This is a genomic window from Methylocystis sp. (assembly GCF_051061285.1).
GTDB lineage: Bacteria > Pseudomonadota > Alphaproteobacteria > Rhizobiales > Beijerinckiaceae > Methylocystis.
Genome location: NZ_JBPFEA010000045.1, coordinates 57,233 through 114,903, shown reverse-complemented (window position 1 = coordinate 114,903; position 57,671 = coordinate 57,233). Strand labels below are relative to the sequence as shown.

The 57,671-nt window shown below is 63.8% G+C and carries 50 protein-coding genes and 1 pseudogene (2 of these 51 running past the window's edge); 13 read left to right on the top strand and 38 right to left on the bottom strand.

Annotated features, from left to right (window positions below):
• Positions 1-1,482, top strand: the 3' portion of a protein-coding gene (locus tag ACR65T_RS15945; RefSeq protein ID WP_434497412.1) for a glucan biosynthesis protein. The gene continues 87 nt to the left of window position 1, outside the view; 1,482 of the gene's 1,569 nt are visible here — the last part of the coding sequence; its start codon lies off the left edge, out of view; it ends in the stop codon at positions 1,480-1,482.
• A gap of 3 nt (positions 1,483-1,485) precedes the next feature.
• Here the strand turns inward: ACR65T_RS15945 and ACR65T_RS15940 are convergent, their stop codons facing one another.
• A complete protein-coding gene (locus ACR65T_RS15940; protein WP_434497411.1) occupies positions 1,486-2,301 on the bottom strand; it encodes a creatininase family protein in 816 nt (271 codons plus the stop codon).
• A 45-nt stretch (positions 2,302-2,346) separates the two neighbouring features.
• Entirely contained in the window at positions 2,347-3,531 is a 1,185-nt protein-coding gene (locus ACR65T_RS15935; protein ID WP_434497410.1) for a hypothetical protein, read from the bottom strand.
• Positions 3,532-3,831: 300 nt separating this feature from the next.
• Here ACR65T_RS15935 and ACR65T_RS15930 point away from each other — a divergent pair, with 300 nt between their 5' ends.
• Complete coding sequence (locus tag ACR65T_RS15930) at positions 3,832-4,152, top strand: DUF411 domain-containing protein (RefSeq protein WP_434497409.1); 321 nt, start codon at positions 3,832-3,834, stop codon at positions 4,150-4,152.
• Here ACR65T_RS15930 and ACR65T_RS15925 read toward each other — a convergent pair.
• Positions 4,080-5,456: an NAD(P)/FAD-dependent oxidoreductase gene (locus tag ACR65T_RS15925; RefSeq protein WP_434497408.1), complete on the bottom strand. Its 1,377-nt coding sequence runs from the start codon at positions 5,454-5,456 to the stop codon at positions 4,080-4,082. The two genes, ACR65T_RS15930 and ACR65T_RS15925, sit on opposite strands and share 73 nt — an antisense overlap.
• Before the next feature lie 76 nt (positions 5,457-5,532).
• Between ACR65T_RS15925 and ACR65T_RS15920 the strand changes: the two genes are divergently transcribed.
• A complete protein-coding gene (locus tag ACR65T_RS15920) occupies positions 5,533-6,582 on the top strand; it encodes an RluA family pseudouridine synthase (RefSeq protein ID WP_434497407.1) in 1,050 nt (349 codons plus the stop codon).
• Here the strand turns inward: ACR65T_RS15920 and ACR65T_RS15915 are convergent.
• Positions 6,579-6,869 carry a type II toxin-antitoxin system RelE/ParE family toxin gene (locus tag ACR65T_RS15915; RefSeq protein WP_434497406.1) on the bottom strand — a complete coding sequence of 97 codons (291 nt, stop codon included), beginning with the start codon at positions 6,867-6,869 and terminating at the stop codon, positions 6,579-6,581. The two genes, ACR65T_RS15920 and ACR65T_RS15915, sit on opposite strands and share 4 nt — an antisense overlap.
• On the bottom strand, positions 6,866-7,111 hold the full coding sequence (locus tag ACR65T_RS15910) for a type II toxin-antitoxin system ParD family antitoxin (RefSeq protein WP_434497405.1): 246 nt from the start codon (positions 7,109-7,111) through the stop codon (positions 6,866-6,868). The genes ACR65T_RS15915 and ACR65T_RS15910 overlap by 4 nt, the downstream gene beginning before the upstream one ends.
• Positions 7,112-7,262: 151 nt before the next feature.
• Here ACR65T_RS15910 and ACR65T_RS15905 point away from each other — a divergent pair, with 151 nt between their 5' ends.
• From ACR65T_RS15905 to ACR65T_RS15895, 3 genes are all read left to right on the top strand, one after another.
• Positions 7,263-8,279 (top strand): ribonuclease T2 family protein, encoded by a 1,017-nt coding sequence (locus ACR65T_RS15905; RefSeq protein WP_434497404.1) that lies wholly within the window; start codon positions 7,263-7,265, stop codon positions 8,277-8,279.
• Positions 8,280-8,377: 98 nt separating this feature from the next.
• Complete coding sequence (locus ACR65T_RS15900; RefSeq protein ID WP_434497403.1) at positions 8,378-10,417, top strand: DNA methyltransferase; 2,040 nt, start codon at positions 8,378-8,380, stop codon at positions 10,415-10,417.
• 170 nt (positions 10,418-10,587) lie between these two features.
• Entirely contained in the window at positions 10,588-11,436 is an 849-nt protein-coding gene (locus ACR65T_RS15895) for a hypothetical protein (protein ID WP_434497402.1), read from the top strand.
• A gap of 7 nt (positions 11,437-11,443) precedes the next feature.
• Here the strand turns inward: ACR65T_RS15895 and typA are convergent, their stop codons facing one another.
• Positions 11,444-13,264, bottom strand: a complete 1,821-nt coding sequence (typA, locus tag ACR65T_RS15890; RefSeq protein WP_434497401.1) for a translational GTPase TypA — start codon at positions 13,262-13,264, stop codon at positions 11,444-11,446.
• Positions 13,265-13,416: 152 nt separating this feature from the next.
• On the bottom strand, positions 13,417-14,460 hold the full coding sequence (epmA, locus tag ACR65T_RS15885; protein WP_434497399.1) for an EF-P lysine aminoacylase EpmA: 1,044 nt from the start codon (positions 14,458-14,460) through the stop codon (positions 13,417-13,419).
• A 95-nt stretch (positions 14,461-14,555) separates the two neighbouring features.
• Here epmA and efp point away from each other — a divergent pair, with 95 nt between their 5' ends.
• Positions 14,556-15,125, top strand: a complete 570-nt coding sequence (gene efp, locus ACR65T_RS15880) for an elongation factor P (RefSeq protein ID WP_029651659.1) — start codon at positions 14,556-14,558, stop codon at positions 15,123-15,125.
• A 141-nt stretch (positions 15,126-15,266) separates the two neighbouring features.
• Here efp and ACR65T_RS15875 read toward each other — a convergent pair whose 3' ends face one another.
• The 25 genes and pseudogenes from ACR65T_RS15875 to ACR65T_RS15755 all read right to left on the bottom strand — a co-directional run bounded on the left by ACR65T_RS15875 (position 15,267) and on the right by ACR65T_RS15755 (position 39,775).
• Positions 15,267-15,674, bottom strand: coding sequence for a very short patch repair endonuclease (locus ACR65T_RS15875; RefSeq protein ID WP_434497398.1), 408 nt, complete (start codon positions 15,672-15,674; stop codon positions 15,267-15,269).
• A gap of 151 nt (positions 15,675-15,825) precedes the next feature.
• Entirely contained in the window at positions 15,826-17,034 is a 1,209-nt protein-coding gene (locus ACR65T_RS15870) for a DNA cytosine methyltransferase (RefSeq protein ID WP_434497397.1), read from the bottom strand.
• 219 nt (positions 17,035-17,253) lie between these two features.
• Positions 17,254-18,924: a ribonuclease J gene (locus ACR65T_RS15865; protein ID WP_434497396.1), complete on the bottom strand. Its 1,671-nt coding sequence runs from the start codon at positions 18,922-18,924 to the stop codon at positions 17,254-17,256.
• The gene (locus tag ACR65T_RS15860; protein WP_434497395.1) at positions 18,921-19,709 is read right to left on the bottom strand and encodes a biotin--[acetyl-CoA-carboxylase] ligase; all 789 of its coding nucleotides are present in this window, start codon (positions 19,707-19,709) and stop codon (positions 18,921-18,923) included. The genes ACR65T_RS15865 and ACR65T_RS15860 overlap by 4 nt, the downstream gene beginning before the upstream one ends.
• 30 nt (positions 19,710-19,739) lie before the next feature.
• The gene (nuoN, locus tag ACR65T_RS15855) at positions 19,740-21,173 is read right to left on the bottom strand and encodes an NADH-quinone oxidoreductase subunit NuoN (protein ID WP_434497394.1); all 1,434 of its coding nucleotides are present in this window, start codon (positions 21,171-21,173) and stop codon (positions 19,740-19,742) included.
• 13 nt (positions 21,174-21,186) lie between these two features.
• A complete protein-coding gene (locus tag ACR65T_RS15850) occupies positions 21,187-22,695 on the bottom strand; it encodes an NADH-quinone oxidoreductase subunit M (RefSeq protein ID WP_434497393.1) in 1,509 nt (502 codons plus the stop codon).
• Positions 22,695-24,701, bottom strand: a complete 2,007-nt coding sequence (nuoL, locus tag ACR65T_RS15845) for an NADH-quinone oxidoreductase subunit L (RefSeq protein ID WP_434497392.1) — start codon at positions 24,699-24,701, stop codon at positions 22,695-22,697. Before nuoL ends, ACR65T_RS15850 begins: the two co-directional genes overlap by 1 nt.
• Before the next feature lie 7 nt (positions 24,702-24,708).
• Positions 24,709-25,020: an NADH-quinone oxidoreductase subunit NuoK gene (gene nuoK / locus ACR65T_RS15840; protein WP_434497391.1), complete on the bottom strand. Its 312-nt coding sequence runs from the start codon at positions 25,018-25,020 to the stop codon at positions 24,709-24,711.
• Between the two features lie 11 nt (positions 25,021-25,031).
• The gene (locus ACR65T_RS15835; protein ID WP_434497390.1) at positions 25,032-25,634 is read right to left on the bottom strand and encodes an NADH-quinone oxidoreductase subunit J; all 603 of its coding nucleotides are present in this window, start codon (positions 25,632-25,634) and stop codon (positions 25,032-25,034) included.
• Positions 25,635-25,686: 52 nt separating this feature from the next.
• Entirely contained in the window at positions 25,687-26,175 is a 489-nt protein-coding gene (gene nuoI, locus ACR65T_RS15830; protein ID WP_123177173.1) for an NADH-quinone oxidoreductase subunit NuoI, read from the bottom strand.
• Between the two features lie 7 nt (positions 26,176-26,182).
• Positions 26,183-27,232 (bottom strand): NADH-quinone oxidoreductase subunit NuoH, encoded by a 1,050-nt coding sequence (nuoH, locus tag ACR65T_RS15825; RefSeq protein WP_425373868.1) that lies wholly within the window; start codon positions 27,230-27,232, stop codon positions 26,183-26,185.
• A gap of 11 nt (positions 27,233-27,243) precedes the next feature.
• A complete protein-coding gene (gene nuoG, locus ACR65T_RS15820) occupies positions 27,244-29,304 on the bottom strand; it encodes an NADH-quinone oxidoreductase subunit NuoG (RefSeq protein WP_434497389.1) in 2,061 nt (686 codons plus the stop codon).
• Positions 29,301-29,594 carry a hypothetical protein gene (locus ACR65T_RS15815; RefSeq protein ID WP_434497388.1) on the bottom strand — a complete coding sequence of 98 codons (294 nt, stop codon included), beginning with the start codon at positions 29,592-29,594 and terminating at the stop codon, positions 29,301-29,303. Before ACR65T_RS15815 ends, nuoG begins: the two co-directional genes overlap by 4 nt.
• Positions 29,595-29,599: 5 nt before the next feature.
• Positions 29,600-30,904, bottom strand: coding sequence for an NADH-quinone oxidoreductase subunit NuoF (nuoF, locus tag ACR65T_RS15810; RefSeq protein WP_434497387.1), 1,305 nt, complete (start codon positions 30,902-30,904; stop codon positions 29,600-29,602).
• Positions 30,905-30,924: 20 nt separating this feature from the next.
• On the bottom strand, positions 30,925-31,539 hold the full coding sequence (gene nuoE, locus ACR65T_RS15805; RefSeq protein WP_434497386.1) for an NADH-quinone oxidoreductase subunit NuoE: 615 nt from the start codon (positions 31,537-31,539) through the stop codon (positions 30,925-30,927).
• Entirely contained in the window at positions 31,539-32,759 is a 1,221-nt protein-coding gene (locus tag ACR65T_RS15800) for an NADH-quinone oxidoreductase subunit D (RefSeq protein ID WP_434497385.1), read from the bottom strand. Before ACR65T_RS15800 ends, nuoE begins: the two co-directional genes overlap by 1 nt.
• 10 nt (positions 32,760-32,769) lie before the next feature.
• Positions 32,770-33,372 (bottom strand): NADH-quinone oxidoreductase subunit C, encoded by a 603-nt coding sequence (locus ACR65T_RS15795; protein WP_434497384.1) that lies wholly within the window; start codon positions 33,370-33,372, stop codon positions 32,770-32,772.
• 160 nt (positions 33,373-33,532) lie between these two features.
• Positions 33,533-34,123 carry a NuoB/complex I 20 kDa subunit family protein gene (locus ACR65T_RS15790; RefSeq protein ID WP_018407003.1) on the bottom strand — a complete coding sequence of 197 codons (591 nt, stop codon included), beginning with the start codon at positions 34,121-34,123 and terminating at the stop codon, positions 33,533-33,535.
• Positions 34,114-34,476, bottom strand: coding sequence for an NADH-quinone oxidoreductase subunit A (locus ACR65T_RS15785; protein ID WP_014891230.1), 363 nt, complete (start codon positions 34,474-34,476; stop codon positions 34,114-34,116). The genes ACR65T_RS15790 and ACR65T_RS15785 overlap by 10 nt, the downstream gene beginning before the upstream one ends.
• Before the next feature lie 184 nt (positions 34,477-34,660).
• Positions 34,661-35,473, bottom strand: a complete 813-nt coding sequence (locus tag ACR65T_RS15780; protein WP_434497383.1) for an ATP12 family chaperone protein — start codon at positions 35,471-35,473, stop codon at positions 34,661-34,663.
• A gap of 70 nt (positions 35,474-35,543) precedes the next feature.
• Complete coding sequence (locus ACR65T_RS15775; protein WP_434497382.1) at positions 35,544-36,617, bottom strand: RluA family pseudouridine synthase; 1,074 nt, start codon at positions 36,615-36,617, stop codon at positions 35,544-35,546.
• A 327-nt stretch (positions 36,618-36,944) separates the two neighbouring features.
• A pseudogene (locus ACR65T_RS15770) lies at positions 36,945-37,192 on the bottom strand (IS5/IS1182 family transposase); the annotation flags it as partial.
• Between the two features lie 242 nt (positions 37,193-37,434).
• Positions 37,435-37,656, bottom strand: coding sequence for an SGNH hydrolase domain-containing protein (locus tag ACR65T_RS15765; RefSeq protein WP_434497490.1), 222 nt, complete (start codon positions 37,654-37,656; stop codon positions 37,435-37,437).
• 14 nt (positions 37,657-37,670) lie between these two features.
• Positions 37,671-39,278 (bottom strand): acyltransferase family protein, encoded by a 1,608-nt coding sequence (locus ACR65T_RS15760; RefSeq protein ID WP_434497381.1) that lies wholly within the window; start codon positions 39,276-39,278, stop codon positions 37,671-37,673.
• A 224-nt stretch (positions 39,279-39,502) separates the two neighbouring features.
• The gene (locus tag ACR65T_RS15755) at positions 39,503-39,775 is read right to left on the bottom strand and encodes a hypothetical protein (protein WP_434497380.1); all 273 of its coding nucleotides are present in this window, start codon (positions 39,773-39,775) and stop codon (positions 39,503-39,505) included.
• Between the two features lie 75 nt (positions 39,776-39,850).
• Between ACR65T_RS15755 and ACR65T_RS15750 the strand changes: the two genes are divergently transcribed.
• From ACR65T_RS15750 to ACR65T_RS15740, 3 genes are all read left to right on the top strand, one after another.
• Positions 39,851-40,684 carry a hypothetical protein gene (locus ACR65T_RS15750; protein ID WP_434497379.1) on the top strand — a complete coding sequence of 278 codons (834 nt, stop codon included), beginning with the start codon at positions 39,851-39,853 and terminating at the stop codon, positions 40,682-40,684.
• Positions 40,685-40,719: 35 nt separating this feature from the next.
• Positions 40,720-41,322 (top strand): MotA/TolQ/ExbB proton channel family protein, encoded by a 603-nt coding sequence (locus tag ACR65T_RS15745; RefSeq protein ID WP_434497378.1) that lies wholly within the window; start codon positions 40,720-40,722, stop codon positions 41,320-41,322.
• A 194-nt stretch (positions 41,323-41,516) separates the two neighbouring features.
• A complete protein-coding gene (locus tag ACR65T_RS15740) occupies positions 41,517-43,295 on the top strand; it encodes a sodium:solute symporter (RefSeq protein ID WP_434497377.1) in 1,779 nt (592 codons plus the stop codon).
• Positions 43,296-43,370: 75 nt separating this feature from the next.
• Here ACR65T_RS15740 and ACR65T_RS15735 read toward each other — a convergent pair whose 3' ends face one another.
• A complete protein-coding gene (locus ACR65T_RS15735; protein ID WP_434497375.1) occupies positions 43,371-43,964 on the bottom strand; it encodes a hypothetical protein in 594 nt (197 codons plus the stop codon).
• A 493-nt stretch (positions 43,965-44,457) separates the two neighbouring features.
• Between ACR65T_RS15735 and rpsO the strand changes: the two genes are divergently transcribed.
• The 3 genes from rpsO to ACR65T_RS15720 all read left to right on the top strand — a co-directional run bounded on the left by rpsO (position 44,458) and on the right by ACR65T_RS15720 (position 48,356).
• Positions 44,458-44,727, top strand: coding sequence for a 30S ribosomal protein S15 (gene rpsO / locus ACR65T_RS15730; protein WP_018406993.1), 270 nt, complete (start codon positions 44,458-44,460; stop codon positions 44,725-44,727).
• A 196-nt stretch (positions 44,728-44,923) separates the two neighbouring features.
• A complete protein-coding gene (gene pnp / locus ACR65T_RS15725; protein WP_434497374.1) occupies positions 44,924-47,074 on the top strand; it encodes a polyribonucleotide nucleotidyltransferase in 2,151 nt (716 codons plus the stop codon).
• Positions 47,075-47,282: 208 nt separating this feature from the next.
• A complete protein-coding gene (locus ACR65T_RS15720) occupies positions 47,283-48,356 on the top strand; it encodes an AI-2E family transporter (RefSeq protein WP_434497373.1) in 1,074 nt (357 codons plus the stop codon).
• Between the two features lie 130 nt (positions 48,357-48,486).
• On the opposite strand, the gene addA is transcribed toward ACR65T_RS15720, so the two are convergent.
• The 5 genes in view from addA to ACR65T_RS15695 are tightly spaced (at most 34 nt apart) and all read right to left on the bottom strand, a layout consistent with a single transcriptional unit that may run on beyond the window.
• Positions 48,487-51,936 (bottom strand): double-strand break repair helicase AddA, encoded by a 3,450-nt coding sequence (addA, locus tag ACR65T_RS15715; protein ID WP_434497372.1) that lies wholly within the window; start codon positions 51,934-51,936, stop codon positions 48,487-48,489.
• Positions 51,933-55,040: a double-strand break repair protein AddB gene (gene addB, locus ACR65T_RS15710; protein WP_434497371.1), complete on the bottom strand. Its 3,108-nt coding sequence runs from the start codon at positions 55,038-55,040 to the stop codon at positions 51,933-51,935. Before addB ends, addA begins: the two co-directional genes overlap by 4 nt.
• A gap of 5 nt (positions 55,041-55,045) precedes the next feature.
• Positions 55,046-55,738: a nucleotidyltransferase family protein gene (locus ACR65T_RS15705; protein WP_434497489.1), complete on the bottom strand. Its 693-nt coding sequence runs from the start codon at positions 55,736-55,738 to the stop codon at positions 55,046-55,048.
• Between the two features lie 34 nt (positions 55,739-55,772).
• Positions 55,773-57,323: a tRNA (adenosine(37)-N6)-threonylcarbamoyltransferase complex ATPase subunit type 1 TsaE gene (gene tsaE / locus ACR65T_RS15700; RefSeq protein ID WP_434497370.1), complete on the bottom strand. Its 1,551-nt coding sequence runs from the start codon at positions 57,321-57,323 to the stop codon at positions 55,773-55,775.
• A protein-coding gene (locus ACR65T_RS15695; RefSeq protein WP_434497369.1) for an ATP-binding protein crosses the window boundary here: on the bottom strand, positions 57,320-57,671 show its final stretch. Its footprint extends 2,153 nt past the window's final position; only the last 352 of its 2,505 coding nucleotides appear in the window; its start codon lies beyond the right edge, outside the window; it ends in the stop codon at positions 57,320-57,322. The genes tsaE and ACR65T_RS15695 overlap by 4 nt, the downstream gene beginning before the upstream one ends.

The following is a 57,671-nucleotide window of genomic DNA, read 5'->3' as shown; positions in this document are numbered from 1 at the left end:
TCTGACGTTCCCAAGCCGCGGTTCGGCTTTGAGAACGTCGTCCAGCGGGCGCACGACCTGGCGCTGGCGCCCTTCGACACTGCGGTTCCGCCGCGTCTGCCGGATCCCTTCGACGCTTTGGACTTCGACACATGGCGAGGGATTCGCTTCAAGCGCGAGCATGATATTTTTGCGGGCACGGACGGCGGCTTCCGGCTAGAGACGTTCCATCTCGGCTTTCTCTATCGTCGCCCGATGACGGTGAATATGATCCGCGACGGCATCGCGACGCCGATTCCCTATTCGCCGGCGCTCTTCGACTATGGCCGCCTCAAGGTCGAAAAGGCTCCCCCGGTCAACACCGGCTTCGCCGGCTTTCGCCTGCATTTTCCGGTCAACGAGCCGCATATTCACGACGAGGTCATTTCGTTCCTCGGCGCGAGCTATTTCCGCTTTCTCGGCCGCGATCAGAAATATGGGCTTTCCGCGCGAGCGCTGTGCGTCGAGACCGGCTCCGAGCACGAGAGCTTTCCGTTCTTCCGCGAATTCTGGGTCGAAACGCCGGAGAAGGGCAGCAATCACGCGACGCTCTATGCGCTGCTCGACGGCGAGGCTACGACAGGCGCCTTCAGATTCGATCTCTTCGCTGGACAGGAGAGCGCGCTCGAAATCCAGGCGACGCTTTTCCCGCGGCGCACGGGGATGAAGCTCGGCCTCGCGCCGCTCACGTCGATGTATCTGACCGGCGAAAACGACCGGGATGTGCGCGACGGCTTTCGCTCCGAATTGCACGATTCCGACGGGCTCTTGATCCATACCGGCGCCGGCGAATGGCTCTGGCGCCCGCTCGCCAATCCTCCCCGCGCGCGGATCTCGTCCTTTCTCGACAACAATAATCGCGGCTTTGGGCTGCTGCAGCGCGACAGGACGTTCGAGTCCTATCAGGATCTTGACCTCGCCTATGAAAACCGCCCGAGCTATTTCGTCGAACCTATGGGCGACTGGGGCGAAGGCCGCGTCGAACTGCTCGAACTGCCGACGCGTGACGAAACCAACGACAATATCGTCGCGAGCTGGACGCCGGCAAATTCGCCTGAGCCCGGCGCGCCCTTCGTTTACGCCTATCGTATCACCGCCGGGCTCGACATGCCGCAACTCGCGCCCAACGGCATGGTCGTCAACACCTTCGAGGCGCCGGCGCGAGCGCTTGGCTCGGCCGAGCCCGTTAATCCCGGGGCGCATCGGTTCATCGTCGATTTCGCCGGCGGCGATCTCGCCTATTATGTCGCCGATCCGGGCCAGGTCGAAGCGGTGGCGACGACGAGCGCCGGGCGCGTGCTGCGCGCCAGCGTCGCAGCCAATATGCACATCGATGGTCTACGCGCGCTCTTCGACGTCGCGGTGGAGCCGGGCAGCACGGCCGATCTCCGCCTGTTTTTGCGCGCGCATGGACGCGCGCTCACCGAGACCTGGACCTATCCCTGGACAGCGCCGGCGGCGTGACGCTCAGTCGTCCATGCTCTTGAGCCGCGTCAGGTCGAACGCCTCGACGTCGCGCAACAATTCAACGAAGGCCGTCGCCCAATAGTCAGCCACCGCTTCGCCCTTTTCAGCGCTGGCTTTGGACGCGTCGCCCATGGCGCCCGCAGGCGAGAGGTCCTGCGCCATCCAGCCGAAGCCGGCGGGTCGATCGGCGCGCAACCAGGCAAAATCGCGCTCGAAGTCGAGCGTCGCCGGCGGGAAGTTCTTGGCGCGCGCCATGTCGACGAGGTCCGGCCGGAAAGCGAGCATGAGCGACGTTTCGATTTCGCCGCCATGAATCCCGTGGCGCAGCTCCACCGCAGAGAACAGTCCGTCCGGATAGCCGAAACGCGCCCAGGAGACGATGACCGCCAGCGCGCCGAAACGGGCGCGCAGATCGAGCGCCGTCTGCGAGAGGAGCGCCGAATTGCCGCCGTGTGAATTGAGGAGCACCAGCTTTCTCACGCCTGCGCGCAGGACGCTCTCGGCGATCTCTGCGAGGAGGCGCGACGCGGTCCCGTTTGTCAGCGTCAGCGTGCCGGGAAAGTCGCGGTGCTCGGGCGAAACGCCGACGCTCTGAATCGGCAGAAAGACGGCTTCGAGATCTTCGGGCAGGCGCGCCGCGACTCGATCGATGCATCCTTCCATGATCATCGCGTCAACCCCGAGCGGCAGATGCGGCCCGTGCTGCTCCACCGCAGCGATCGGCAGAACGGCGATGACGCGCGACATGTCATGCGCGCGCATGTCGCGCAGCGAGAGTTCCGACCAGAAGGGCGACGGCAGCATGGCGCGCAGCATAAGCACGTTCCTTGCGAAGGGGAATGCTGGCGGGCGCGCCGCGTATCAGAGCCCCGTCAGTTTCATGAACAGCTTTTGAGCCATCTCGGCGACAGGATATTTGAACAGAAAGAGTGGCGGCATCGGCAGCAGCGCTGCGGCGAGAATGATCGCCAGCAGGCGAATGCTGACGGGCGCCAGGCGCATATTTCGCACAACGCCGACGCTATTGCCGAGATCGGCGAGCGATTGCAGGTCCGGCGTCCCCAGCAAAGGCTCTCTGTCATGAGACGCTTCGCCAAACCATTTGCGCTCGAAATCCTCGACGTATCGCGCGGCAAGCGCCGTGTAGTCGCGCAGTCCCCGTTCTCTGCATTCCATCAGCTTGAAGGCGAAGAAACAGGGCGGACCAAGAAACAGCACGATATCGATGATCACAATCATGGCCGTCGCCAGATAGATCGGCTCAAAAGACGCGCCCGTCGACATTTCCTCGGCGAAACCGGCGGCGACGAGCAGTGAAATGGCGAACGCCAGAGGCGCCAAATGGGTTTGGACGACCTCAAGATATCCGAGGCCTCCGACGCCGTCGGGATGCGTCGGCGTCAGGTGAAGCTCCATTCGGGCCAAGCGCCACAGGAAGCGCCACCAGAGCGCGAGCCGCCAAACCCAACGAAACGCCAGAAAGCGAAAGAGCGGCAGACAGATCATCCAGTACCACAAGCCCGCAAGCGGCATGAGGGCCAAGGCTCGGCCCGATTCGGGCGACGCGGTCTTTCCAGAAAGATGAAGCTGCGCCGCGAAAAGAAACATCAGCACTGTCGCCGCGAGCGAGGTCGCATCCGGAATCCAGGAATTGCTCCAGCGGGCGAGGCTGCGAACTTCAGCCTGCAAGGCGGGAAGCGCCGCTCTCGACGCCACGCCGGAACGCAGCAGGGTCGAGAGAAACGCCCTCGCTTGCCGATCAAACGTAGTTTCGCAAAAGAACAGCAGCGGAATGACCGCCAGCAACCGAATGTGCCCGCCGATGACCGAGAGCGTAAAGAACTTTCCGCGATCGCCTTCAAGCGCCGCCAAGGCGACGAGGACGATCCAGGGGACCAGTCCGAGGGCGATCCCCAGGGGGAGCGTATTCGGCCCCGGACGGACGAGGCCAAGCCGCCTTCCCAGCCTCTGAAGAGGGCCGCCGAGAAGCGAGAATTCGCTGAGCAGGTCGTCGGCGTTTTGCGGGCTGTCGGCGGATTGGCTCATGCACCCCTTCCGATGGTAAGCGCTGGGTTCGTTCGGGCGACGTCTTGCCGCTTTTGCCGGCGACAACGACATACTACCGCATGCGACTTCGCGCGAATGCCGTGCTGCGCCCGAATTCGGAACGGGCGCGCATGGCGCGCGCGAGACAAGGATCGACGCTCATGGCGAATGACCCCTTCACCCGACGCGATACGCTGCGGTTCGCCGCCGTCGCGGCGCTTATCCCCGGATGGGCGCGCGACGAAGGTCGTGATGCATAAGAGCCCGACATGCGGGTGTTGCGGCGCGTGGAGCGCGCGCATGCGCGAGGCCGGCTACGTCGTCGAGGAGATCGTCGAAGCCGATATGCCGTCGGTGAAGAAGCGCCTCGGCGTGCCTGAAGCGCTGTCCTCCTGCCACACGGCTGAGATCGACGGCTACATCGTCGAAGGCCATGTTCCCCCGCAGGCGGTCGCACGGCTCCTAAAGGAGCGGCCGGACGCCGCCGGCCTTGCCGCGCCGGGCATGCCGGCGGGATCGCCGGGCATGGAGGGCGGCGCAGCGGAGGTCTACAGGCTGTATTTGTTCGATGCTTCCGGGCCGCGCCCATTTGGCGACTGGCGGGGCGACAAGCCCGTCTGACCGGGCTCGGGCGGCGCGACGGCTTGATCCTGCGAAAGGCCGAGATAACGGGCGGCGCCGCGGCCGGCCGCCAATCCGGTGGCGAAGGCCGCCTGCAACAGATAGCCGCCCGTCGGCGCGTCATAGTCGAGCATCTCGCCCGCGACGAAAACGCCCGGCAGCTTCTTGAGCATCAGATTGTCGTCGAGTTCGTCGAAGGAGACGCCGCCGGCGGTGGAGATGGCGCGCTCAAGACCTCCGACGCCTGTAACGGTGAGCGGCGCATTCTTGATGAGCCCGGCAAGCGTTTCCGCGTCGCGCGGCAGGCCCTCCCCGCGCGCCTCGCGCAGGAGCCCGATCTCAACTTTCGAGAACCCGGCCTTGCGCAGAAAATTTGCATGCGACTGTTTCTGCGGACGCCGCGACAGCTTGCGCGTCAGGCATTCGAGACTGGTGTCGGGCCGCAGATCGATCGACAGCGTCGTCGGGCCGTGTTTTTGCGTGACGTCGCGCAACTGCGAGGACAGCGCGTAAACCGGCCCGCCTTCCAGCCCGCCCCGCGTGACGACGACATCGCCGCGCGCCGATAACGCGCCATGGCGCAGCAACGCCGTCTTGATCGGCTGGCCTTCGAAATCGGCGCGAAAGATCGCGCTCCATTCGATCAGCGCGCCGCAGTTGGCGGCGACGAGCGGCGTGACCCGCACGCCTTCCGCGCCAAGCCGCGCCGCCCAGGCGCCGTCGGAGCCGAGCCGCGGCCAAGAGGCGCCGCCGAGCGCCAGCACCAGGGCGTCGACCTTGCGGGTGAATTCGCCATCCGGGCCGATCAGGCGCAGCGCCCCGGATTCGGCGAAGCCCGCGAAGTCATGGCGGGTCACGATCGTAACGCCGAGCCGCGACAGCCGAACAAGCCAAGCGCGCAAGAGCGGCGAGGCCTTGAAGCTTGCCGGAAAAACCCGGCCGCTGGAGCCGACGAAGGTCGTCTCGCCAAGCTCGGCGCAGAAATCGCGCAGCGCCTGCGGCGGCCAGGCGCGGATGTACGGCGCGATTCTCGCGGCCGCCGCGCCATAGCGGGAGATGAAGCGCTCCAGGCCTTCGCTATGAGTGATGTTGAGCCCGCCCCGCCCCGCCATCAGAAATTTGCGCGCGGGGCTCGCTTTGTGCTCATAGATGACGACGCGCGCGCCGGCGCGCGCGAGGGCGTCGGCGGCGAATAGACCGGCGGGGCCCGCGCCGATGATGGCGCAGAACGGAGCCTCGGCGTCGCTAATGGAAGAGCCTCCCTTGGGCGGCGTTTTTCGATGCGCAGAATGGCGAAGGTTCACGCCTCCGCTCGCGCCACGCCCGCGTTTCGGTGGCTCTCATATCATGCGCGCGTCGGCGCGCGGAAAAAAAGCTGAAATGACAGTCAAGGCTCTGCCTCAAATTGACGCATCCGCCGAGCGCTTCGAATTTCTCGTTGCGCCGCAGCACGCCGGCGCCCGGCTCGACCGCTTTCTGGCGGAACAGCCGGAGATCGTCGCCGCGCATCTGTCGCGCAGCCGCATCAAGGGGCTGATCGAGGACAGCCGCGCGACCCTTGCCGGCGAGACGGCGCGCGATCCGGCGAAGAAGCTTGGCGCCGGAGATCACGTCACGCTCGACGTGCCGCCGGCGGCGCCGGCCGAGCCGCAGGGCGAAGATATCGCGCTCGCCATCGTCTATGAAGACGCGCATCTCCTGGTCATCGACAAGCCGGCCGGCCTCGTCGTGCATCCCGCGAGCGCGCATGAAAGCGGCACGCTGGTCAATGCGCTGATCGCTCATTGCGGCGACAGCCTTTCCGGCGTTGGCGGGGTGAAGAAGCCCGGCATCGTGCATCGCATCGACAAGAATACGAGCGGCCTTTTGGTCGTCGCCAAGACCGACGCCGCGCATCATGGCCTCTCCCGCCTCTTCGCCGATCACGGCCGCAAACTGTCGCTGACGCGCGAATATCTCGCCTTCGCTTGGGGCGTTCCCGACCGCGCGCATGGGACAATCGACGCGCCGCTCGGCCGCCATTCGACGCAGCGCGAAAAAATGGCGGTGGTGTCGGAAGCGCGCGGCCGCGAGGCGATCACGCATTGGGAGAAGGTCGAGGATTACGGCGTCGCGTCGCTGCTGCGCTGCCAGCTGGAGACCGGCCGCACCCATCAGATCCGCGTGCATATGGCCCATATCGGCCATCCGCTGATCGGCGATCAAACCTATGGCGCGGGCTTTAAAACCAAGGTCGCGAAACTGGCGCCCGCCGCGCGCGAGATCGTCGAGCGTCTCGGCCGGCAGGCGTTGCACGCCGCGACGCTCGGTTTCGAGCATCCGGTGACGAAAGAGGAGTTGATGTTTGAAAGCGAACTGCCGGAGGATCTGGCGGGGTTAAGGGAAGCGCTGAGCGCCACAGCGAAAAGCGGAACCGACCGCGGCTCTTAAAGGTGACGCTGGAAATCCATCCGCTGATGCAGAATGCGGACGACTTCGACGCCCTTTGGCGCTTTCCGGTAAAAGAGCACATGAGCGCCGACAGCGTGCTTCCGGTAGCCGGCGCGAACTTCGTCGCAGGCGCGGCCGCGCTCGGGATCGGCGGCGACATAGGTCATCGCCACCGCGAGTTGGCGAAGATAGTTTTCCGCTTGATCAGCGCCCCAATGGGCGACCGTGTAATTCCAAATGTCTTCGAGGTCAGCCTGCGCTCGCGGCGTGAGCGTATAACGTCTCATCCCTTAACTTCGGCGCGCTTGCGCGCAATAAACGCCTCCATGTCGAAAGGCGTCGCGGCGCCGCTCTCCTCGCCGTCGATCAAGGCGGCGCGCAGGGCGGCGAGCCTGGTCTCCTGCTCTTCGAGCAAGCGCAGCCCTGCTCGGACCACATCGCTGGCCGACCCATAGCGACCTTCGGCGACCTGGCTTTCAACGAAGGCGGCGAGACGATCGCCGATGATGATGGACGTGTTCTTAGCCATGGCGGGGCGGCTCCCAATTTTGGGATACCAAAATATGGTACAGCGATGTTGGGCGCAACTTCGGGAGGCGTTCGCGCAATCAGGCGATGCTTGCTCGCACACGCCGCCCAGATTACCCTTCCGCGTTGCTGATATTTTTGGAGTTTTTGTCATGCGCGCACGCGCTGTTCGCATCCTGCTTTGTTCGTCATTGTCGCTCGTCGCCTCAGGCGCGACGGCGGAGACGCCTGCATCGGGAAGTTTCGTCGCCCGCCAGTCCTGTCCCGCGCTTCAATCGATCAGAACCGGCGCCAATCCGGGCAATGTCAGCGTCGAGCCGGATGGGCATTATTCCATTTTCGCCAAGAACAAGCCGAACGCGACGCATTATCTCATCGATGTCCCCGACGCTCATCCGGGACGCCGGTGGGTCGCGGTCGGCTGCGGCGAGGCGAGGCTCGCTGAGGGCGGCGGCCAGCCGGCGAGCGGCGGCGAACAAGCCTCCGGCGAGCAAGAGCCTGACGGCGGTCCGACGGCGCAAAAGCCGGATTACATCCTCGCCGTGAGTTGGCAGCCGGCCTTTTGCGAAGGCAAGCCCGACAAGACGGAATGCGAAACGCAAAGACCCGACCGGTTCGACGCGACGCATTTCACGCTGCATGGGCTCTGGCCCAAAAAACAATATTGCAACGTCGATCGCCACATCGTCGCCGCCGATAAGGACAACCGGTGGAACGGCCTGCCCGAGCCCGAACTCTCCGACGCGACAAGGCATGCGCTGTCGGAAGTCATGCCGGGAACGATGTCGCTGCTCGAACGGCACGAGTGGATCAAACATGGCACGTGCTTTCCGGGAAGCGTGGCGGAAGCCTATTTTTCACGGACGCTCGCGCTGGTGTCGCAGCTGAATAGCTCCAAGGTTCAGCAACTTTTCGCGGCGCATATCGGCGAGGAAATCACGCGCGACCAACTCAAGGCGGCGTTCAATGAGACCTTCGGCGACGGCGCCGCCGATCGCGTGCGCGTCGCCTGCAAGAGAGACGGCGGCCGCAATCTCATCGTCGAGATGACCCTCGGATTGGTCGGAGACGTCAAACCCGACAGCAAACTCGCCGATCTTATGGCCGCCGCGCCGGCGACCGATCCCGGCTGCCCGAGCGGCGTCGTCGATCCGGTGGGGTTGCAGTAGGCGACGCCCACCGCGCCCTCGCCGGGACACGCGCGGCATCAACTCGGAAGCGGAGATAATCTTTCCCCCGGTTTCTGAAGATGGGGTAGATTTCCGCCATGTCGGCAGTCATTGAGGGCGAAAACGCGCCCATCGAAAATTTCATCAAAAAATGGCTGGGACGGGAAGGCGGCCAGGAACGGGCAAATTACGCCTTGTTTCTCACCGAGTTATGCGACGCCCTTGATCTGCGGCATCCCGACGTTGCCTCCGCCGAACACGAGACCAACGACTACGTGTTCGAACGCGTGGTTCGGGAGATTGGGCGCGACGGAGCCGTCTCCAATCGCCGCATCGATCTTTATAAGCGCAACTGCTTCGTGCTCGAAGCAAAGCAGTCGCGCCTCAAGGGCGGCGAAAAGGAAGTGCGCGGCCAGTCCGACCTTTTCGTCACAGATTCCGCCCCGCGCGGACGCCGGGGCGCCGAGCGCGCATGGGACGTATTCATGCTCAACGCCCGCCGTCAGGCCGAGGACTATGTCCGCCTGCTGCCCGCGGGCCACGAGCCGCCGCCTTTCGTTCTTGTCTGCGATGTCGGCCACTGCTTCGAGGTCTACGCCAATTTTCGGCGCGACGGCAAAGCGTTCGACCAGTTCCCCGATCGTCAGTCCTTCCGCATCTTTTTAGAAGACCTTCGCCGTCCAGAGGTTCGCGAACTTCTCAAAACCATCTGGAAGGACCCTGCTTCCCTCGATCCTGCTCGCAAATCCGCGCGTGTCACGCGCGCCATTGCGGAGCGGCTTGCGGCGGTCTCGAAGGCCTTGGAACGGGACAAACATGCGCCCGAAGACGTTGCTATGTTCCTCATGCGCTGCCTCTTCACGATGTTCGCTGAGGACGTGGAACTGCTCCCGAAGGAATCTTTCACGGAAGTTCTAGAGCGTTGCGAGAAAGAGCCGGCTACCTTTCGTCACGACGTCGGTCAGCTTTGGGAGGCGATGAATTCCGGCGGCTATGCCCACGCCCTTCGCAGAACCGTCGCGAAATTCAACGGCGAGTTTTTCCTCAAGCGCGGCGTGCTGCCGCTTGGGCGCGAGGAAATCGGCGAATTGCGCCGCGCCGCTGAATATGATTGGCGCGACGTCGATCCCTCCATATTCGGCACGCTACTCGAACAGGCGCTCGACCCGAAAGAGCGGAAGCGCCTCGGCGCGCATTTCACGCCACGCGCCTATGTCGAGCGGCTCGTCGTGGCTACAGTGATCGAGCCGCTTCGCGCAGAATGGGGACAAGTGCTCTCGACCGCCGAGCGACAGAAGTCGGACGGCCGCGTCGACGATGCGCTCGCTTCCGCGCGCGCCTTTCACGACAAGCTCTGCGCCACGCGCGTGCTCGACCCCGCCTGCGGCACGGGAAACTTTCTTTATGTCTCGCTCGAACTTCTGAAGCGCCTCGAAGGCGAGGTGCTGGAGGCGCTCGCCGATCTTGGCGGTCAGGAGGCGCTTGTCGGCCTTGAAGGTCATACTGTCGATCCGCATCAGTTTCTGGGCATGGAGATTAATCCCCGCGCAGCGGCGATTGCGGAGTTGGTGCTGTGGATTGGTCATCTGCAATGGCATGTGCGCACAAAGGGCGGCATGCCGTCGGAACCTATTTTGCGCGCCTTCAAGAATATCGTCGTCAAGGACGCGGTTCTGGAAGCCGACAGGGTGCTGAAGCGCGACGAACACGGCCAGCCGGTGACGCGACGCGACGCCGAAGGCAATCTGGTCGAGGTGTACGATTACAACAATCCGCGCCGGCCGGCATGGCCCGACGCGGAGTTTATTATTGGTAATCCGCCGTTCATCGGCAAAGGCGAATTGATGCGCGCGGCGCTTGGGCAAAATTATTTGGACGCACTCGCCTTCGCCCATCCCCACATGAACGAGAGCGCCGACTTTGTAATGTACTGGTGGGATCGAGCTGCTGACATTCTTTCGCGCACTAACCGCGTGCTGAAGCGCTTTGGCTTCGTCACAACCAATTCGATTACTCAAGTGTTCAATCGGCGCGTTGTTGAGAATTGGCTCCGAAATAAGAAACCCGTTTCCATTATTTGGGCGGTCCCCGATCATCCTTGGACAAAAGCGGCATCCCATGCAGCGGCCATCTGTTAGCCACGGTTAAGCCGGAAAGAGACAAGAATAATCGTGCGAGCTACAAACGAAATTGGTGGATTTTCGCGGAGCCCCGACGCGAGTTTCGCCCTGCTCTTTTGACGGTTAAACGCTTTATCGCGACTACAGAAACGACTAAACATCGACATTTTCAGTTTGTAGACATATCTGTGGTGCCAGACCATATGGTTGTCGCATTCGCTTCGGATGACGCGTTTACTCTTGGAGTATTATCGTCACGTCTTCATATCGCTTGGGCGCTGCGGGCGGGAGCTTGGTTGGGCATTGGCAATGATCCTCGCTACTCCAAGTCTCGCTGCTTCGATCCTTTCCCATTCCCCGACGCCAACGACCCGCAAAAGCAGCGAATTCGCGCCATCGCCGAAGAACTCGACGCGCATCGAAAGCGCGTGCTCGCCGAACATGCGCATCTGACGATGACCAGCCTCTACAATGTACTCGAAAAACTGCGCGGGGGCGTCGCGCCGGATGCGCTCGAAGAGAAAGAGCGCCGCATTTTCGATGACGGACTCGTGCTCATTCTGAAAGAGGTGCATGACAAGCTCGACGCCGCCGTCGCCGACGCCTATGGCTGGCCCGCAAACCTGTCGGATGACGATGTTCTCGCCCGACTCGTCGCCTTGAATAAAGAGCGCGCTGAGGAGGAGGCGCGCGGCCTCGTGCGTTGGCTGCGGCCCGATTATCAAATCCCGCGCTTCGGCACGCCAAAGGAGAAGAAGGAACTCGAACTCGTCGGCGGCGAGATGCGCGATGGCGGAGCGGTCGCGCCCGCCGCGAAGAGCGCCTTCCCGAAAGAAGATCTCGCCCAGACCGTCGCCGTCCTAGCCGTGCTCGCCGGCGCAAGCGCGCCGCTCGGCACCGAAGCCATCGCGCTGCGCTTCAAACAGGGCCGCCGCATCATGGCCAAGGTCGAGGCGGTCCTCGCCTCGCTCGCCCGCACCGGTCTCGTCGATAGCGGCGATAACGGCAAAAAGTTCTTGCTACGACGGGCGGCGTGAACCGCCCTCACTCCACCAGCGCGGCCTTGCCCTTCGCCTTCTTGCGGTCGTTGGGGTCGAGAAACACCTTGCGCAGGCGGATCGATTTTGGCGTCACTTCCACGCGCTCGTCGTCCTCGATATAGGCCAGCGCCTTTTCCAGCGTCATCTGGATCGGCGGCGTCAGCCGCACCGCCTCGTCCTTCGACTGGGTGCGGATGTTGGTGAGCTGCTTGCCCTTCAAGACATTGATCTCGAGATCATTGTCGCGCGTATGCTCACCGACGATCATGCCCTTATAGACCTTCCAGCCGGGCTCGATCATCATCGGGCCGCGATCTTCGAGCTTCCACATCGCATAGGCGACGGCCTCGCCGGAATCATTGCTGATCAGCACGCCGTTGCGGCGGCCCTGAATCTCGCCCTTGTAGGGCGCATATTCATGGAACAGGCGGTTCATGATCGCCGTGCCGCGCGTGTCGGTAAGAAGTTCGCCCTGATAGCCGATCAGCCCGCGCGTCGGCGCATGGAAGACGAGCCGCAGGCGATTGCCGCCCGACGGGCGCATCTCGATCATCTCGGCCTTCCGCTCGGCCATCTTCTGCACGACGACGCCGCTATGCTCCTCGTCGACGTCGATGACGACTTCTTCGATCGGCTCGAGGATCTCGCCGTTCTCGTCCTTCTTGAAGACGACCTTGGGGCGCGAGACGCCGAGCTCGAAGCCCTCGCGGCGCATGGTCTCGATCAGAATGCCGAGCTGCAATTCGCCGCGGCCCGAGACGATGAAGGCGTCGCCCATCGGCGCGTCCTCGACGCGCAGCGCGACATTGCCTTCGGCCTCCTTGAAGAGACGCGCGCGGATCATGCGGCTCGTGACCTTGTCGCCTTCCGTGCCGGCGAGCGGGCTGTCATTGACGAGGAAGGTCATGGAGAGCGTCGGCGGATCGATCGGCTGCGCCTGCAGCGGCTCGTTCACGTCGAGCGCGCAGAGCGTGTCGGCGACGTTGAATTTTTCGAGGCCGGCGATGGCGACGATGTCGCCGGCTTCCGCCTCTTCGATCGGCTGGCGCTCGATGCCGCGAAAGGCGAGAATTTTCGACACGCGGCCCTGCTCGACGATCTTGCCGGTGCGGTCGAGCACCTTCACCGCCTGATTGGGCTTTATGCTGCCGGCGAAGACGCGGCCGGTGATGATGCGGCCGAGATAGGGATTGGCCTCGAGCAGCGTGCCGAGCATGCGGAAGCCGCCGTCCTCGACGGTGGGCGCCGGCACATGCTTGACCACGAGATCGAAGAGCGGCGCCATGCCGTCCTGCGGGCCGGTCGGCTCCTCGGCCATCCAGCCCTGTTTAGCCGAGCCGTAGATGATCGGGAAGTCGAGCTGTTCGTCGGTGGCGTCGAGCGCGGCGAAGAGATCGAAGACCTCGTTGACGACTTCCGAGACGCGGGCGTCGGGCTTATCGACCTTGTTGACGCAGACGATGGGCTTGAGGCCGATCTTGAGCGCCTTGCCGACGACGAATTTCGTCTGCGGCATCGGGCCTTCGGCGGCGTCGACGAGCACGATGGCGCCGTCGACCATCGACAGGATGCGCTCCACCTCGCCGCCGAAATCGGCGTGGCCGGGCGTGTCGACGATATTGATGCGCACATCCTTCCAGGTGATGGAGGTGGCCTTCGCCATGATGGTGATGCCGCGCTCTTTTTCGAGATCGTTGGAATCCATCACGCGCTCGGCGACGCGCTGGTTTTCTCGAAAGGCGCCCGACTGCTGGAGCAGGCGGTCGACGAGCGTGGTCTTGCCATGGTCGACGTGGGCGATGATGGCGATGTTGCGCAGCTGCATGTTCAAAGGCCGGCCAGGTAAAACAGCCGCCTCTGCGGCCGCCCGAGAGCGGCCGGGAACTGGAGACGCTGGCTGTTGTTGCGATGCAGCGTCTCATACCTCAAGGCGGGGGAATTTGGAAGCGGAGCCGGGCCGTGGACGCGACCGCGCCGCTAAACCGCCGCGCCGCGCTCGGCCACTGGCGTCCACAGCACCTGCTCGATGCGCTCAGCTCCCGTCGCGAGCATCACCAGCCGGTCGAAGCCGAGCGCGACGCCGCAGGCCGGCGGCATCTCAGCCAGAGCGGCGAGAAAATCCTCGTCGATCGGATAGGTCTCGCCGTAGATGCGGCGCTTCTCCCGCATCTGCGCCTCGAAGCGCCGGCGTTGCTCCGCCGCGTCGGTCAGTTCGGCGAAGCCATTGGCGAGTTCGACGCCGCAGACATAGAGTTCGAAACGATCGGCGAAGCGCGGATCATCGGCGTTGGCGCGGGCGAGCGCCGCCTCGCTCAACGGATAATCCGTCAAAATGGTCGGCCGCTCGCGACCGAGCATAGGCTCGATCTTTTCCGACATGATCTTGCTGAACAAATCCGACCAGCCGTCGTCTTCGACGACCCGTATGCCGTCGCGCGCGGCGGCGCGCGCCAGCCCGTCGCGGTCGTTGAGCAGCGATTCCAAATCAATGCTGGCGTGGGTCGCAAAGGCGTCGCAGACGCTGATGATCTGCGGTTCCTCGAATGGGTCGCAAACGCGTCCCATCCAGGCGAAATCCGTCGCGCCCGCCGCCCGCGCCGCGCTCGCCAGCAGTCCGGCGCAATCCTCCATCAGCCGCAGCGTCGGCGCATCCGTGCGGTACCACTCCAGCATGGTGAATTCCGGATGGTGCAGGGCGGAGCGCTCGCGATTGCGGAAGACGCGCGCAAGGGTGAAAATCCGCTCCTCGCCCGCCGCGAGCAGCTTCTTGCAGGAAAACTCCGGCGAGGTATGGAGATAGAACCGGCTCCGCTCGCCACCCGAGCCGATCAGCTCCGTCGCGAAGGCCGAAAGATGCGTTTCGTTGCCGCCGGATAGCTGAAGCGCTGCCGTTTCGACCTCGGCGAAGCCTTCCGCGGCGAAGAAACGTCGGGTGGCGGCGGCGATCGCCGCCCGGCCCTTGAGAAAGGGCTTGCGGTCGGCATAAACATCCCGGGCCCACCAAGGCGACGCGCGCGTCATAAGGTCTCCGCGAGGCGGGGCCCCGGATTGCCGGCGCGCCCGAAATATGGTCTGACCGCCGTTCATAAACTAGGCCGGCAATAAGGGATACCGACGTGAAAGTCATCGCCAGTTCGATTCGCAAAGGCAATATCATCGAGAGAGATGACGGGCAGCTTTACGTCGTCCTGACCGCCGAGAGTTTTTTCCCCGGCAAGGGCACGCCGACGACGCAGATCGACATGCGCCGCCTCTCGGACGGCGTCAAAACTTCGGACCGCTACAAGACGACCGAACAGGTCGAGCGCGCCTTCGTCGAGGATCAGGATTTCAGCTATCTCTACAATGACGGCGACGGCTATCACTTCATGAATCAGGCGAGCTATGAGCAGATCATCGTGCCCACCGATGTGATCGGCGATCAGGCGCAGTGGCTGCAGGAGGGCATGGTCTGCATCCTGTCGATGTTCAACGGCGTGGCCGTTGGCATTCAATTGCCGCCGCGCGTGACGCTGGAGATCATCGAGACAGAGCCGGCGATGAAAGGCCAGACCGCATCCTCGTCCTATAAGCCGGCGAAGCTCGCAAATGGCGCGCGCGTCATGGTCCCGCCGCATATTCAGCCGGGCACGCGCGTCGTGATCCAGACCGAAGACGGCGCCTATGTCGAGCGCGCCAAGGATTGAGGCCGCGATAACCCTCTCCCATCGGGAGAGGGTCGGTCCGAAGGACCGGGGTGAGGGTTTCCCTTACGACGTTTTGCGCGCGACCCCTCACCCGGCTGCTCCGCAGCCACCCTCTCCCTATGGGAGAGGGTTACGCGCCCCCTACCCCAAAAATTCGCGCAGCTTCTTTTCCACGCCGGCCTTATCCTTCAGCTCGCACTCCCAGATCGTGAGCGCGCGCCAGCCCTGCGCCGCGAGCTTTTCGCGATGCGCCGCGTCGCGCGCGACGTTTCGCGCGATCTTGGCGCGCCAATAATCGGCGTTGGCCTTAGGGCTGCGCGCGCCGCGCCGGCAATCATGCCCGTGCCAGAAGCAGCCATGGACGAAGATCGCCCGCTTGCGGCCGATGAAGGCGATGTCGGGAGTGCCGGGAACGTCCTTGCGATGCAGCCGATAGCCCGGCGCGAAACGCCTCAACATCGTCCGCACGGCGATTTCAGGAGCGGTGTCGCGCCCCTTCACCGCGCGCATGATGGCGGAGCGCTGGGCGCGACTTTCTTTCACGCTCACGCGTAAGACCCCCTCCCCAGCCCTCCCCCGCGGCGCTTCGCTTGCGCGAGAGGGAGCAGAGACCGCCCGTCATATAGGTTGGGGCTAGCGCGGCAACGCTGATCGGGATGGTTCCCTCTCCCGCGCAGCGGGGGAGGGCTGGGGAGGGGGCTCAAGCCGCCTCCTGCACGACGCATGTATTCAGCAACGGCTCCAACAGGCTCGCTGCGATGTGGCGCACGACCGGAACGACGACGCCGTCGCCGGTCAGATGATAGGCGTCACTATAGGTCGCAGGGAGCAAATATTCTTCCGGCAGTCCCATCAGCCGCGCGGTTTCGCGCGCCGACATCAGCCGCGAGCACACCCTGCCCTTGTCGACGACCAGCACATATTGCCGGCTCGAGCCGCCGGCCGGCGTGCGCAGACACCCCGCAACCTCGTCGAAACGCGCCTCGGCGCGCTGGATTTTGACGCCATTCTGATAGCGCGTGCGCCGATAGAGCGTGCCCACCATCTTGCGCCCGGCGCGTTTCGCCTCGGCGATCTTCGCGAGATTGACTACGCTCATCATGGCGATGAGCGCGTTTGTCTCTTCGACGCTGCGCCACGCCACATCGAGCGGCCTGTCTTCGATCACATCGAACAGAGTCGTGTTGCGCAACGGCGGCGCCGGCAAATCCCACCAAAGCCAATTGGCGCATAGCGCTTGCGGCAGACAATCGTGCGCAGCGACAAGCGCGCGCGTGTGGAAGCCGTCATTGCGAGGAGCGAAGCGCCGAAGCAATCCAGCGGCCCCGACATCATTCTGGATTGCTTCGCTTCGCTCGCAATGACGCAGGAGAGACGCCGGAATCGCCACATCCTCGCGCGCCGCGATGATGAACAGCCGCGGGCGCGATTGCGGCACGAACAGCGCCGCGTCGATGACCAGCGCGCCAAATCTGTAGCGCTCCTTCGCCAGCGCCTCGCAGATTTTGGTAAAGTCCTTGCCGCCATGCGAGGTCAGCGCGCCGCAGACGTTTTCGAGAACGATGAGCGACGGCGCACGGCCCTCCTTGCGCAGCGCCTTCATCAAATCCCAGAACGGCCAGAACGTCCCGGACCTTTCGCCCTTCAGTCCCGCGCCGGCGCCGGCGAGCGACAGATCCTGACAGGGGAAGGACGCCCAGACGAGATCGGCGCGGCCTGGCAATTGCGCCGTGGAGATCTCGCGCACGTCGCCGACGTGCAGTTCCTCGCCGCCCCAATTGGCGCGATAGCTCTCCGCCTTTTTGCGATCGAAGTCATTGGCGAAAAGGCAGCGCCAGCCGTCGCCGAGTCCGGCGCGGGCCATGCCGCCGCCGGCGAAGAATTCGTAAAAGCCAGGCCGATCGTCCATGCGCGATTCGCTCCAAGCGCAGCGTACCCGCTTGGCGCCGCCGCCGCGACTGAAAAGAACGCGCGCGAACCCCTCTCCCTAAGGGAGAGGGTCGGACCGAAGGTCCGGGGCGAGGGGTTTCACGCCAAACGGTAAAGAGGCGAACCCCTCTTCCGGCTGCTTCGCAGCCACCCTCTCCCGATGGGAGAGGGTTCGCGCCATTTCTTGAAAGAGCCGAAGCTACGTCGCGACGACCATCACATGCACGGTCGGCTTCTTGCCCCAGACGGACGATACGGCGCCGCGCACCGCGCGCTCGATCGCCGTTGATACGGCGTTGGCGTCGCGGCGTCGCGGACGCGACAGCGCCTCGAAGGCGGCGAAGAGCGCCTCGTCGATGACTTCGCCCATCTCCTCGCCGAATTTGCCGCGTTTCGGCACGCCGGCGAAGACGACGTCCGGATCGCCGACAAGCTCGCCCTTGCGATCGACCGCCAGCGCGATGGAGATGACGCCGGCGATAGACAGCCGCACGCGGTCGCGCACGGCGCCGTCGTCTTCGGTCAGGACGACGTCGCCATCCTTCATCAGACGGCCGTGCGGGGCCTTACCGATGATGCCCGGCGCGCCCGGCGCCAGTCGCACGATATCGCCATTGCGCGCCGAAACGACCTGCGACACGCCATGCGCCTTGGCGAAGGCCGCGTGCGCCGTGAGATGATGCGCCTCGCCATGCGCCGGCACGGCGATCTGCGGCCGGATCCATTCGTACATTTGCGTGACTTCGCCGCGCCGCGGATGGCCTGAGCAATGCACGAGGTGGTCGTGGTCGGTGATGACCTCGACGCCGATGTCGCAGAGGGCGTTGATGACGCGAAAGACGTCGCGCGCATTTCCGGGAATGACGCGCGAAGAGAAGATCACCCGATCGCCCGCGACAAGCTTGATCGCCGGATGTTCGTTCAGCGCCGCCCGCGCCATGGCGGCGCGGGTTTCGCCCTGGCTTCCGGTGGCGATGACGACGGTCTTGTCGCGCGGCAAGGTCGGCAGCAATTCAGGCGCGTGAAATCCGGGCAGCCCGTCGAGATAGCCGCAGTCTCGCGCGACCTGGATGGCGCGATCCATCGCCCTCCCGGCGACGACGACGGTGCGCCCGCAGGCCTGCGCCGCTTCGCCGATGCCGCGCAGCCGCGCGATATTGGACGCGAAGGTCGTCACCAGCACCCGGCCCGGCGCTTCGGCGATCAGCGTGCGCAAAGTGCGCGCGACGTCGGCTTCCGAGAAACTGTCGCCCTCGCGCAGGATGTTGGTCGAGTCGCAGATGAGCGCGGTGACGCCCTCGTCGCCGAGCGCGCGGAGCCGCGCCTCGTCGATGCGCGTTCCAACGCCGGGCTGCGGATCGATCTTCCAGTCGCCGGTGTGGAGCAGCAGCCCGAGCGGCGTGCGGATCGCGAGCGCGTTCGCTTCCGGAATCGAATGCGCGACGGCGACATATTCGACTTGGAACGGATCGAGATCGAGCTTTGCGCCGGCATGCGTCAGGGAAATGTCGATCTTCGGCGCGCCAGGTTCGTTCAACCGCCGCACTTCCAGGAGGCCCGCCGCAAAGGGCGTGGCGAAGACCCGGCATTTGAGCCGCGGCCATAAGGTCGCGAGCCCGCCGATATGATCCTCATGCGCATGGGTGATGCAAATGCCGACGAGATCGCGCGCGATCTTCTCGACGAAGGCGATGTCGGCGAAGACGAGGTCGACGCCGGGCGCCTCGGTCCCGGGAAAGCCCAGGCCGCAATCGACCATCAGCCATTTGCGCGCTTTCGGCGGCCCGTAGCCGTAGAGCGCCAAGTTCATGCCAATTTCGCCCAAGCCGCCGAGCGGCAGGAAGACGAGGTCCACGTCCGGCGTCGTCATGCGACGCCTCCCGCCGTGGTCTGGCGCGGACCGAGCGACACGTCGCCCGCCTCGATGACCCGCTCGCCGTCACGCGTCGCCAAAACTAGCCGGCCGGTCGCGTCGATGGTCGCGAGGCGTCCCTCGACGGTCTCGCGCGGAAGCTCAACGCGGATATGGGCGTCGAGATAGGCGGCGTCCGCCAGCCAAGCGTCTCGGATGCGGGCGAAGCCCTCGCCGCCGCGCCAAAGATCAAGCGATTCGAGGAGCGCGTCGGACAGATGCGCAAAGAGCGTCGCGGCGTCCGGCGCGTTCGGCCCGATCGACGCAAGCGCGCGCGCTTCAAAGGGCAGATCACGCGGCGCCTCGGCGCAGTTCACGCCGAGGCCAATAATCGCGACGGAGGCGCGCGGCGCGCGCGCATCGCCCGTCGGCACGCCGACATTCTCAAGCAAAATCCCGCCGAGCTTGGCGCCCTCGAGCAAGAGATCATTCGGCCATTTCAGCGCGAAGCGGCCGGCGCCGCCCGTCGCGACGCGCAACCCGCGCATCGCCGCGACCCCCGCCACGAAGCCGAGCTGCGGCGCGACGGCGGCTTCGCCGAAATTGCCAAGAACAAGGCTCGCATGAAGATTGCCCGGCGGCGAAATCCATTCGCGTCCCAGACGGCCATGGCCGCGCGTCTGCCGCGCGGCGACCACCCACAAAGGCCCGCGCTCGCCCGCCTCGATCAGACGTCGGGCTTCGTCATTGGTCGAATCGACGCTCTCCAGCGCGAGGAGACGCACGCCGCTGGCGCGCGCCAATGATCCCAACTCCACGCGCGAATTACCTCCCTAGAAAAGCGATTTGGCGGCCGCCGCCGCCGCATCCATGACTGGGGAGGGATAGACCCAAAAGCCAAGCAGCGCCAGCGTGGAAGCGCCAAGCACCGCACGCAGCGCCATCGGCGCGCGGTCGAAGGCCGGCGCTGGCTCATCGAAATACATGACCTTGACGACCCGCAGATAGTAATAGGCGGCGACAGCGCTCGCCAGCACGCCGATGACCGCGAGGCCAAAGAGGCCAGCGTCGACCGCGGCGAGGAGCACATAATATTTGGCGAAAAAGCCCGCGAGCGGCGGAACGCCGGCAAGCGAGAACATCAGCATCGCCAGGAAGAAGGCCATCCAGCCGTTGGTGCGCGACAGGCCGGCGAGATCGGAGACATTCTCGACATATCTGCCTTCGACGCGCATCGCGAGAATGGCGGCGAAGGTCCCGAGCGTCATGATCAGATAGATCGTGAGGTAGATCGCGACGCCGCGCACGCCCGCCTCATCGCCGGCAGCCAGTCCGATCAGCGCAAAGCCCATATGGCCGATCGAGGAATAGGCCATCAGCCGCTTGATATTCTCCTGTCCGATCGCCGCGAAAGAGCCCAGCAGCATCGAAGCGATGGAAATGAAGATGATGATCTGGCGCCATTGGTCTTTCACGCCCGGGAAGGCGGTAATGACAATGCGCACGGTGATCGCCACCGCCGCCATTTTGGCGGCCGAAGCGAAGAAGGCGGTGACCGGCGTCGGCGCGCCCTGATAAACGTCGGGCGTCCACATATGGAAGGGCGCCGCCGACATTTTGAAGGCCAGCGCGGCCAGGACGAAGACAAGCCCGAAGATCACGCCGATCGGCGGGGAGGTCGAGACGGCCGCCGCGATCCCGGCGAAAGACACTGTTCCGGCGAAGCCATAGAGCAGCGACGCGCCGTAAAGCATCATGCCGGAAGAGAGCGCGCCGAGGACGAAATATTTCAGCCCGGCCTCCGACGATCGCCCGTCGTCGCGCGCAAAGGCGGCCATGACATAGAGCGCCAGCGACATCAGTTCGAGGCCGAGATAGAGCGCGATGAGGTTATCGGCCGAAATCAGCAGCAACATGCCGAGCGTCGAGAGAATGATGAGCACCGGATATTCGAATTTTTCGAGCCCGTTGCGTTGCAGCCAGTCGACGGACAGCAGAATCGACACGATCGCGCCGATCAGCGTCAGCGCTTTCATGAAGCGCGAGAACCCATCGTCGATATAGGCGCCGTCGAAGATGCTCGTGCCCGGCGTGCTCGACAGCGCAATCGCCACCAAGGCGAGGCCCAGAATGCCGACAGCCATTTCATCGACAAGGCCGAAACCGCGCTCGCCGCGGAAGGCGCCGATGAGGATGAGCGCCATCACGCCGACGGCGAGAATCGTCTCGGGAAGAAAGTGATGCGCGAGTTGAACGAAAAAGGGCATCGTCAGCGATCCGTCATTGGCCAGCGGCCGCGAGCTTAACCGCGTCGATGAGCGCCGTATGGGTCTGGATGAGATTGTCGACCGACGCCTGCGTCGCGTTCAGAATGGCCTGCGGCTGCAGGCCGTAGTAAATTGTGAGCAGCACAAGCGGCGTGAAGATCGCGATCTCGCGTGGCGTCAGATCGGTGATGTTCTTGAGGCTGGCCTTGTCCAAGACCCCGAAGATCACGCGGCGGTAGAGATAGAGCGCATAAGCCGCGGACAGAACGACGCCGCTCGTCGCGATCAGCGCGACCCAGCTATTCGCCTGGAACGTGCCGGTCAGCGACAGGAATTCGCCGATGAAGCCCGTCGTTCCCGGCAGGCCGACATTGGCCATGGTGAACAGCATGAACACGAAGGCGTAGATCGGCATGCGGTTGACGAGGCCGCCATAGGCGGCGATCTCGCGCGTATGCATGCGGTCGTAGATCACGCCGACGCAAAGGAACAGCGCGCCGGCGACTAAGCCGTGCGAGATCATCTGGAAGATCGCGCCCTGCATGCCTTGAGCATTGAGCGTGAAGAGGCCCATCGTGACGAAGCCCATATGCGCGACGGACGAATAAGCGATGAGCTTCTTGATGTCTTCCTGAACGAGCGCGACGAGCGAGGTGTAGACGATCGCGATCACGGACAGCGCGTAGATGAGCGGCGCGAAATTGGTCGACGCGTCCGGAAACATCGGCAGCGAAAAGCGGATGAAGCCGTAGCCGCCCATCTTCAGCAGAATCGCCGCAAGGATCACGGAGCCGGCTGTCGGCGCCTCGACGTGCGCGTCAGGCAGCCAGGTGTGCACCGGCCACATCGGCATCTTCACCGCGAAGGAGGCGAAGAAGGCGAGCCACAGCCAGGTCTGCATCTCCTTGGGGAAGTCGGTATGCAGCAGCACGGTGATGTCGGTCGTGCCGGCCTTGCCGTACATGGCGAGGATCGCGACCAGCATGAGGAGCGAACCGACAAGCGTGTAGAGAAAGAATTTGAAGCTCGCGTAGACGCGCCGCTTGCCGCCCCAGATTCCGATGATGAGAAACATCGGGATGAGGCCGCCCTCGAAGAAGAGATAGAACAGCACGATGTCGAGCGCGCAGAAGACGCCGATCATCAGCGTCTCGAGCACGAGGAAGGCGATCATATATTCCTTCACCCGCTTCTGGATCGAGTCCCAGGAGGCGAGGATGGCGAAGGGCATCAGGAAGGTCGTCAGCAAAACGAACGGCATCGAAAAGCCGTCGACGCCCATCTTGTAGACGAGGCCCGAGCCGAGCCAGTTTTTCTCCTCGACGAATTGGAACGCCGCGCTCGTCGTGTCGAAGCCGGACCAGATGACAAGCGACAACGCGAAGGTCGCAATCGTCGTCGCCAGCGTCGCCCACCGGATGTTGCGCAGGCTCGCTTCATCATCGCCCTTCTGCGTGAGCAGGAAGGCGACGCCGACCAGCGGCAGAAAGGTGACGCCGGAGAGAATGCCGAAACCAAACATCAGCGCAGCCCCCCGGCGACGAAGTATGTGACGACCGCCGCGACGCCGATGAGCATGGCGAAGGCGTAGTGATAGACGTAGCCGGTCTGCAAGCGCACCGCGAGCCTTGCGCCATCGGCGACTCGCGCCGCCACCCCGTCAGGCCCGAGGCCGTCGATGATCGCGCCGTCGCCGCCCTTCCAGAACAGTCTGCCGAGCGCAAAGGCCGGCCGAACGAACAGGAAGTCGTAGAGCTCGTCGAAATACCATTTGTTGAGCAGGAACCGGTAAAGCCGCGGGAAAGTTCTCGCGATCGCCTGCGCAGTTCCGGGCCTCAGCACATAGACATAGAGCGACACGAGGAAGCCCAGAACCATCATCGCGGTCGGCGCATAGCCGGCCCAAGCGGGAATGGCGTGCATCTCGTGCAGGATCTCGTTGTGCTCGCCGGTAAAGATCGCGCCCTTCCAGAATTCGGCATAGGCGTGACCGGCGAAATCGGGCTCGAACACATAGCCGGCCGCAAGCGCGCCAACGGCGAGCACCGCCAGCGGGATCAGCATCACCAGCGGCGATTCATGCGGCGCATGATGGCCGTGATCATCATGTCCGTGATGATGCGCATCTTCGGCCGCCGGTTCGTCCTCCGCATGACTCTCGGCGACCGGATGCGCGGCGCGATGGCCGAAGAAGGTCATGAACACCAGACGCCATGAATAATAGGAGGTCAGTCCCGCGGCGACGACGGTCGCGACGAAGCCGATCATCGCCGTTGTGTGGTGTTCGCCGGCGGCGAACGCCGCCTCGATGATGCCGTCCTTGGAGAAATATCCCGCCGTATAGGGAAAGCCGGTCAGCGCCAGGGTGCCGATCGTCATCATCGCGAAGGTGAAGGGTATGTCCTTGCGCAACCCGCCCATGTTGCGCATGTCCTGCTCGTGATGCATCGCGTGGATGACCGAGCCCGCGCCCAGAAACAGTAGAGCCTTGAAGAAGGCATGCGTGAAGAGATGAAAGATGCCGAGCGAATAGGCCCCGACGCCTTCCGCAACGAACATATAGCCGAGCTGCGAACAGGTCGAATAGGCAATCACGCGCTTGATGTCGTTTTGAACGAGACCGACAGTCGCGGCGAAAAAGGCGGTCACCGCGCCGATGATGGTCACGAATTCGAGCGCCGCAGGCGCATATTCAAAGATCGGCGATAGCCGCGCGACCATGAACACGCCAGCGGTCACCATGGTCGCGGCGTGGATGAGCGCCGAGACCGGCGTCGGGCCCTCCATCGCGTCGGGCAACCATGTGTGCAGGAAGAATTGCGCCGACTTGCCCATCGCGCCGATAAACAGCAGGAAAGCCGCTAGCGTCAGCGCGTCGACGTCAAGGCCGAAGGCGTGAATCCGCTGGCCTTCGAGACCCGGCACGGTGGCGAAGATCTCGTCAAAGGTGAGAGACTTCGTCAATTGGAAAACCAGGAAAATGCCGAGCGCGAAGCCGAAATCGCCGACGCGGTTGACGACGAAGGCCTTGATCGCCGCAGCGTTGGCCGACGGCTTTTGGTACCAGAAGCCGATCAGCAGGTAGGACGCGAGACCGACGCCCTCCCAGCCAAAGAACATCTGCACGAGATTGTCGGCGGTCACCAGCATCAGCATGGCGAAGGTAAAGAGCGACAGATAGGCGAAGAAGCGCGGACGATGCGGATCCTCATGCATATAGCCGACCGAATAGAGATGCACGAGGCTCGACACCGTGTTGACGACGACGAGCATCACCGCCGTCAGCGTATCGACCCGCAACGCCCAGTCGACCTTGAGCGCGCCGACGGTCATCCAATTGCCGATGATCGGCGCATAGCCCTGATCGTGGCCAAGCGCGACGTCGAAGAAAACGATCCACGACAGGACGGCGCAGACCATCAACAGACTCGTCGTAACGAATTCGGAGACGCGCGCCCCGATCCAGCGGCCGAACGCGCCCGCGATCAGAAAGCCGACGAGCGGCAGAAAGACGATGGCGTAAATCATCTCGGGGTCAGCCCTTCAAGGAATTGATGTCTTCGACGGCGATCGTGCCGCGATTGCGATAGAAGGCGACGAGAATCGCGAGGCCGATCGCCGCCTCCGCCGCCGCCACGGTGAGCACGAAGAGCGCGAACACCTGACCGGTCAAATCGGTGAGCGACTGCGAGAAGGCGACGAAGTTCAAATTAACCGCAAGCAGTATCAGCTCAACCGACATGAGAATGACGATGATGTTCTTACGGTTGAGGATGATGCCGGCGACGCCGAGCGTGAACAGGACCGCCGCGACGACGAGGTAATGCGTAAGGCCGATGGTCAGCATGGAGGTCCTCGTTAGACGCCGGTCCGAAACGGAACTTTCTTGATCTCGATCACATTTTCGCGCGTGCGCGCGTTCTGTTCGTTGATCTTCTGCCGCTTGATGTTGGGCTTGTGATGGAGCGTCAGCACGATGGCGCCGATCATGGCGGTGAGCAGCACAAGCGCCGACGCCTGAAAGAAGATCACATATTTCGTATAGAGGATTTGGCCGAGCGCCGCGGTGTTGCTCATTTGCGGAATGATCGGATTGGCGGCGGCGTCTGCGGCCGAGGGCGCCGAACTCCATCCGAGCGCAACGAAACCCAGTTCCGCGAGGACGACGACGCCGACCCCGACGCCAACGGGAAGATATTTGGCGAAGCCCTGCTTCAGTTCGGCGAAGTCGACGTCGAGCATCATCACGACGAATAGGAACAGCACCGCGACCGCGCCGACATAGACGACGATCAGGATCATCGCCAGGAATTCCGCGCCGGCGAGCAGAAACAGCCCCGCGCCATTGCAGAAGGCGAGGATGAGAAAGAGCACCGAGTGCACAGGGTTGCGCGCGAAGATCACGACGCCGGCCGAGGCGATCATGATCGTCGCGAATAGGTAGAAAAATACGGCCTGCACGTTCTTCGTCCTTACTGCGCCAATGCGGCGTGTTCGTTCCGTTCTCTTCGCGTTACCTGTACTGCGCGTCCATCGCGATGTTGCGCGCGATCTCGCGCTCCCAGCGGTCGCCGTTCTCGAGCAGACGGTCCTTGTTGTAGTAGAGCTCCTCGCGGGTCTCGACCGAGAATTCCGAATTGGGCCCCTCGACGATGGCGTCCACCGGGCAGGCTTCCTGGCAGTAGCCGCAATAGATGCATTTGACCATGTCGATGTCGTAGCGCGTGGTGCGGCGGGTGCCGTCGTTGCGGCGTGGTCCGGCTTCGATGGTGATCGCCTGCGCGGGACAGATCGCCTCGCACAGCTTGCAGGCGATGCAGCGCTCCTCGCCATTGGGGTAGCGGCGCAGCGCATGCTCGCCGCGGTAGCGCGGCGACTGCGGATTCTTTTCGTGCGGATAGTTGATCGTCGCCTTCGGCTTGAAGAAGTAGCGCATCGACAGCAGGAATGCGCCGACGAATTCGGTGAGGAAGAGCGACTTGGCGGCTTGATCGAGTTTCATGACGGCCTCAACTGCCTGCCGGTCCCGCCGGCCAGAACTGCAGCACGGCGGCGACGATGACGACCATGGCGAGGGAGATCGGCAGGAAGACTTTCCAGCCCAGACGCATCAGCTGATCGTAGCGATAGCGCGGCACGAAAGCCTTCACCATGGCGAAGAAGAAGAAAAAGAAGCTCACCTTCAGCGTGAACCAGATCACGCCCGGCACATAGGTGAACGGCGCGATTTTGATCGGCGGCAGCCAGCCGCCAAAGAACAGGATCGTCAGCAGCGCGCACATGGTGACGATCGCCACATATTCGGCGAGCATGAACAGCACGTAGGGCGTCGCCGAATATTCGATCATGAAGCCGGCGACGAGCTCCGACTCCGCCTCCACGAGATCGAACGGCGGACGATTGGTCTCGGCGAGCGCCGAGACGAAGAAGATGACGAACATCGGGAACAGGCGCAGCCAGTACCAGCCGGCCATGCCGTAGGACGTATCCTGCGCGTGGACGATGTCGGTCAGATTGAGCGAGCCGGCGCAGAGCAGCACCGTGATGATGACGAAGCCGATCGAGACTTCATAGGAGACCATCTGCGCCGCCGAGCGGAGCGCCGACAGGAACGGATATTTCGAGTTCGACGCCCAGCCGCCCATGATGACGCCATAGACGCCAAGCGACGACAGCGCGAAAATGTAAAGGATCCCGACATTGATATCGCCGACCGCCCAGCCGTCGGCGACCGGAATGACGGCCCAGGCGGCGATCGAGAGCGTCGCCATGATGAAGGGCGCGAACAGGAAGACGCCCTTGTTGGCGACGTCCGGAATCACCGGCTCCTTGAGCGCGAACTTGAGGAAGTCCGCGAAGCTCTGCAGCAGCCCCCAGGGTCCGACGACATTGGGTCCGCGGCGCAACTGCACCGCCGCCCAGATCTTGCGGTCCGCGAGGATCACATAGGCCACGTAGATCAGCAACGCGACCGCCAGCAAAACGCTCTTCACGAGCGCGAGAAGCAGCGGATACGCGATGAAGAAATCCGAAATGGCGCTCGCCCAACCGTCGCTCACGTCCAACGCTCCTATTCCGCCGCCTGAGCAAGCCGGCCCTGCGCCAGCGCCGAACATTCCGCCATGATCGCCGAGGCGCGGGCGATCGGGTTTGTGAAGTAGAAGTTTTGGATCGCCGGCGCGAAGGAATCTTTCATCGCCACGGCCGGATGGTTGGCCAGAGCGACGACCTGCGCGGATTCGCCCGGCGCAATCTCGTCCAGTTCCGCGAAGTGCGGGTGGGACTCGACGAGCAGCCGGCGCAACGCCGCAAGAGAATCGAAGGGCAGCGGATTGCCGATCGCGCCCGAGAGCGCGCGCAACACCGCCCAATCTTCTCGCGCTTCTCCTGGCGGGAAGACGACGCGGAAGGCGCGCTGCACGCGGCCTTCCGTATTGACGTAAAGCCCGGTTTTTTCCGTGTAGGCGGCGCCGGGCAGGATCACGTCGGCGCGATGCGCGCCGCGGTCGCCATGCGTGCCGATATACACGACGAAGGCGCCGGGCTCGATGGCGATTTCGTCGGCCCCGAGGTTGAAGATGAGGTCGAGCGCGCCGGCCTTCGCCATCGCGCCCGCATCCAACCCACCTGCGCCCGGCGTGAAGCCGAGATCGAGCGCGCCGGCGCGCGCGGCCGCCGTATGCAGGACCGAGAAGCCGTTCCAGCCGTCGCCGAGACCGCCGAGCCTTTGCGCGGCCTGAGCGGCGAGCGTGAGCGCCGCCTCGCCGTCGTCGCGCGCCAGAGCGCCCTGCCCGACGATGACCAGCAGCTTCTCCGCCGGCTTTGCCGAGCGGATGAACTGCAGAAGCGATTCCGGCCCGGCCCCGAGATAGTCGTAGCCGTAGGTCAGATCGGCGCGCGCGCCGACAAGCGAGATCTTGAAGTCGCCTCTGAGCCAGCGCTTGCGGAGTCGCGCATTGAGAACAGGCGCTTCCTTGCGCGGATTGGCGCCGATGATGAGCGCGGCGCCCGCCTGTTCGATCCCCGCGACCGTCGCGTTGAAGAGATATGAGGCGCGGCCGAATTTCGGATCGAGTTTGGCGCCGTCCTGGCGGCAATCGAGATTCGGCGTTCCAAGCTGCTCGGCGAGAAGCTTCAGCGCGAAGGTCTCTTCGACCGCGGCGAGATCGCCGACCAGCGCGCCAATGCGCGACGCGGTCGTCGCCTTGGTTTTCGCGGCGACGGCGGCGAGCGCCTCCTGCCAGGAGGCCGGGCGCAGCCGGCCGTTCTCGCGGATATAGGGGCGATCGAGGCGCTGCGTCTTCAGACCGTCGACGATCTGGCGCGCCTTGTCGGAGATCCACTCCTCATTCACGAGGTCGTTGATGCGCGGCAGAATGCGCATGACTTCACGGCCGCGCGAGTCGACGCGGATCGCCGAGCCAAGCGCGTCCATCACGTCGATCGTCTCGGTCTTCTGATATTCCCAGGGACGGCCACGGAAGCTTTGCGGCTTGGGCAGCAGCGCGCCAACCGGACAAAGATCCGCGACATTGCCCTGCAGCTCGGAGGTCATCGCGCTTTCGAGATAGGTGGTGATCTCCATATCTTCGCCGCGGCCGATCGCGCCCATGTCGCCCGTGCCGGCGACTTCCGCCGTGAAGCGGACACAACGCGTGCAATGGATGCAGCGGTTCATCTCGGTCTTGACCAGGACGCCGATATATTTGTCTTCGACCGCGCGCTTGTTTTCATGAAAACGCGAGCTGTCGACGCCAAACACCAGCGCCTGATCCTGCAGATCGCATTCGCCGCCCTGATCGCAGATCGGGCAATCCAGCGGATGGTTGATCAGCAGGAACTCCATCACCCCTTCGCGCGCCTTCTTCACCATCGGCGACTTGGTGAGGACTTCCGGCGGCGCGCCGTTCGGACCGGGGCGCAAATCCTTCACCGACATGGCGCAGGAGGCTTGCGGTTTCGGCGGCCCGCCCTTCACCTCAACGAGGCACATGCGGCAGTTGCCGGCGATCGACAGGCGTTCGTGATAGCAAAAGCGCGGAATCTCGGCGCCGGCCTGCTCGCAGGCCTGCAGCAGGGTGAACTCTCCCGGCACGTCCACTTCGACGCCATCGACGAGAATCTTGGTCACTTCGCCTTCTCCAACTTCTCGACGCGTTCGGTCAGCTCCGCCAGGCGAACCTCGATTTTCTTGTGCTTTTCATCCGCGTTCACTGCAAAGCCGAGCGCGGTCATCGTCGCTTCGCGAAGCGTCTCGACCCGCTCTTCGAGAAAGTCGAAACGCAAGGTATGATGGTCCTGCACGTTGCGAACGCCGCGAATGTCGTTTTGAACCCCGCGAACGCCTTCACGAAGGTCGGCGATGTCCCCGCGCATCCCGCGCAGCAACTCAAGAACGAGATTGTCGGGTTCTTGGACCATGATTCTCACTCGGCCGCCACGCGGATCGGATCGGGATGCGGGTTGGCGGCATATTGATCGATGCGTTGCTCGATCACATCGCGGAAATGCGTGATGAGTCCCTGAATCGGCCAGGCCGCGGCGTCGCCGAGCGCGCAGATCGTGTGCCCTTCGATCTGCTTCGACACGTCGAACAGCATGTCGATCTCTTTCTTATGCGCGCGGCCTTCGACCATGCGTTGCACGACGCGCCACATCCAGCCGGTGCCCTCGCGGCACGGCGTGCACTGGCCGCAGCTTTCGTGCTTGTAGAAGTAGGAGAGGCGCGCGATGGCGCGGATGATGTCGGTGGACTTGTCCATCACGATCACCGCCGCCGTGCCGAGGCCCGATTTCAACGCCACGAGACTGTCGAAATCCATCGGGCAATCGATGATCTCCTTCGACGGCACGCAACGCACCGATGAGCCGCCGGGGATGACCGCGAGCAGATTGTCCCAGCCGCCGCGCACGCCGCCGCAATGGGTCTCGATGAGTTCACGGAACGAGATCGACATCGCCTCTTCGACATTGCATGGCCGATTGACATGGCCGGAAATCGAAAAGAGCTTGGTGCCGGCGTTGTTGGGCCTGCCGATGCCGGCGAACCACGCGGCGCCGCGGCGCAGGATGGTCGGCGCGACGGCGATCGACTCGACGTTATTGACCGTTGTCGGGCAGCCATAGAGGCCGACATTGGCCGGGAACGGCGGCTTTAAGCGCGGCATGCCCTTCTTGCCTTCGAGACTTTCAAGCAGCGCGGTCTCCTCGCCGCAGATGTAAGCGCCGGCGCCATGATGGACGTAGAGATCGAACGGATAGCCGTGGACGTTGTTCTTGCCGATCAGCCGCGCGTCATAGGCTTCGTCAACGGCTTTCTGAAGCGCGATGCGCTCGGCGATGAACTCGCCGCGAATGTATATGTAACAGGCATGCGCGCCCATGGCGAAGCTCGCGATGAGCGCGCCTTCGATCAGCGTATGCGGATCGTTGCGCATGATCTCGCGATCCTTGCACGTGCCGGGCTCCGACTCGTCGGCGTTGATGACGAGATAATGCGGCCGCTTGGGATCGATTTCCTTCGGCATGAAGGACCATTTCAGGCCCGTCGAAAACCCGGCGCCGCCACGCCCGCGCAGGCCCGACGCCTTGATCTCATTGATGATCGAGTCGCGGCCCTTGTCGAGCAGCGCCTTGGTGTTGTCCCACTGGCCGCGCTTTCGCGCGCCGGCAAGCGATCTGTCGCCCAGGCCATAAAGATTGGTGAAGATACGATCTGCGTCGGAAAGCATGGTTTTTCCTCTTCCCTCCGCTACTTCGCGCCGTCGCCGTAAAACGACGTCAGGCTCGTGAGCTTGCCGACCGGCTCCGAAGAGACGCGTCCGATCTGCGAGCCGATCTTCACCGGCCGACCCGCGGCGAGATTGTCGAGAAGCTTCTCGAAATTCTCGGCCGTCAGATCCTCGTAATAGTCGTCGTTGATCTGCACCATCGGCGCGTTGCAGCACGCGCCGAGGCACTCGACCTCGAGCCAGGAAAACAGCCCGTCGTCGGTCACGCGCCGCTGAGGGCCCACCCGGCGATGCAGCACGTCAATGATCTCATCCGAGCCGGCCAGCAGGCACGGCGTCGTGCCGCAAAGCTGGATAAAATATTTGCCGACGGGCTCGAGATTGAACATCGAATAGAAGGTCGCGATTTCGAGCACGCGGATCTTCGCCATGCCGAGCGCGTCCGCGACTTTTTCGATCGCCGCCTGCGACAACCAATTGTCATGCTGCTTTTGCGCCTGCCACAGCGCCGGCACGACCATCGAGGCCTGGCGGCCGTCGGGATATTTGGCGATCTGCTTCTCGAGCCACGCCTTGTTTTCGGGCGTGAACTCGAAGCTCTCTGTCTGTTTTTCGGCGAGACGACGGACGGACATTAGCGATCGACCTCCCCGAACACGATGTCGAGCGAACCCAGAATCGCCGAGACGTCGGCGAGCATGTGGTTCTTGCAGAGAAAATCCATGGCGGACAAATGCGCGAAGCCCGGCGCGCGAATCTTGCAGCGATAGGGCTTGTCGCCGCCGTCAGACACGAGATAGACGCCGAATTCGCCCTTGGGCGCTTCGACCGCGGCGTAGACCTCGCCCTGCGGCACGTGGAAGCCTTCGGTGAAGAGCTTGAAATGATGGATCAAGGCTTCCATCGAGCGCTTCATCTCGCCGCGCGAGGGCGGCGTGATCTTATGATTGGGCGCCATCACCGGACCGCGGTTTTCGGCGCGCATCAGCTTTTCGACGCATTGCTTCATGATCGAGGTCGACTGCCGCATCTCCTCCATGCGGATCACGGCGCGATCGTAGCAATCGCCATGCTTGCCGACCGGAATGTCGAACTCCATCTCCTCGTAGCATTCGTAAGGCTGCGCCTTGCGCAGATCCCAGGCGGCGCCCGAGCCGCGCACCATCACCCCCGAGAAGCCCCATTTCCAGGCGTCTTCGAGAGAAATGACGCCGATGTCGACATTGCGCTGCTTGAAGATGCGGTTGCCGATGAAGAGTTCGTCGAGATCCTCGACGACCTTCAGGAACGGATCGCAAAAGGCGCCGATATCCTCGACGAGCTGGTCAGGCAGGTCGCGCGCCACGCCGCCGGGCCGGAAATAATTGGCGTGCATGCGCGCGCCCGACGCGCGCTCGTAGAACACCATCAGCTTCTCGCGCTCTTCATAGCCCCACAGCGGCGGGGTGAGCGCGCCGACGTCCATCGCCTGAGCGGTGACGTTGAGCAAATGCGACAAGAGTCGGCCGATTTCAGCGTAAAGCACGCGAATGAGCTGGCCGCGGCGCGGAACCTCGACGCCGAGCAGGCGCTCGATGGCGAGACAGAAGGCGTGCTCTTGATTCATCGGCGCGCAATAGTCGAGCCGATCGAAATAGGGCACGTTCTGCAGATAGGTGCGCGCCTCCATCAGCTTTTCGGTGCCGCGATGCAGGAAGCCCACATGCGGGTCGACGCGCTCGACGACTTCGCCGTCGAGTTCGAGGATCAGGCGCAGCACGCCATGCGCCGCCGGATGCTGCGGCCCGAAGTTGATGTTGAAGTTGCGTAGGCCCTGTGATTCGGGCTTCGCTGGCGCGGGGGTTTGATCGTTCATCTCGACGCGCTCACTTGCTCGCCTTCTCGTCGCCGGGAAGGTCGTAGTGCACGCCCTCCCACGGCGAGAGGAAATCGAAGTTGCGGTATTCCTGGCTGAGCCGCACCGGCTCATAGACGACGCGCTTCTGCTCGTCGTCATAGCGCACTTCGACGAAGCCCGTCATCGGGAAGTCCTTGCGCAGCGGATGACCGTCGAAGCCGTAGTCGGTCATAATGCGGCGCAGATCGGGATGGCCGGAAAAGATCACGCCGAAGAGATCGTAAGTTTCGCGCTCGAACCAGTCCGCGCCGGGATACAGCGTGACGAGCGAGGCGACAGGCGTTTCTTCCGACGCCGGCGTCTTGATGCGGATACGGCGGTTGTATTTGGGCGAGAGCAGATGCGCGACCACCTCGAAACGCTCCACGCGCTGCGGGTAATCCGCCGCCGTCACGTCGATGAAGCACACGAAGAGGCAGTCGGGGCTGTCGCGCAGATGGGCGGCGACCTCGAGCCAGCGCTCGCGCATGACGGTCAGCGTAAGTTCGCCATAGGCGACCTTCACCTGCGTCACCGCGCCGGGCAAGGCCCCGCTGATTTTAGCGCCGAGAGCTTCCAACTCAGCCGACATTCTAAATTCCTTGGCCTGCCGCTATTCCCTCGTCCTTCGAGACGGCGGCTGCGCCGCCTCCTCAGGATGAGAGAATTGCTTGACCCGACCTCATCCTGAGGAGCCCGCGCAAGCGGGCGTCTCGAAGGACGAGGGCGGACAACTCCTCAATTTCGCGTCGTTAGCGCTCGATCGTGCCCGTGCGCCGGATTTTCTTCTGCAACAGCAGCATGCCGTAGACGAGCGCCTCCGCCGAAGGCGGGCATCCCGGCACATAGATGTCGACCGGAATGATGCGATCGCAGCCGCGCACCACCGAATAGGAATAGTGATAGTAGCCGCCGCCGTTGGCGCAGGAGCCCATCGAGATCACGTAACGCGGCTCCGGCATCTGGTCGTAGACCTTGCGCATCGCTGGCGCCATCTTGTTCGTCAGCGTGCCGGCGATGATGATGCAGTCGGACTGGCGCGGGCTTGCGCGCGGCGCAAAACCGAAGCGCTCCAGATCATAGCGCGGCATCGCCGCCTGGATCATCTCGACGGCGCAGCAGGCGAGACCGAACGTCATCCACATCAGCGAGCCGGTGCGCGCCCAATTGATGACGTCGTCCGTGGCGGTGACGAAAAACCCTTTGTCGGCGAGTTCGTCGTTGAGATGCAGAAAGAACGGGTCGTCCGAGCCGACAGGCTTGCCGGTGCGCGGATCGATCAGTCCCTTGGGCTGCGGCGCGATCAGAGTCTGGCGCACGCCTTCCTTTTCGATCAGTCCCATTCCAGAGCTCCCTTGCGCCACTCGTAGACGAAGCCGACGGTGAGCACGCCCAGGAACGCCATCATCGACCAGAAGCCGAAGGCGCCCGCTTCCTTGAAGGCCACCGCCCAGGGAAACAGAAATGCCACTTCAAGATCGAAGACGATGAAAAGCAGTGAGACGAGATAAAAGCGCACGTCGAATTTCATGCGCGCGTCATTGAAGGGATTGAAGCCGCATTCATAGGCGGAGAGCTTTTCGGGGTCCGGCGCCTTGAACGCAAGCAGGAAGGGCGCAACGAGCAATGCGCCGGCAATCACGGCCGAAAGGGCGATGAAGATCACCAGCGGCAGATATTGTTCGAGCAGCGGCATGAGTCTGGTCCGACTTCGGCGGGGCGAGGGCCGGTCGCGGGAGCGTTTCCTTGGCGTTATTCCTTAGAACGACTCCAGGCCGCGCGTTCCGTAACAAAGGCCATTGTGCAAAGCAAGAGAGGAAGCGCGCCGTCGGCAAATTGGCCGCAGCCTTTTGACCAGGCGCCTCTAAATTGCGCGTCGGTCAGGCAGGAGTGGAATGGCGCGCAACAGTCGCCGCCGCCGCGAACTCCTGAGAGCGCGCCAACCGCCGGGCCATCGCTTCGGCGTCTTCGCCCCAGGCGCGCATCTGCCAGTCTTCATCGACATTGGCCGCCTCCCAGGCCTTGCCCGCGTCTATTTCGTGTCGGGCGGCTGCAAGCGCAAGGACCGCGGATCCTGTGAGCGTCGTCATGACGTGGAGCGCGGCGAGCCTGAGCGGCGCGCCGGCGCCCTCCCCCACATAATCGCGCACGGCGCGCGCAAACGCGTCGAGCGCCTCCTGCGGCTGTTCGATAAACATCACGCCTTCGGCGAGCGCGAGCTTGGCGCCGAGCGTGTCGCGCGCGAAGGCGACGAGCGGGTCCCAGGCCGCCGACTGAGCAGCCGCGAGGCTCTCCGGCTGGCCGGCGCGGTAGCAAATGAGGTCGGAGGCGGCATATTTGTCGACATCGGCTTCGACCTCAGCCATTTGCGCCGCCACGCCGTCGAGCGCGGTGTTCATAAGCTTGGTGAGCGGCATCGTCGCCGGATCGATCGTCTCGCCCTGCTTCGCCCATTCGGCGGCGATCGCTTCCGCCAGCGGCTGTGCGGGCGCGACCAGCGGACGCCGTGCCGGCGTGTTGACCCGCCGGCCGTCCAGGAAAATCCCATAGCCGCCCTCGGCGGGCGCCGCGACCGCCTCCTTATAGAAGCGCCTGGGTAAGGGGCGCGCCGGTTCGCGCGCGGCCTTTACCGGATCGCGCTCCTCCGGGGAGACGAAGAAATCGGCGTCGAGGCCGGTCGGCTCCTTTGACATTTGTCATCCTTGCCAAGAGGCGCCTATGGAAACGCCGCCACCCCGTCATGGCCGGGCTTTTCCCGGCCCCTTACGCGTCCGGCGCGCCCTCGATCGGGTCATGACGCTTCACGTCGAAGCCGAAAAGGTCCCAGCTCCGCTGCATATGATCGGGCAGCGGCGCGGTCACGTCCAGAGTTCCGCCCCTTGGATGCGGCAGGACGAGCCGGCGGGCGAGGAGGTGGAGCTTGCGCTCAAGCCCCTCCGGCACGGCGCGCAGAGGGTCGCGACGGCGGACCTCATCCTCGGCGCGATGGCCATATTTGGGGTCGCCGAAGATCGGATGGCCTATCGCCTCGGCATGGGCGCGCAACTGATGCGTGCGTCCGGTGAGCGGCTTCATCGACAGCCAGGCGCAACGCGGCGCGACCTTGTCGACGATCGCGTAATAGGTCAGCGAATGCTGCGCGTCGGCCTCGCCATGTTTGGCGACGCGCATTTTCTCGAGCTCTCTTGCGCCGCCTCTGGATGTCTCCATCCCCGCGCCCTTCGCCAGATAGAGCGAGATCCGGCCCTGCGCCGGCTTCGGCACGCCTTCGACAAGCGCCCAATAGATCTTCTTGGCCTGCCGGGAGCGGAAAATCTCGCCGAGGTCGGCGGCCATCCGCCGGTTCTTGGCGACGAGCAGCACGCCGGAGGTGTCGCGGTCGAGGCGATGCACGAGCACGGGCCGCGTGTCGCCCTTGGCGAGCGATTCCAGCATCCCGTCAATATGGCGCGTCTGACCTGAGCCGCCCTGCGTCGCCAGCCCATAGGGCTTGTTGAGGACGAGCACATCCTTGTCCTCAAAGAGCGTCATGTCGGCCAGCGCCCGCGCGTCCTCGGGGTCGGCGCGCTTCACCGCCGGCGCGGCGGGCGCCTCGATCTTCAAAGGCGGCACGCGAATCTTTTGGCCTTCTTCGAGCCGCGTCGAGGTTTCGACCCGCTTGCCGTCGACCCGCACTTCGCCTTTGCGGCAGATTTTGGCGAGATGCGACAAAGCGAGCCCGGGATAACGTCGCTTGAACCAGCGATCGAGGCGCATCCCCGCCTCGTCCTCGGTGACGAGGGCGGTGGAGACGCCGCTCGCCGCGGCGGGCGTCTGCGGATTCGGACTGAGGGACATGGCCGCCTTATCGGCCAAAGCCGGCTCTATGTCGATCAGGATAGGGCGGCGGCGCTCGGGGCGGCCCAGGCGCCACACAAAGCCGCACCCGCGCCGCCCCGGCTTGAAGCGCCCTGTTTCACGCGCCTATGACGCCAAACGACCCCCGTGAGCGTTTCGCTGGAGGCGGGAGATCCGGCGCCCGCAGGAGATTCGCTGGACGATCCGTTGACGATTGAAACGGCCTTCCTCACCGAGGAGGGGATGGACGAACCGTTCTCCGACGAGCCGCCGCCGGCGCTGATCATGGAGCCAGATGTGGCGCCAACGTCCGCCAAAAAGAAAAGGCAGATATTCGCAGCGCGCGTCCGACAGCGAATGCACGGCTTGCAGGAGCAGCACTTTGAACTTGAAGACTTGATCGAAGGGAGGCCGACCGCCCTTCGAGCGGTCGCCGCGCGGGACGGCCGCTTCTAACGGCGTTCGGAATATCTCGAAGTCGACCAACGCCTTCCCGCGCTCAAGATCATCGCCTTTGGCGACAAATCCGCCAGACGCTCATCCACGTCAAAAAATCCAGCCGCTCCCGTGGCCATGATCGTCCCCATCTGCGACACGAGCAGGTGAATCAAGCCGGAGTCGATTCGGCTACAGCTTTTTAGAGCCGTCCAACTACACTCGAGGTCGCCTGTGTGGCGGCGCCGTCGGTGAGCGTCGCAAGCGCTTCCTCGCCGGTGGCGGGTCAATTCCGGCGGGCGGCCCATGTGGAAGCCGCGCGCCTTGGCGCGCTCCAGGCCCTCGCCGATCCGCGCGCGTCGTTTTGCCGCGCGTCGTTTTGCTATGGATGGGACAAATTCAGCGCGTTTCGTAAGGCTTGTTCGAGCCTCGGCCGAACAAGTGCGGTTCCCGACTCGGAGAGATGTCCACCGTCCTGATACGTCACACGACCATCCGGGGCAATCAGCCGAATGGAATTCTCATTTTCCAAAAAAATATCGGCTACGTCGACTATCCGTATGCGGCTATTTTGGAATTTGTGGACGATAGCACTGGCGCGCATGCGCTTTTGCTTGGTCACAGGGTCTTCAAAAAAGGCGGTCGCGCGCCAGCCAGGATTGCGTGACGCGATACCTCAGGTGGCGGCTCCGGAGGTTGCGTCAGCACAATAATTTGGGCCGCTCTATCCGTCAGCGCCGCCATGGCATCGCCGAAATGACTTTCGCCGTCTTCGCCAAGCTTTGACGACCATGCCTGGGCAAGAACCACGATATCTGGCTTACTATCCCCTAAAAACTGGGAGACCTTCGGCCACAGCGTGTCAGGCTCTCCCGGCAGTTCGTTTCCAGCTGCGGCGCTAAGAACATTAAGGCGAAAGCCAAGCGTGCGCGCAAGCGAGGCCAATTCAAACCCATACATTGCGCCTTGACTGTCACCAATCACGACGACCCAGCCTCGCCCTTCGGGATTAACAGAAATGCCGCCTGTAGCGACGTTGCGAGATTCGGCGGTCAGATAATAATTGGATCGAATGACATATCCAGCGATGCCGAGCATCATCGCCGCGACGGCGAATGCGCCAAACGTTGCGACTCGGCGTTGAGGTTTGTTTAGCCAAGACCGCATCGGTCGTTCAACAAAATGATAGGTGAGGATGGTCGCCGCGCCAGAGATGACGATCTTCAATACCAGACCAACGGCCGGACTGCTCAGATAAAAGTAGTAATCAACAAAAGAGAACGTCGGCCAATGCCAAAGGTATAGTGAATAAGATCGCTTGCCGATGAAAACCATGACTGGGTGAGCGAGGCTTCGATGGATTGCTCCGCGATGAGAGGTACCTATCCCCGCCAACAGAACCGTCGATCCCACAACCGGTAGCATGGCGATCCAACCGGGGAAGCCTTCGCTCCGGACAAGAACGAAGGAGAGCAAAATAAAGATCAGCCCTGTGACAAGATAGAGCGATGAATTTCTGTCGGGGAATTTCGGGTATTGCCTTCTTGCAATGGCGAGGCACGAGCCCGCGAGAAGTTCCCACGCGCGGGTAGGCAGCAGATAGAAGGAGGCAATCGGTGCGACCGGAGTAAAAAAAACGCAAGCGGCAAAGCTCAGGGCAAAGCACAGCGACAACACCGCGAGGGAATGCCGGGTTAGACGCATCACGCAGTATAGCAGTAGTGGAAATACGACGTAGAACTGCTCTTCGACGGCCAATGACCAATAGTGAATGAGAGGCTGGGCGTCAGGCGATATCTTGAAGTAGCTGCCTTGAAACAGCAGCTTTATGTTGATGAAAGACAACGTGGCGGCAAGACCAGCAGCGCCAAGCGATGCAAAGTCTTGGGCGGAATATAAGAAAAACCCTCCGATCATCGTGATCGCTACGACCAGAAGCGCGGCTGGCGCGATCCGTGCGATGCGTCTTTGATAGAAGCGCAAAATCGAAAATTTCCCGCCTTCAATATCCTTTACAAGGAGATTTGTGATCAAGTATCCAGAAATGACGAAAAATATGTCGACGCCAACGAATCCGCCTCCAAGCAGCCGGGCATCGAGATGAAAAATAAAAACTGACATGACGGCAATTGTCCGCAAGCCGTCTATCTCAGGCCAATACCGATCCTTATTCGAAACGACTCGTAATAGCGGGGGCGCGGATCGTTGCTCTTCTATATAGCTCAATAATTTTCTCCGTCGTCTCTGGAAACTAACGAACCGCGGATAGCCGGTGCACGTCATTTTCTCCATTTCCATGTCAAGGTCGTAGCTTTCGTCCTTGGCCTCCCAATACCCGAGCGGGAGACGAAGCGAGTAAAGCAACGCTCCTCGACGTAACGGCGCTCCTTGGCGGGCTTCTTATATTCAAACTCAGGAATGCAGACGAGCTCATGCTGCTTCGCCCAAGACTACAACAAATCTTTGAAGGCCTCACGCACGACGCTCTCGCGGATTGCGCCGGAACCGACGCGCAAGCGATTCAGTTCGGAGAGTAAGTTGTTTATGAGAAGCTGCTCCCCAATTGCCGAGTTTTCGGCTGACGGACGGGCGCAATCGTGCTGATCATCGGTTTGATGGCGCACTTTCAAGCCGAAGCCGATTCGGGCCACAGTTTTTTGGAGCCGTCCAATTTTAAACTGATCTAGCTGAGGCGCCACACAAAGCCGCACCCGCTCCGCCACGGCTTGAAGCGCGCCGTTTCACGCGCCTATGATGCCAAACGATTTTAGGCGCATCGGCGGCGGAGCGCTTCACAAATGAATAATATGACGACGCGCTCGAACGCGAGCGCGCAATTCGAAAAGCGGCCCCTGCTCAGGCCCCGTTGGCTGCATCCCGCCTCGACCGCTGCGGTCGTGGGGATATTCCTCGCCTTCTTCGCCTCAGGGATTTATTGGCCGCAAACGATCGTCGATCTGGGCGGCATCGGCGCGGACCTCATTCCGGAAGGCGTGTCTCTGGAGGCGGGCGACCCCGCGCCTGAAGGAGATTCGCTGGAAGACCCGCTGCCGCTTGAAGAAGCTTCGCTCACCGACGAGGGAATGGACGAGCTGATCGCCGATGAGCCGGCGCCCCCGCTGATCATGGAGCCCGACGAGATTCAGGCGCCGGAGAGAAAAGTGAAGGCGGAGAAAAAACAAAAGGTCGAGAAGCCCAAGAACGAGAAGTCCAAGCAAGCCGAACAAAAAACCCGGGCGCGACGAGTGGCGGCTGTAAACGACGGCCGCCGCGCCGACCAGACCGATCGGCGCTATGGGCTCCCCGGCGGAACAGGCCAAGGCGTGGGCAGAGCGCGGGTCGCCGGCCGCTACGGATTGCCCGGAGGGGGCGGCGATTCGGGCGGCGCCCAGGCGACCTGTCTTGCCCAGATCGCGGCGTCAATCCGCGGCCATACGCCCGCTGCGACGAGCCTCGGAGCGGGATCAGTCGTCGTCACTTTCTATGTGAACGCCGGCGGCGGTCTCTCGGGCATTTCGGTTTCGGGCGGAAGCGCCGCGCATGCGGCGATGGCGCGGCGCATCGTCGCCTCTTCGCGCGGGCCGGCGAGTTGCGCGCCGGTATACGCTCGGCAGGGCATCACGTTTCAATAGGGTTTGACGTCGCGAGGCCGCGGGAGGGCTCCGAAATGGAATTTGCTCCAATGTCGCCGTTCGGCATGTTCCTTTATGCCGGACCTGTCAGTAAACTGGTCATGGCGCTGCTTCTCGCCGCGGCGGTCTGGACCTGGGTGCTCATCATCGACGGCGTTTTTGTGCTGCGGCGTCTCGCGAAGGCGCTGGATCGCGCGCGCGCCGGCGGCGACATTGGCGTCCTTTGGCCGATCGCCGAGGCCGCGCGCGAAGCGTCGCAAGCTGAATTGCCCAACGAAACCATTCACCAAAAGCGCGAACGAGTCCTGCAGCAGATGAACCGCGCCGCGCGCGAATTCATGCTCGACGCCGAAGGCGGGCTCCCGGTTCTGGCCATCGTCGCCTCGGCGGGCCCCTTTGTCGGCCTGTTCGGCACGGTTTGGGGCATTATGTCGAGCTTCTCGGGGATCGCGCAAACTCAAGACACGAGTCTGGCGGTCGTCGCCCCCGGCATCGCGGATGCGCTCGCCGCGACGGCCTATGGGCTCGCCGCGGCGATTCCCGCCGCGATCGGCTATAACCGCATGGGCATGGCGTTCGGCGGTCTCAAAGAAAGAATGAGCCGCTACATCCTGACCTATGCGACGTCGATCGCTTAGAGCAGGTTCCGAAAAAGTTGACGGACTTTTTCGATGAGAACCTGCTCCAACATTTCGATTTTGAGCGATTCCTTATCGATCACATGATTCCATGTGATCGATAAGCGCTCTAGCGGCGGAGCCGCGCGCGCCATCTTGGCCGGCGAGACGTCCTCATCTAGAGTCGCGTCGTTTCTGATTGAACGAGGGCAAGGATGAGCGATCGGTCGACCGAGCAGGCGGCGCTCGAAAGAGCCAATCTTGACGCCCGCATCGCCTTCGTGGCCGCGAGCTTTCTCCTGGCTTACGCCTTTGCGGCGCTTCTCGACCGCGTCGGCGCGCCGGAGCGCTTCGTCGGCGCGGCGCCGCCCTATTTCACCATCCTCGGCCTCGCCACGCTCGGCTTCCTTCTGCATTCGATGCGCGCATCGGTCTATTACACCGCCGGCCGCGCATTGCCCGCCGCCTACGCCGGCTTCGCCAACGCCGCCATCGTAATTGCCCTGATGCTGCCTTTCGGCGCACGGCTTGCGGGAGGCAGCTGGGCTGTAGGCGCCGTCGCCGGCGTCTTCATCGGACTCGCCGCGGCGGGGCTTTATGTCGGCCCGCTACTCCGCAAAACCGGCGTTTTTTCGATTTCCGAGCTTCTGTGCGCGCGTTTTACGAGCGCCGCCACGCGCGTCGGCTTCATCGGCGCGGTGGCGCTGTCTTCGACGCTGCTTGCCGCCGCCGGCGGCCTGATCGCGGTGAACGCGCTTGTCGAACTCACCGGCGCCAACCGGGCCTTCGCGGCGTTTCTGATCGCCGCGGCGAGCCTGATCATCGCCGGTCCGGGCGGACTTTCGGGCGTCATGTGGGCGGCGGCGGCGGCCGCTGGCGTGGCGACGCTGGGCTTCGGCTGGCCCATCGCCGCGCTCAGTCTCCATGACGCTCTGCCGAACGGGCTGATTTTTGGCGGCGCCGCCTCCACCGAGGCCGCGAAACTGCTGGAGAGCTGGGGGGTGACGCCGGCGCCCATGGCCCTTCCTGTCGAATTCGCCTCGACCGTCGCCGTGGCGCTGGGGATCGCGACGCTCGCGCCCGTGCTCGCGGCCTCGGTGGCGACCGGGGACGGACGAAGCGCGCGGCGCGCCGGGGTCGCCGCCCTCTTCTGGACCGTCGTCATCGCCTTGCTGGCGGCGGCGGCGATCGCCGCTTCGGCGCTGTCGCTCGCCCGCGCCACGGCGGGGCGGCCGCCGGAACGTCTGCCGCAAGCAATTTATCAGGCGAGCGAGCGCGGACTTGTCAGCGTCTGCGGCTATTACGTGCGCGGGCCGTCAGAGGCTCAGCGCGCCTGCGCGGCGAAGGGATACGCGCCCGGCGCGCCGCTCGCGGCGGCGGAGATTCGCCCGATCGACGGCGACGTCCTGCTCGGCGCGCTGCCGCAGACGGCGGAGCTCGGCGCGGCGTCTTCGGGGCTCATCGCCTCAGCGCTTGTCGCCATCGGCCTGGCGCTCGCCACGGCGGGCCTGCAAGCCTGCGCGACAGCCTTCGGCCATGACGCGCTCTACCGGCTGCGCGGCGAGATCGACCTGACGAGCCGGCGTCTCGCCGTCAATCGCGTCACGCTCGTGATCGTATCGACTCTGGCTTACGTGACCGCCGTCACCGGCGTCTTCACGCCAGGCGCGCTCGTCGCGGCGGCGCTCGCCGTGTCCGCGGCCTGCCTCGCGCCGTCGCTTGTCCTGGCCTTTTGGTCGCGCGCGGGCGATCGCGAAGCGCTCGTCGCGCTCTGCGGCGGCGCGGTGGGCCTGTTCAGCGCCTTGGCCGCGGCGGGATCGCCCAATCGCATCGAAATCTATGCGCTCTGCGCGCTTGCCGGCATAACGCTTGGCGGCGGGCTTGGATTGCTGTCGGGACTTACTTCGAGAAGCGACAAGCCCGCGGCGCGCGCCTTCATCACCCGCATGCTGCGCGGCGACGCCCAAATGCTCCAGCCCGACAAAGGCGCCTAGAGCAGGCTCCGAAAAAGTTGACAGACTTTTTCGATGAGAACCTGCTCCAACATTTGGATGTGATCGGGAAGCGGTCTAAGGCGTTGTGCTGAAGAAATCCTCGCCTGGCGTGATCTTGCCGAGGACGATGGGCCTGTCCTTGCCGTAGGCGAAGTCGCGGGCGTGTTTGTCGGCGATCTCGCGCGCCAGTTCATTGGCGTTTGGGTTGGCGAGCGCATCGACGTAGCCGACATGGCGGACGGCGCCCGGCGGCAGGCGCGTGACGACCAAGGCGCGGCCTCGGACCTCACGGTGCTCCATCTCGGCGGCGCGTTTCACGTTCCAGCGCATGATCGTGGCGAAGGGCCTGCCATTGGCGAGCCGCCATTCGACGACGCCCTTATAGAAATCGTTGAACCACGCGAGCGTCTGTTCCGCCGCCGGTTCATCCTTGGCCTTGGATCCGAAGCTGACATACATGCGCTGATCGCCCGCCCCGAGCCACATGGGCATGCCCGCATAGCCCTTGCAGCGCCAGTCGCCATAGTCCTCTACCGCTTTTCCAGGCCGGCGCCTGCAGTCGTGGCGCACGTCGAGCTTTGTGTAAGCGGAGGAGATGTCCTGCGCGGCGGCGGGCGTGACGCCGCTCGCGACGACAAGCGGCAAACAATAGCAAGCGATGCGGTTCATCAAGGCTCTCGTCAAGCGGGCGCGGAGGCGGCCCCAGCGTCTAACGGCGCGATCGTGAGCCCCCTAAACCGCGCGCGCTTTGCGCGCGCGCACACGGCCTAAGAATGAGGCTTTCGGGGAACAAGATGCATGACGCGCGCAAGCCGCCGCTCGGCGAGAAAGGCCAAACTGAACAGTTGCAGGAAGTTTCGCGCCTCGATCAGCTCGAGACCGATGGATTTCGGCGTCAGAAGCTTTCACGAGCGAAAGACAATGTGCCAGATCGAAGGGACAATTCCATAATTGCTGTGTGATTTACGATCTCGGCGTCCTGGGACAGCGATTGGAGGCGCTGGAGAAGGCGTAGGCCCCTATCCATCTCCTGCATTTCTGCTATAACGCCCCCGCACGCCCCGGTCCGCCGGGGCGGCTCCGTTTTCGCGCGACCCTGCTGGACGACATCCCGGCCTTGGCCGCGGAGCGCGGATCACCCCCGAAAAACAAGGACCATCCGATGTCGATCACGGCGGAGCGCAAGCAGTCGCTCATCAAGGAATATTCCACCAAGGCGAACGACACGGGCTCGCCCGAGGTGCAGGTGGCGATTCTCACCGAACGAATCACCAATCTGACCGAACACTTCAAGACGCATGCGAAAGACAATCACTCGCGTCGCGGGCTCCTGAAGCTCGTTTCCCAGCGCCGCCAGCTTCTCGACTATGTGAAGGTGCGGGACGAACCGCGCTACAAGAGCCTGATCGAGCGGCTCGGCATCCGCCGCTAACCAGCTGAGCGAAAGCGGCGCGACGGTGCGCCGCTTTCCCCAAGATGGGCGTCCAGAGGGGCGCTCGCCACGACCAACGCGTAAAGTCATGGCAGGATCGCCGGACGCTGCGTCGACGCTTTTAAGAAACACCGCTGCCGCAGCTTCTCGCCGTCTTGCTCATGACGAACCGCAGGTTCATCAGAGAAAGACCCGCATGTTCCAGATTCACCGCGAAGAACTCGATTGGGCCGGGCGTAAGCTCGTGCTCGAGACCGGCAAGGTCGCCCGGCAGGCCGACGGCGCCGTGATGGCGAGTTGGGGCGAGACGACCGTGCTCGCGACAGTGGTTTCCGCCAAGGCGCCAAAGCCGGGTCAGGACTTTTTCCCGCTTACCGTCAACTATCAGGAAAAAGCCTTCGCCGCAGGCCGCATTCCGGGCGGCTATTTCAAACGCGAGGGCCGTCCTTCCGAGCGCGAGACGTTGATCTCCCGACTCATCGACCGGCCGATCCGCCCGCTCTTCCCCGACGGATACCGCAATGACACCCAGTTGATCCTGACCGTGCTGTCGCACGACCTCGAAAACGATCCCGACATTCTCGCCTTGGTCGCGGCGTCGGCGGCGCTGACGCTTTCCGGCATCCCTTTCATGGGACCCGTCGGCGGCGCGCGCGTCGGCTGCATCAACGGTCAGCTCAAACTCAATCCGACGATCGAGGAGATGAAGCTTTCCGAGCTCGATCTCATCGTCGCCGGCACGCAGGACGCCGTGTTGATGGTCGAGTCGGAAGCCAAGGAGCTCTCCGAGGAGACCATGCTGGAAGCGGTCATGCTAGGCCATCGCGGCTTCCAGCCGGTGATCGACGCCATCATCCGCCTTGCCGAGCGCGCCGCCAAGGATCCGCGCGACCTCGTCATCGCCGACACGACAGAGGTCGCCAACGCCGTCGCCCAGATCGCCGAAGCTGAACTGCGCGAAGCCTATAAGCACACTGTCAAGCAGGAGCGCTACGCCGCCGTTGACGCGGTGAAGGCGAAGGTGATGGCCGCGCTGTTTCCGGAAGGCGGCGAAGCGAAATTCACCAAGGAGCACGTCGGCGAAGCCTTCAAAGCGTTGCAGGCCAAGGTCGTGCGCTGGAACGTTCTCGACACCGGCGTGCGCATCGACGGCCGTGACGTGAAGACCGTGCGCCCGATCGTTTCCGAAGTCGGCGTGCTGCCGCGCGCGCATGGCTCGGCGCTCTTCACCCGCGGCGAGACCCAGGCCCTTGTCGTGGCGACTCTCGGAACCGGCGAAGACGAGCAATATGTCGATTCGCTCGAGGGCACCTACAAGGAGCGCTTCCTGCTTCATTACAATTTCCCGCCCTATAGCGTCGGCGAGACCGGCCGCATGGGCTCGCCCGGCCGTCGCGAAATCGGCCATGGCAAGCTCGCTTGGCGCGCGCTCAGGCCGATGCTGCCGGCCGCGGCCGAGTTCCCCTACACGCTGCGCGTCGTCTCCGAGATCACCGAGTCGAATGGCTCGTCCTCGATGGCGACGGTCTGCGGCACGTCTCTGGCGCTGATGGACGCCGGCGTGCCGATCAAGGCGCCGACGGCCGGCATCGCCATGGGCCTCATCCTCGAAGGCGAACGTTTCGCCGTGCTCTCGGATATTCTGGGCGACGAGGATCATCTCGGCGACATGGATTTCAAGGTCGCGGGCACGTCCAATGGCGTGACGTCGCTACAGATGGACATCAAGATCGCCGGCATCACCGAGGAAATCATGAAGGTCGCGCTCGCTCAGGCGAAGGACGGCCGCCTGCATATTCTCGGCGAAATGGCGAAGGCGATCACGGCTTCGCGCGCCGAGCTCGGCGAATTCGCGCCGCGCATCGAAACGATGAAGATCCCCACCGACAAGATCCGCGACGTGATCGGCTCGGGCGGCAAGGTCATCCGCGAGATCGTCGAGAAGACCGGCGCCAAGATCAACATCGAGGACGACGGCACGGTGAAGGTCGCCTCCTCGGACGGCAATTCGATCAAGGCGGCGATCAACTGGATCAAGTCCATCGCCTCTGATCCCGAGGTCGGCTTGATCTACGAGGGCACGGTGGTGAAAACCGCGGACTTTGGCGCCTTCGTCAACTTCTTCGGCGCCAAGGACGGGCTCGTTCACATCTCGCAGCTCTCCAAGCAGCGCGTGAACAAGACGACCGACGTCGTGAAGGAAGGCGACCGCGTGAAGGTCAAACTCCTCGGCTTCGATGACCGCGGCAAGGTCCGCCTCTCGATGCGCGTTGTCGACCAGGAGACCGGCGAAGACCTCGAGGCCAAGGAAAAGGCCGAAGCCGCCGCGGCGAACGGCGGAGAATAAGACATTCACCGGGCGGCTTCTCGAAGCCGCCCTTTTTTTAGGGCGCGGAAACGGCCGAGCCAATTCACTAACGCTATCGGCGCGCCGTCGCGGACGCGCAAATTTTCTTTGTGCAAATTTTCTTTGTAGAGGAGCGAGCGCGCTCGCACGCCTTGCCGAGCCCGCGTCCCGCCCTGTCTATAGGCTGAATGCAGCGACAGAGGCGGACATGAACGAGGAGCTTGAAGCGGCGGCGCTCGTCGAACAGGATCAGAACCTTTCAATCGACGTCTTTGTTCTCGCCAGACTCGCCGTCACGCTCGCGTTTATTTCCGCCACGATTCTGATCTCTGCGCCATTTCTGCCGGCGCTCACCTGGGCGCTTGTGCTCGCGGTTGTGTTCATTGGGCCGCATCGCCTGCTGGAGCGCTTCCTGCCGCCCTCCGTTGCGGCCGGCGTCTCCATGCTGTTCGTCGGCCTGGTCATCGTTGGACCGCTGCTGCTTGTGATCGAACGGCTCGTCAGCGAGGCCGCCGCAGGCGTCGACTATGTCCAGAAAGCAGCGCAGCAAGGCGACTGGCAAACGATGCTCGACGCGCATCCTTGGCTCGGCGGATTCCAAAGCTGGATCGCGCGCAGATTCGATCTGCAAGCGACGTTCTCGCAGCTTGGCGCCTTTGTCACCAATATCGCAGCGAACTTTCTGCGCGCGTCAACCGGTCAGATCGTCACCACTCTCCTCGCCTTCTATCTGCTGTTCTTTTTCCTGCGCGACCGAGCCGTGGCGCTGCAGACGCTCGCGCGACTGTCGCCCTTCTCCAATCTCGAAACCGGCAAGATCATCGTGCGCGTGCGCGATACGATCCGTGCAATCCTCTTTGGCACGCTGGCGGTGGCGGCGCTGCAAGGCCTGCTTGGCGGATTCATGTTCTGGGTGCTGGATTTCAATTCGCCGGTGCTGTGGGGGTTGATCATGGGGCTTATCTCGATCGTGCCGGTGCTCGGCTCTTTCGTCATCTGGATCCCGGCGACGATTTACCTCTTAATCGAGCACCGTTGGGTTGAAGCCATGATTCTCGGGCTATGGGGCGGCGTGGTGATCTCCAGCATCGACAATCTGGTTCGACCGCTGCTCATCGGCGACAGCATGCGGCTACATACGGTGCCAGCCTTCATCGCCATGCTTGGCGGCCTTCAATTGTTCGGCGCTTCGGGCATCGTCCTTGGCCCCATCGTCATGGCGCTCAGCCCGTTGTTGCTGGAATTCTGGCGCCGCCGCGTCGGACCCGATCAGCCGGCTTAGTGCGCCTCCCGATCACATCGAATCATGTGATCAATAAGGAATCGCTCAAAATCAAAATGCTGGAGCAGGTTCTCATCGAAAAAGTCTATCAACTTTTTCGGGACCTGCTCTAGCCTCAGCGCCGCCGGATCTAGGCCAGCGCGCGTTGAAGCGCGTTCGCAAGCGCCGATTCATCGGCTTCGAGCACGCTGGCGTTCTGCGTATAGATCAAAAAGCAGCGCAGCCGCTTGCCAGGAAAGAGCGAGGCGACAGCGGCGCGATAGAGCGCGAGCTGGCGCACATGCGCGTCTTCGAGCTTGGCGCGCGGCCGTCCTGTCTTGAATTCGGCGATGAGCGCTTCGGCCGCGGTTTCGGCGAGCCGGTCGATGCGGCCGGAGACGACGGCCCCGTTTTCGAGCGTCGCGACGATGTCGACCTCAGGAGTCGAGTCTGGGCCAAAGAGCGGCGCAAGACGCGGGTCGGCGAGGATCGCAAGCGCCGACTGCGCCAGCGCCTCTCGTCTGTCTTCGTCCAGAAAGCCGCCGCGCGCCGAAAGAAAGCGCCGCGCGACGCTTTGCCGATGTTCGGTCGCGCAGTCCGGCAGATGCTGCAACAGCGCATGGACCAAACGGCCGTTCAGCAGACGTTCCGCTTCGCCTCGGCGCGCAGCCACGCCGTCCGCGCCATTGGCGATGAGGTCCGCGCCAGCGAGCGCGCTCGAGGGACGCAGCGGCGGCGACGGCGCAACTTCAGGGCGCGCCTTGGTCTTGGCGAAGGCCGGAATGTCCACGGCGACGGCCGGCGGGGCTCTTCTCGAAAGATCGAAGCGCGGCGGAACCGCGCCGCGGCGCAGAATCGTCGATGTCGCATCGAGCGGGTCGGGCAAAGTCTCGCAGCGCGATTCGAGCGCGTCGCGTATGGCGTCGTACCAGCAGCCGTCGGCGCGACCGCTGACGCCATGAGCGCCGCAAATATACAGCCGCTCCTCGGCGCGGGTCAGCGCGACATAGAGCAGGCGCTGACTTTCCTCGCGCTCGCCGCGCCGATGCGCCTCGCGCGCCTGCTGGAGGGCGACCGGGTCGCTGTCCTTGCCGACCGACCAGAGGAGAGCCGCTTCGTCAGCCTCGCCGAGCGCGTAGAGCTTCGGATCGTGCTTGCCGGCGGACGCGCCGCAGGTGTCGGGCAGAAAAACGATCTTCGCCTCCAGACCCTTCGCCGCATGAGCGGTCATCACCCGCACGGCCCCGCCGGCCGATTCCATATCGCGCTTGATCGAAAGATCGAGCGACTCGGCCATCGCCAGAAAGGCCGTCAGCGACGGCGGCTGTTCGCGCTCGAAACTCGCGGCGAGCTTTAAGAATTCGTCGATCGCGTCCTCGGCTTCGCCGCCCAGTCTCGCCATGAGCTGCGCGCGTCCGCCCCCAGGGCCGAGAACGCTGCTGTAAAAATCGAACGGCGCCAGAGCCGCAGCATCGCGCCGCAAGCGTCGCAGCCGCGCCGCGGCCTCCCGGCAGCGCGCGTCTTCGAACTGCTCAAGCGCTTCGATCAGTGACGCGCGACGGCCGGGCGCGAGCGCGATGAGATCATCATCGTCGAAGCCGAAGAACGGCGACTTCAGGACGCTCGCCAGCGTCAGATCGTCTTGCGGCAACAGCGCGGCGCGTCCAAGCGCGATGAGATCGTGGACGGCGATGTGGTCGGCGAGATTCAGCCGATCGGCGCCGGCGACGGGAACATGTTCGTTTTTCAAAGCGCGAATGATCGCCTCGAAGAGCGGACCACGCTTGCGCACGAGAATCAATATATCGCCGGCCTCGACGGGACGCAGCGCGCCGCCGTCTTCGACGCATTCGCCGTTCTGAGACGCAAGCAGCGCCCTGACCTTGCGCGCCAGTTTTTCCGCCAGACGCTCATTGGGGTCGCTCGCGTCGACATAGTCGAGCGGCAGGCGCCAATCGCTCGGGTCCTGCGCTTTTTCCGCGCCGATCGGCTCCCAGATTTCGACGAGAGCGGCGACGTCGTATTTCCACGCCTCATGCCTTGGCGCCGGCTCCTGAGAATCGCTGCACAGGCCGAGGCGATTCTCTTCAATCGCGAAAATGTCGTCGACCGCTTGCAAGACGCCGGGCGAAGAGCGGAAGGATTGCGTGAGCGTCACCAATTCGAAGCGGCGTTTGACGCCTTCGAATCTTCGGCCAAATTCGTGCCGCATCTCGTCGAATCTTTCGGGCGCCGCGCCTTGAAAGGAAAAGATCGATTGCTTCTCGTCGCCGACCGCAAAAAAACTGCGCGGCGGACCGCGCTTGGCTTCGCGCGCGCCGGCGCCTGCGCAAAATTCGTCAGCGATCGCCGCCAATATATCCCACTGCGCCGAACTCGTATCCTGCGCCTCATCGAGCAGGATGTGGTCAATCTGCGCGTCGAGCTTATAGAGCACCCAGGAGGGGCTCGAACGATGCAGCAGGCGGCGCGCGCCCTCGATCAAATCGTCATAGTCGAGTAGTCCCCGACGTCTCTTGGCATGCTCATATTCGCTTAAGATGGCGTCGCCGAGAACATGCTGCGCCAGCGAGCGTTCGGCCGTGGCCGCGGCCTTGCGCTTTTCGATGAGCGTGACGAGTCTGTCGCGCTCGGCCTCCATGCGCGCAAGAAGCTGCGGTTCGCGCTTGGCGAGCGGGCCGGTGATGATTTTTGTTTTTCCCAGGCCGCGCGGATCGCCGTCCTTAGTGAAAAAGGCCGCGAGATAGCTTTCGATACAGTCCGGTTGCGGGGCGAGCACAAAAGCCGAGTCGAGCGAATCGGCGAGTTTGCCGTCATTGGTCGAACCACCGCGCAGCATTTTGGCGAGCGCCGGCCACGCGGACGGCGGCTCGCCGTCCTCGATCATCGCCGCTTCGATCCGCGCCAGCGTTTCATCTGTCGTCAAACCAAGCGCGGCAAAGACACGCGCCTCATAGTCGCCTTGCTCGCGCATGCGCGCGATTTCTTGACGGTGATGCAGCAATTCCTCGCAGAGCGCGTCGAATCCCGCAGCCGTCGTCTCGCTTGCGACAAGCTCCAGCGCTTTTCGCAACGATCCGCTGTCTCGCGTGGCGGCCTCGAGCGCGCGCCGGCGCGCCGCGTCCATCAGCTCCGCGCGCTCCAGATCGTCGACGACGCGGAAGGATGCCGGAACATTGGCTTCAAAGGGAAAGATATGCAGCAGCTTTTCACAAAAGGCGTGGATGGTCTGGATCTTGAGGCCGCCAGGCGTTTCGACGGCGCGCGCGAAAAGCCGCCGGGCGAAATCAAGATCGATGCGCGACTCGACGGTCGCGCCCATCTGAGCGATTTCATTGGCCAGCGCCGAATCGTCGAGCGTCGCCCAGCGCGCGAGCGCCTCGAAAACGCGCGAACCCATGTTGGCGGCGGCCGCCTTCGTATAAGTGAGGCAGAGAATCTGCGACGGCCGCGCGCCGGCAAGCAGCAACCGCAAAACGCGCTGCGCGAGCACATGGGTTTTCCCGGAGCCGGCATGCGCCGACACCCAAGCGGACGTGAACGGATCTGACGCCGTTTGCTGGCGCCGGATCGTCAGCGCGCCAACGGGACGCTCGCTCATGCCGTCTCTCCGCCGCCGCGCATCCATTCCTTGACGCGCGCCAGATGGTCATAGTCGCCGATATCGCTCATAAAAGCCGGATGCGGCCGCGACGCATAAGGCGTCGATTCACTGGAAAACTGCGACAGCAGCTCTTCGAGCTGCGCGCGATGCGCCGTGACGACGTCGGCGAAGCGCGCGTCTTTCCATTCGAGCCAGTGAGTCTCGCCGCCCTTTCGCAAGCCGATATAGGCGGCGCCGGAAACTGGCCGCGGGCCGATTTTTTCGAAAGCGCCGGCCTCGATCATCGCCGCCTCCAAGGTCAGCTGCGGCGACCAGCCGGCCTTGACCTGCTTCTTGGACGGCGGCGCGCCCGTCTTATAGTCGAAGACATAGGCTTGCCCCTCGCGATCCACCTCGATGCGATCGGCGATCGCGGTCAGGCGAAAGGTCGTTCCGTCGGTGAGCGCGAGCGCGATCTCGCCGCGCGTTTCGACATGGATGTCGCAGTCTAAAGCGCGCCGCTCCTGTTCGAAGCTGAACGCATGATCGAGCCCCGCTTCGATACGCGGCCATTGGAAACTCACGAAAGCGGGATCGGCCATGAAGCCATCGAGTTTCCCGCGCGCGAGATCGCGGAGAATGTCGCGGGCGCCAGAGGGAAGCGCGCCGCGCGAATGGCGCGCAACGAACGCCGCAAGCGCTTCATGGATCGCGACGCCAATTTCGCGCGCGCCGGCTTCCGCGCCGATCGGCGGCAGCGGCGTGAGTCGAAGAATATATTCGGCGAAGATCGCGTAAGGGTCGCGCCGCAGGCGCTCGACGCGGGTGACGCTCAACCGTCGCGGGCGCAGCGCCGCGGGTGGGCGCGGCTGCGGCCGCTCGATCGCAATCGTCGTTTCTGGGCGATCGAGCGCCGCGGCGATCGCGAGCATCGCGTCGCCGCGTTTCCTGCAGTCGTCAAACGCATCGCCGGCAAGCGCCGACAGGCGCGCAATGAAGCGGGACGGAACGGTTGGCGCGCCATTACGCTTGATGGCGCGGCTCAGCACGACGCGCTCTGCGCCCAAAGCCATGATGAAGTCATGTGCGCTTTGGCCGATACGTCGCTCCGGCGCCATCAAGCCGAGTTGGGCGCGCATCGAGCGATTGAGAAAGGCGCCGGTGTCCGTCTGCGGCGGCCATACGCCTTCGTCCAGTCCGGCGAGCAGGACGAGGTCGGCTTCGATGAGCCGCGCTTCCAAAGGACCGAGAATCTTCAAGCGCGGATGGGCGCGTCTTGGGCCGCGCAGCATGGTCTCGGCGGCGACGCGGTCGAAGAGCGCGGCGTAGTTTTGCGCGTCAAAGCCTGCCGGCGCCTCAGCGTGCGCGAGCCGATCGAGGAGTTCGAACAGCGCCGACGCGCCTTCTTCATCAGCGTCGTCGGCGCCGGCGATCACCGCTTCAAGCGCGCCGCGGTGCGCGCGCGCGCGGTCCGACAGCGACGCCGTTGGCGTCAGCGCGGCGAAGGGCGAGAAAGCGACGTCAATACGCGCAAGCGCGTCTTCGATCGCGCGCCACTCCTCATCGCTGATGCGGCGCGCCGCCGGATGCGCATGCGGCGCGCGCGCCAATTCGCGCGCCGGCGGGACCCGCGCCGCCCAACCGCCGTCAGGCTGCGCGAATGTGCGCAGCACCCCGATCTCGATTGGCGACGCGAGCGATGCGACGCGCGCGCGTGAAAGTCCGAGCCCGGTCAGCGGATGGGCGAGCAGCGCGGCGACGTTCACGGCGCCGGCGCGATCCGATCCGATCGTCGCGACGAGCCGCGCCAGCGCGCCGATGGATGTTCTTGCGAGCGGCATGCCGCCCGAATCGTCGATCTCAATGTCGAAGCGTCGCAACTCGGCGGCGACGCGCCGCGCGACGAGCCGGTCCGGCGTAACGAGCGCCGCCGTTCGGCCGGGCGTCTCCAGCGCCTCGCGCATGAAGAGCGCAAGCGTCAAAGCTTCGAGCCGCTCGTCCGGCGCTTCCAGCGCGATGACGCCTTCGAGCGCCCGTGCGAAGCCGCCGCTCTGCGCAGCCTGATAATCGCGCCACGCCGACGTCGCGTCAGCAGGCGCCATCGCTTGCGAGACAAATGCGCGGCGAGCGGCGAGCGTCGGGGTCAAGCGCGCGAGTTCGCGCGGCTCGTCGCGCGCCCCGCCCATGGCGGCGAGCAAGCGTTTCAACATCATCTGCGGATGGGTAAAGGTCGGCTCTCGGCTTTGATCCGTCCAACCCACGCTCGCCCAGACGTCCGCGCTCATGATCTGATCGAGCCCCGGCAGGACCACGGCGCCATTTTCGAGCCCGGCGATGGCGGCGAGCAGCCGCGTGGTCGTCGGCTGCGCGCCGGTGGAGCCGAGCGCGATCACCGGCGCGGTCGGCGGCGTGCCGGCAAGCTCGGCGATCTGCGCTTCAACGAGGCGTTTCTGATAGGCGCAGGCGTCGATCCGTTCCCGGTCCGCGAGAATTTGCGGCCATTCGCGCAAGGCGATCTGCAGAAATTTCGTCGTGATCGCCCAGAAATCGCTGTAGGCGTCGTCGCTCAAAGTATCGAAGCCTTCGACCGAAACATCTTCGATGTGCAATTCGTCGATGAGGGCGCCGAGTTCGGCGGCCAGCGCATAGGCGGCCGACGGCGTCGATGCGACGAGAAGCGGTTCGCTCTCATGCAGATTCGGCGCGCCGCTCGTATCGACCGAGATGAGCGCGCGCCCAATCGCTTCCGCCCATTGCAGAATGAGCTGCGACAGCAGCAGGCGTCGTTCCAGCTCTTCGATCGGCGCGGCGAGGGATGCATCAATCTCGACGTCAAAGTCTCCGGCGAACAGAGCGGCGTTCTCGCGCTCCTCCAGAGCGCCGAGCGGCAGAATGCGCGGCAGCAGCGTCGCGCGCCGATCCAGCGCTTGCGCGAATTCGGCCGCGAGCGCCCGCGCCGCGCGCTGGGTCGGCACATAGATCGTGGCGCGCGCCATCGTCAACGGCGGCGTGTCGCGCGAGAGGGCGGGAACAATCTCGCCGTCGAGCAGGGCCGAAACGAACGTCTTCAGAAACGGCGCGCCAGGCGCGATGGTGAAAAGATTGCGGCGACGAGCGAGCATCGCGCTCAGCTCCGGCGCACGGCGATCGCACGCTCGGCTTCGGCGATCGCTGCGACCGTGCCGACATGCAGCCAGAGGCCGCTGGAGACGACGCCATAGAGCCGTCCCTTGCGCGCGGCTTCGAAGAAGAAGGGCGCGAGCTTGAAGACATCATCCGCGACGCCGGCGAAGAGCTGCGGCTTCATGACGCCCACGCCGGTATACACATAAGGTTTCTGGCCATCGCGGCGAATAATGCGCCCTTCAGCATCCAGATCGAAATCGCCGCCCCAGTCGACTCCGACGCTTCCCGATGTCGGCGCGAGCAGCAGCGCCGCGTCCATCATCTCGGGGTCGAAGGCTTCCGCAAGCGTTCGGACATTGGAGCGCGCCGCGTCGATCCAGAACGCGTCGGTGTTGCAGACGAAAAATGGATCGTCTCCGATGAGCGGAAGCGCTTTCTTGATCCCGCCGCCTTGATCCAGCAGCAGCGCGCGCTCATCAGAAATCACGATGCGCGGACAGGCGCGCGTCGCGAGGTGCGACTCGATCTGATCGGCGAGATGATGGACGTTGACGATGGCCCGTTCGACGCCAGCGTTTTCGAATTCATCGAGCGCCCGATCGATCAGCGTGCGGCCGGCGATGGAAACGAGCGGCTTCGGCGTCTTATCGGTGATCGGCCGCATGCGCGCGCCGAGCCCGGCGGCGAACACCATGGCGACGCTCGGCGCAGGCGCAAGCGCTCGGCTCTCAGGCGTCGCGAAACAAGCCGGGGATGTTGGCTTCATACCACGCCCTGACATCGGCCAGCGCCGGATGGCGGAGGCTCTTCTTGAGATAGGATTCAACGCGCGGCAGATGCGCGAGATATTGCGGCTTGCCGTCGCGCTGATCCAGCCGCGCGAAAATCCCCAGGATCTTTGTCGCGCGCTGCGCCGCCAGAATCGCATAAGCCTTGGCGAAAGCGGCCATGTCGAATGCGGAGTCGGCGTCGCGCCGCAGTTTGGCGTAATGGGCGAGGAGCTTCAACTCCAAATCGTCGGGCACGTCGACGCGGGCGTCCTGCCCGAGCGAAGCGACGTCATAGGCGGGATGGCCGAGCACACAGTCCTGGAAATCGAGGATGCCAATCCGCGCCAGACCATTGCGCCGCGCGAGCCACAAAAGATTGGGAGAGTGATAGTCCCTCAGAGTCCATGTCGGCGTCCATGTCGGCGCGGCGCTCGCGACATCGACAAGCGCCTGACGCCAAAGATTGAGAAAGATGGCCTTGGCGCCGGACGAGACCGACGCCTTCTGGCGCGTGAGATACCAGTCGACGAGCAATTCCACTTCGATCAGCAAGGCGTCGAGGTCATAGGGCGGGATGCGGTAATCGCCACCGCCTTCGACCGCGATCACATCCGGCAGGCGCTGCGCGTGAAGATAGGCGAGCGCGCCCGCCGCTTCGAGATAGCGCTCGACGATCGGGCCGCTCCCATCGACGACGCCCTCGCCGCCAAGATCCTCGATGATGAGCAAACCAGCGTCGATATCCTTGGCGTAGACTTCGGGAGCGGAAAGGCCCACTCCGCGCAGCGCTTGCGACAAGGCGACGAAAGGAACGACATTTTCAGCAAGGCGCGCGATGGCGCTATAGGATTTGCCGAAACGGATCGGCGGCCCGTCCGGCCGCGCCGGCGAGATCATCAGAATCGCGCGCTGTCCATTTTCCTTTTCGAGCCGCTCATAGGCGCGCGTCGAGGCGTCGCCCTGCAGGAAGCAGCGCCTGGCGTGGGCCCAGCCCGCCTTTCGCAGAAGTTCGCGCAGCGCCTTGAAGGAGGCGAGGCGCGACACGAAGCCGCCATAGCCGGAAATGGTGAGCCGACGCGCCTCGCGATTATCGCCATCGACGAAACTCAGTCGCACTTCGAGACAATCGGGCGAGAGCGCTTCGCGCGCACGTTCGGCCCATTCGACGAGCACGATCGCGTCGTCAGTCGCCTCCTCCCAGCCTAATCCCTCGAGCTCCGCCGTTTTGTCCAGCCGATAGAAGTCGGCGTGGACGACGCGATTGCCTGCGCCCTCGTAGACTTGCATCAGCGTGAAGGTCGGGCTTGGCGCCTCAAGCCGCGGGTCTTCGACCAAAGCGCGGATCATCGCGCGCGCGAATGTGGTCTTGCCGGCGCCGAGATCGCCGGAAAGCATGACGGCGTCGCCGTTGCGAATGAGCGTCGAAAGTTCTTGCGCCAGTTCGATCGTCTCGGCCTCGCTGGCGACATCGAGGCGCCAGACCACTTTCGGCGCCGACTCCTCGCTCATTCGGCGCCCCCAGCGCTCGCCGCGAGGAGACGCGCCTCTTCATGCGCGGCATGCGCCGGAAAGATGCAGGTCACGGTCGTGCCTTCGCCAGGGGCGGAATCAATCAAGACCCTGCCGCCATGAAGCTCCATCAAAGCGCGCACGATGGAAAGGCCGAGCCCGACGCCGCGGTGGCGGGAACCGGCAGTATGCGACTCAAAGCGATCGAAGATGCGTTCGAGGATTTCCGGCGAAATGCCGCGGCCGCGATCGGTGACTTTGAAGACGATTTCGGTCTCGCGCCGCAACACGGCAAGCGTCACCGTCTGCCCTGGCCGCGAGAAGCCAATGGCGTTGGAAAGAAGATTG

Coding starts and splice junctions, on each gene's coding strand:
- ACR65T_RS15940 (WP_434497411.1), bottom strand. CDS start 2,301: ATGCTGCGCGCCATGCTGCCGTCGCCCTTCTGGTCGGAACTCTCGCTG.
- ACR65T_RS15935 (WP_434497410.1), bottom strand. CDS start 3,531: ATGAGCCAATCCGCCGACAGCCCGCAAAACGCCGACGACCTGCTCAGC.
- ACR65T_RS15930 (WP_434497409.1), top strand. CDS start 3,832: ATGCGCGAGGCCGGCTACGTCGTCGAGGAGATCGTCGAAGCCGATATG.
- ACR65T_RS15920 (WP_434497407.1), top strand. CDS start 5,533: ATGACAGTCAAGGCTCTGCCTCAAATTGACGCATCCGCCGAGCGCTTC.
- ACR65T_RS15915 (WP_434497406.1), bottom strand. CDS start 6,869: ATGAGACGTTATACGCTCACGCCGCGAGCGCAGGCTGACCTCGAAGAC.
- ACR65T_RS15910 (WP_434497405.1), bottom strand. CDS start 7,111: ATGGCTAAGAACACGTCCATCATCATCGGCGATCGTCTCGCCGCCTTC.
- ACR65T_RS15905 (WP_434497404.1), top strand. CDS start 7,263: ATGCGCGCACGCGCTGTTCGCATCCTGCTTTGTTCGTCATTGTCGCTC.
- ACR65T_RS15900 (WP_434497403.1), top strand. CDS start 8,378: ATGTCGGCAGTCATTGAGGGCGAAAACGCGCCCATCGAAAATTTCATC.
- typA (WP_434497401.1), bottom strand. CDS start 13,264: ATGCAGCTGCGCAACATCGCCATCATCGCCCACGTCGACCATGGCAAG.
- epmA (WP_434497399.1), bottom strand. CDS start 14,460: ATGACGCGCGCGTCGCCTTGGTGGGCCCGGGATGTTTATGCCGACCGC.
- ACR65T_RS15870 (WP_434497397.1), bottom strand. CDS start 17,034: ATGGACGATCGGCCTGGCTTTTACGAATTCTTCGCCGGCGGCGGCATG.
- ACR65T_RS15865 (WP_434497396.1), bottom strand. CDS start 18,924: ATGACGACGCCGGACGTGGACCTCGTCTTCCTGCCGCTCGGCGGCTTG.
- nuoN (WP_434497394.1), bottom strand. CDS start 21,173: ATGCCCTTTTTCGTTCAACTCGCGCATCACTTTCTTCCCGAGACGATT.
- ACR65T_RS15850 (WP_434497393.1), bottom strand. CDS start 22,695: ATGTTTGGTTTCGGCATTCTCTCCGGCGTCACCTTTCTGCCGCTGGTC.
- nuoL (WP_434497392.1), bottom strand. CDS start 24,701: ATGATTTACGCCATCGTCTTTCTGCCGCTCGTCGGCTTTCTGATCGCG.
- nuoK (WP_434497391.1), bottom strand. CDS start 25,020: ATGCTGACCATCGGCCTTACGCATTACCTCGTCGTCGCGGCGGTCCTG.
- nuoI (WP_123177173.1), bottom strand. CDS start 26,175: ATGAAACTCGATCAAGCCGCCAAGTCGCTCTTCCTCACCGAATTCGTC.
- ACR65T_RS15815 (WP_434497388.1), bottom strand. CDS start 29,594: ATGGTCCAAGAACCCGACAATCTCGTTCTTGAGTTGCTGCGCGGGATG.
- nuoF (WP_434497387.1), bottom strand. CDS start 30,904: ATGCTTTCCGACGCAGATCGTATCTTCACCAATCTTTATGGCCTGGGC.
- nuoE (WP_434497386.1), bottom strand. CDS start 31,539: ATGTCCGTCCGTCGTCTCGCCGAAAAACAGACAGAGAGCTTCGAGTTC.
- ACR65T_RS15800 (WP_434497385.1), bottom strand. CDS start 32,759: ATGAACGATCAAACCCCCGCGCCAGCGAAGCCCGAATCACAGGGCCTA.
- ACR65T_RS15795 (WP_434497384.1), bottom strand. CDS start 33,372: ATGTCGGCTGAGTTGGAAGCTCTCGGCGCTAAAATCAGCGGGGCCTTG.
- ACR65T_RS15790 (WP_018407003.1), bottom strand. CDS start 34,123: ATGGGACTGATCGAAAAGGAAGGCGTGCGCCAGACTCTGATCGCGCCG.
- ACR65T_RS15785 (WP_014891230.1), bottom strand. CDS start 34,476: ATGCCGCTGCTCGAACAATATCTGCCGCTGGTGATCTTCATCGCCCTT.
- ACR65T_RS15780 (WP_434497383.1), bottom strand. CDS start 35,473: ATGTCAAAGGAGCCGACCGGCCTCGACGCCGATTTCTTCGTCTCCCCG.
- ACR65T_RS15775 (WP_434497382.1), bottom strand. CDS start 36,617: ATGTCCCTCAGTCCGAATCCGCAGACGCCCGCCGCGGCGAGCGGCGTC.
- ACR65T_RS15765 (WP_434497490.1), bottom strand. CDS start 37,656: ATGCGCGCCAGTGCTATCGTCCACAAATTCCAAAATAGCCGCATACGG.
- ACR65T_RS15750 (WP_434497379.1), top strand. CDS start 39,851: ATGAATAATATGACGACGCGCTCGAACGCGAGCGCGCAATTCGAAAAG.
- ACR65T_RS15745 (WP_434497378.1), top strand. CDS start 40,720: ATGGAATTTGCTCCAATGTCGCCGTTCGGCATGTTCCTTTATGCCGGA.
- ACR65T_RS15740 (WP_434497377.1), top strand. CDS start 41,517: ATGAGCGATCGGTCGACCGAGCAGGCGGCGCTCGAAAGAGCCAATCTT.
- ACR65T_RS15735 (WP_434497375.1), bottom strand. CDS start 43,964: ATGAACCGCATCGCTTGCTATTGTTTGCCGCTTGTCGTCGCGAGCGGC.
- rpsO (WP_018406993.1), top strand. CDS start 44,458: ATGTCGATCACGGCGGAGCGCAAGCAGTCGCTCATCAAGGAATATTCC.
- pnp (WP_434497374.1), top strand. CDS start 44,924: ATGTTCCAGATTCACCGCGAAGAACTCGATTGGGCCGGGCGTAAGCTC.
- ACR65T_RS15720 (WP_434497373.1), top strand. CDS start 47,283: ATGAACGAGGAGCTTGAAGCGGCGGCGCTCGTCGAACAGGATCAGAAC.
- addA (WP_434497372.1), bottom strand. CDS start 51,936: ATGAGCGAGCGTCCCGTTGGCGCGCTGACGATCCGGCGCCAGCAAACG.
- addB (WP_434497371.1), bottom strand. CDS start 55,040: ATGCTCGCTCGTCGCCGCAATCTTTTCACCATCGCGCCTGGCGCGCCG.
- ACR65T_RS15705 (WP_434497489.1), bottom strand. CDS start 55,738: ATGGTGTTCGCCGCCGGGCTCGGCGCGCGCATGCGGCCGATCACCGAT.
- tsaE (WP_434497370.1), bottom strand. CDS start 57,323: ATGAGCGAGGAGTCGGCGCCGAAAGTGGTCTGGCGCCTCGATGTCGCC.